Raw genomic sequence first — 55258 nt, 5'->3', positions numbered from 1 at the left:
TCGGTGAGTGTTCCGGTCTTGTCGATGCAGAGGACGTCGATGCGCGCCAGACCTTCCACCGCAGCGAGCTCTTGAACGAGAACCCGCTGCCGGGCGAGCGATCGCGCTCCGAGGAAGAACGCAATGCTCGTGATCAGAACGAGTCCAAGCGGAATCATGGCGATGAGCGCGGCCACGGTGTCGACGGTCGCCTGCCGCCATTGCGCCGAGGAGAAGATCGCTCGCCACCCGCCCTGGACCTGTACCTGCGCGTTGCACATCACGGCAGCGAGCGGTATGAGGGCCCAAGAAATCCAGCGGAGGACACGATCGATGCCCGCGCGGAGCTCCGACCGCACCAGCGAGAACCGACGCGCATCCGCCAGGACTCGACCGGCAAACGAGTCCGCACCCACCGCGACGACCTGTGCGGACGCGCTTCCGGCGAGGATCGTGGAACCGGACAGCAGCCGATCGCCGACCCTGCCCGATACCGCGGTCGACTCGCCGGTGAGGAGCGACTCGTCGATCTCGAGACGTGTGGCCTCGAGGATGACAGCATCCGCGGTCACCTCATCTCCGGAGCGAAGGACGAGCGTGTCGTCAACGGCGACCTCGTGCTGCTCGACCACCTGCTCGACGCCGTCGCGTACGACGCGTGCGCGCGGGGCGCTGAGGATCTGCAAGCGGTCGAGAACGCGCTTGGCGCGATATTCCTGCGCCGTGCCGATGACGATGTTCGCGAGGGCGGTCACACCGAAGAGCGCGTCCTGCCAACGGCCGAGAACGAGGAGCACGCCGAAGCCGCTCACCACGAGGGCGTTGAAGAACGTGAAGAGGTTCCCGCGGAGGATGTCCCACACGCTCCGACTGGTGGCCGCTCGGATCGAACGCACGGCTGAGTCTCACGCCCCGCGGTGGATCGGTGCAGGGTACGAAGTCCCGAACCCGCTGCAACGGTCGCGCGAGCAATGCGTCGAGTACCGACGCGGGACGTTGGTCGCTGGCGGTCATCCGGATCCGCGCATTCCATCGGGACATGACGACGATGGCGCACTCACCGAATCGCACCCCAGCCGTGCCTCCATCAATGGTGGTCCTCGTGATGGTCGGCGCGGTCATGGTGACCAGCAGCGGCGCCGTCGTCGCGCTCGCGGGCATGTCACTCGATCTCGGGTTGCGCGGAACGGTGCAGGAGGGGTACGTCGCCCCGCCGTCGACGCTGTCATGGGCGACGCCGCCTGTGGGCGCTGTTCTGGCGGCGCTGGCACTGCTTCTCGGGGGGATCGTCCTCATCCTGGTCGGTGCGACAGGCATCGGCAGGCGTTTGCTCACCAGTCCATCAACGAGCCCGATCCACGATGCTCGACAGCGCCCCGCAGTGCTCCTGACCGGCGAACCGCCGGAGCATCTTTCCCGGGGGCTGTGGCTGGTGAAGTGGATACTCGTCATTCCGCACGCGGTCGTCCTGATCGGGCTCGGCATTGCCTTCGGCGTGACCACGATCGCGGCGGGCATCGTGATCGTCGTGAGCGGTCGGTATCCAGCTCCGCTTTTCGCGTTCAATGTGAGCGTGCTCCGCTGGAGCTGGCGCGTCGGCTTCTACGCGTACTCGGCTCTGGGTACCGACGTCTACCCGCCGTTCTCGTTCGGGCGCCCGGCATACCCCGCGGATCTTGAGATCCGACGGCCGGAACGGCTCTCCCGTGGGCTCGTGCTCGTCAAGTGGTGGCTGCTCGCCGTGCCGCACTATGTGCTGCTCGCAGCACTGACCGGAGGCACCGGCATCCCACTGTCCGCGTCGGGCACGGGGGACAGCCGGGGGCTGTCTGTCCTCACCGTGCTCGTGCTTGTCGCCGGATTCATGGTGCTCTTCACACGGCACTACCCGTCCGGGACATTCGACTTCGTCATGGGCGCGAATCGCTGGGCGTATCGCGTGGCCGCGTACGTGGGCCTGATGCGGGACGAGTACCCGCCATTCCGGCTCGACCAAGGTCCGCACGATCCCGGTGCGCCCGCGCTCGCGGATCGCACCTCCACGACTCTTCCCGCTGAATGAGGTGAGTGCCATGACTCGAAGCACCCCAGCCCGTCGTTCCGGTCTCGGTGCGGCGCCATCGAAAGCATCCGCTATTCTGCGGATCGGCATCATCGGTACGACAGGCTTCGTCGCGTTCACGGCCCTTGCCGGCGGAGCGATGCTGATGCTCGGACCATCCGAGAGCGTCATGGTGCCGCCGCGCCGCCTGCTGGAGGCCGTCGGGCTGCATGACTGGCTGATACCCGGCATGCTGCTCGCCGTTGTTGTCGGCGGATCCCACGCCCTTGCGTTCGACGCAGCACTTCGGCGCAGAACGTCCGCGGCGCTGGCGACCGCGTTCGCCGCATTCGCGCTCCTCGTCTGGATCTTCGTCGAGACCGTGCTCATTCCCTGGAGCGCACTCCAAGCGGCATACTTCGCGATCGGCCTGGCTGAGATGGCGATGGTGCTCATCGGGCTCGGTGTGCTTGCGGAGCGAACGGACAGGCTGCAACGGCCCCCGAACACTCCCACGCAGCCTCATCGCGAACCCCATCCGGTGCGGACGCAGTCATGAGTCATGAGAACACGGTCCGGTTCCGGGACCGAGCCGACGCCGGTCGCCAGCTTGCCGCCCAGGTCGCGCAACGGCGGTTCGCAAATCCGATCGTGCTCGGTCTCCCGCGCGGGGGCGTTCCTGTCGCGGCGGCGGTTGCCCAGACGCTGGGCGCGCCCCTCGATGTGATCGTCGTCCGGAAGCTTGGTGTGCCATTCGCTCCGGAAGTCGCCATGGGCGCGATCGGAGAAGGTGGCGTGGGCCTCGTCGACGGAGACCTCGTCGACCGTCTCGGCATCCGTTGCGAGGATGTCGACGCTGTGCACCGCGCCGAGAACGTCGTGCTCGCGGAACGCTCGTCCCGGCTCCGGCGGCTCCGCCCCGTCCTCGACCTCACGGGACACACCGCGATCGTCGTCGATGACGGCATCGCAACGGGTGCCACCATGGCGGTCGCGTGCCGCGTCGCACGACGGCGAGGAGCGACGCGAGTGATTGCTGCAGCACCTGTCGCCGCAGACGAGGTGATTCGCGGCCTGGACGAGGCGGATGAGGTCGTGACGGTCATGCGACCGTTGCACTTCGGCGCGGTGGGCGAGTACTACGACGCCTTCGCCGCCACTCCCGACGACACGGTCGAATCGCTCCTCGTCGCGGGGGCGGGCGCCGCAACGTCTCCGACCACGCAGACCGGCGCGGTCCCGTGATGCATCAGGCGCTCTCCCACCGAACCGGTGAGGAACGCTTCGGCCGCCGATCGATGTCGTCGACCGAGCACGATCAGGGCAGGGTTCTGGACCGCGATGAGTGCATCCGCTGCACTGCCCCGCCGCGACTGCCGTTCGATCGTGAGTGCAGCGTGCCGACGGTGGACGGCCCGCTGGGCGGCGGCCAGCTCAAGATCCGCGCCCTCCCGCCAGAAGTTCGGGTCGTCGTCGGTGAGGATCATGCCGTAGGGCGTCTGTGCGAAGGGGAGATCCCACGCTCGGAGCAGGACGAGACGACGACCGAGCCGCTCCGCGAACGAGGCGGCGACCTCGAGTGCGCGCCCCGCACTGCCACTGTCGACACCGACCACCACAGGCCCTTCGGCCGAGCGCATCCATCCCTCCGGAATCACCACGACCGGTGCAGCGGATTGCGCGACGACGCGTTCAGCGACACGGCCGCTGATGGCCGCAGCGAAGCGATGTGTCTGACGACCACCAAGAACGAGGACGTCGCGAGTCCGACTGTCTTCGACGAGCTGGCGAACCGTCGGCCCTTCGATCACTGCACGGACGACGTGGAGCCCGGGATGGTGATGCAGGAGCCGTTGCTTTGCCGCCTGCAGCCGTTCCTCCGCCCACTCGAGGTCCTCGCCGGACATGCCGTCGATGGTGAGGAGTCGAACGGCATCGTGTGCCGGGTCGACGACTTCGTCAACCCACTCGAGAGCATTCCAAGCGGCAGCCGTGTCGTCGATGCCGACGTCGAACGTGGTCATGCGCATCCTCCGATCAGATAGCAGGACGCTAACTCGATGGAGGCGGCGGACCGGGGGACCATCGTCCCACCGGCCTCAGAACCGGTTCGTTCCTCGCTCGCGGCGGGGCCTGCCGTCGGGGTCGAACAGGAACCGCGCGAGGAGCCCGGCCCAGATCCGCGTGATCGGGCCGACCGGTGCAGGGGTATGGGTTCGAAGTTGGCCCGCCGGGCGTGCACCGCGCCTCCCGCCCGCGTGCCATGCGTCGAGCGCCGCCGCTGCATCGCTCCAGATGGACAGGGAATCGTCGAGATCGATGATGCGCGAGTCGGACGCAGCGATACCGAGGTGCTCCGCCCAGAGCTCGGTGCGGAACGACCGGGCGAGCGTTGGATCGGGGTCGTCGTCGACGACGGCGCAGGTGAGTTCGCTGTCGGACGTCCACGATCGCCGGTTGATGTTCGCCGAGCCGCATGTGAACCAGGAATCGTCGACGATGCAGATCTTTGCGTGCACGTAAATCGGTGTGCCGCCCGCGTTCTCCAGGTCGAACACACCGACGCGACCTGGACCGGCGCGATGCAGCGAACGAAGCGCTCGGATCTGGCCGAGTCGACTCGGCGGGCCCGTCAGGGTGCCGTCCTGATCCGGGTATCGGGGCAGCACGACGATGACCTGGAGGTTCGGCTTGGCTCGCAGCGCCCGCGCCAGTCCCGAGACCACCTGCGTCGACCAGAGGTACTGATCCTCGATGTAGACGAGACGCTCGGCGCGGGCGAAGGCTTTCTCAAGCCCGCGCGCGACGGTGCGCTCGCCCTCCGGGGCGAAGGGGAATGGTGGATGGTTGACGCCGAAGGTGCGCAGCAGCTGGACCGAATGCGAGCCAGCTGCAGGTGGAGCCGGTGAGGTCGCGGGGAGCGGCGCAGGATGGCGCGGCATTCTCGCGAGCCGCTGCAACAGCATCAGGTAGGGCATGTCGCGGTCGAGGGGCGTCGGGTCGTTCCATCGCTCGGCGAAGAGCGCGAGCAGATCGGCGATGACCGGCCCGTGCAGTTCGAGCGCCGCATCGTGCCACGGCGGGGTGCGACCGTATCGCGGGTCCATGTCGACCGCCTGCGGGTCGCCGCCGTGCTCGGCGTCGTCGCGTCGGCTGTGGCAGAGGTCGAGGCCGCCGACGAACGCCACATCGCGCTCGGGCTCATCCGGATGCTGAATCACGAAGAACTTCTGATGATGCGACCCGAACGCGCGCACACGCTGGTCGAGGAGGGCTTCACCGCCCGCATCGTTGATCTTGCGCCCGAGCAGCTCGTTGGAGCGACCGCTCATCGGTCCGGAGATCTTCTCGCCGTGCGATCGCCAGAGCAGTCCGCGCACCTCGACGCCCGCGCGGGCGAGGTTCGCGAGCAGATCGCCGATCGTGGGGCCGCCGGGGCGCAGACGCTCGTCGGCGTCTCCGCGCCAGTCCGTGAACCAGACGCGGTCGCCCGGCTCCAGAGCGGTAAGCTCCGCGTGCAGCCGGGCGAAGTAGGTCGCTCCGTGAACGAGGGGCACGACGAGATTCCCGTCGGACCACTCGGACTCACCCGGATGACCCGCATGCACATGCGTGGCCAGGTTGCCGCGCTCACTGCGGGCGAGGAACCATTCACGAGGGCGCGTGGTCACGATTGAACACTACGGGTTCGACGCGCACGGCGCGCCCCGTGCTCGCAGCTTCGTCGATCGCGAGTCCGAGCGCGGCGTCGTGAATCGCCTCGTCCAGCGGGTACGGTCCTGGGCCGTCGTCGCGCGCCCACGCGACCGCGGCGGCGAGCATGTCCGTGATTGCAAGCTCCTCGTCGGACAGGCCCGCGCCGAAGAAGGCGTTCTGCCACAGGACGGTGCCATCCAGCGTGATCTGCACGAGCTCGCGCCGCTCGAAGTCGCCGTGGCCGCCGAGGTCCCTCCGGAGGATCATCGAATCGACCACCGTGTCTCGTTCTGTGAGCGCGACGATGCGGTCGTCCACGAGCTCTCCGGTGCTGCCGCGCGCGAGGAATCGGAACGAGCGGAGCGGGTTCCGGGTCTGCCCGTCAGTGAAGTCGTAGCGACCGAGGCTCGCACCGAAGTCGATCGTCGCGAGTGTCGTGGCCGACGGCATCGGTGTGGTCTCGCCAGTCCATCCGGTCCGGCTGTACGGCCCGACAAGCGGTGCGGTGTGCTGCACGGCGCGCACGGTCACCGGGCCGCGCCCGGCATCGAGCACGGCGCGGAGGACCGCCACGGCGTGATAGGTCTGCGCCTGCGACACTTCTGCGGAGCTGACGACCCCGATGGCACCCGCGCGGATCGCTGCGATCCGGGCCGCGGTCATCGGGTGACGCGGGTACTGTTCCGCGACGTGGACGAGCGGGAGGCTCGCAGCCCGTTTCGCGATCCGCTCCAGTCCCGCGCGCTCGGTCGCCGGCGGCGTCTCCAGGAGGACATGCGTTCCGGTCGCAACGATCCGGTCGACGAGCTGCTCCCTCGCCTCCGGAGGCGCGGTGACGATCACGAGGTCGGGTCGCGTGGCCAGCAGCTCGCGCACGTCATCGAGCCTTGGGGGAAGGGCATCAGCGTCGGCCCCACGGCGCGACAGCATGCCCGTGACATCGAACCGATCCGGGAGTGCCATGGCGACCGCGCACAGAAGGCGCGCGCGATACCCCGTGCCGACGAAGGCGATCCGTGTCGGCGATGAGCGCGTGTTCGGTGTGGGCACGCGATCGATGATTACTTGATTCCGGTGGTCGCGATACCCCGGATGAGGAATCGCTGGCCGAGCAGGAACGCGATGAAGACCGGAACCAGGGAGACGACGGACATCGCGAACAACTCGCCCCAGTTGCCGCCGGTCTGGTTGTCGATGAACTGACCGAGGGCGACCTGCACAGTCCACGTGTGCGGCTGCGTGAGGTAGACGATCGGCCCGAAGAACTCGTTCCACATCCAGATGAACGTGAAGATCGTCGTCGTCGCGAGCGCCGGCGTCATCAGCGGCAGGATGATGCGGAGGAAGATGCGGGCGTGTCCACACCCGTCGATCCGGGCTGCCTCATCGAGCTCGCGCGGGATCGCCCGGATGAACTGCACCATCAGGAAGATGAAGAACGAGTCGGTCCCCAGGACCTTCGGCAGGATCAGCGGCCAGAACGTGTTCAGCATGTGGACGTACGAGAACATGATGTACTGCGGCACCAGCGTGACCTGGAACGGCAGCATGATCGTCAGCAGCATGATCGTGAACGCGATCCGCTTGAACCGGAAGTCGAGGCGGGCGAACGCGTATGCCGCGAGCGAGCAGGCGAACAGATTCCCGAGCACCGCGCCGAGCACGATGATCACCGAGTTGCCGAGGTACACCGAGAACGGTGACGAGAGCGCCGTCCATCCGGCGGTGTAGTTATGCCAGTCGAACGTGTCGGGGATGATGCTGGGGTTCGTGAAGATCTCGTTGTTTGGACGCAACGAGCTGACGACCATCCAGAGGAGCGGGTAGATCATCAGGATCGCCGCGGCGATCATGATGATGTGCTTCACGACGCGCCAGGCGGAGTGCTGCGCGCGACCGCGAGTGCGGGGGATCGATCGTCCCTTCGGGACGACGAGGGCTCGGGTTGCAGGCTCAGTTGTCATAGAACACCCAGTACTTCGAGGACACGAACGTCACGGCGGTGATGATCGCGATGATGATGAACAGCAGCCAGGCCATCGCCGAGGCGTAGCCCATGTTGAAGTTCGCGAACCCCTGTTGGTAGAGGTAGAGCGAGTAGAACATCGTCGAGTCCGACGGGCCTCCCGTTCCGCCCGACACGACGAACGCCTGCGTGAACGACTGGAACGCGCCGATCAGCTGCAGGATGATGTTGAAGAAGATGATCGGGCTCAGCATCGGCAGGGTGACCTTGGCGAAGCGGGTCCACCGACCGGCGCCGTCGATGGAGGCCGCCTCGTAATACATGTCGGGGATCTGCCGGAGTCCGGCCAGGAAGATGATCATCGGCGCGCCGAAGGTCCAGATGTTGAGCAGGATGATCGTGCCGAGCGCGAATCGCGGGTCGGAGATCCAGCCCGGCAGGTTGTGCAGCCCGATCCCGCCGAGCACCTGATTGACGAGGCCGCCCTGGCCGAAGATCTGCCGCCAGAGGATCGCCACCGCCACCGAGCTGCCGAGGAGCGACGGCAGGTAGAAGATCGAGCGGTAGAGCGGAAGTGCGCGCATGCCGCGGTCGAGCAGCAGTGCGAGTGCGAGCGCCAACGCGAGCTGGATCGGCACGGAGACGAACACGTACTCGAACGTGACCCGGAGGGAGTTGATCAGCCGCGGGTCCTGGAACATGCGGATGTAGTTCGCGAACCCGACCGACTGCGGCTTCTGGATCAGGTTGTAGTTCGTGAACGAGATCCAGAGCGACGCGATCATCGGCCCGAGCGTGATGCAGATGAAGCCGATCAGCCACGGCAGCAGGAAGATGAACGCTGCCTTGTTGTCGCGCTTCCCGCTCGATCGTGCTGATCGAACGGAGCGCAGCTCTTCGAAGACGCTCACTTCGGCCCCTTTGTAGTCGACGTTGAGTACTGGGTGCGGCCCTGAGAGCCGGGTTTCCCGCTGTGCGAGACACGTTTCAGAAAACGCTTCCCGACGGGGGTTCGACAGAGTCTTGCATCCCGGGAGAGGGAGGTCAACCGTTCGACGATACCAATTTGGTAAGCGCTTGCCAGGACGCTTGTCCAGTCGCCTATCCCCTGAATGGGGGACGGGAAGTTCTGTGAATCTCGATTCGGGAAAGGGCTTGCACGACCGCTGGGCAGTCGTGCTATGGTCCCGGGAAAGCGTTTGCTCGCTGCACCTGACGTGGCAAGGAGGCCATATGTCACAGCAACTCTCTCGGCGCCAATTCGGGCTTCTCGCGCTGTCCGGACTCGGGACCACGTTCCTGCTGGCCGGCTGCAGCGGTACGGGGGCACCGGTCTCGGCCGGCGGAAGTACCGCGTCCGCCATTCCCTCCGCGGATGCGTTCAAGGCCGCCACGCTCAACTTCGAGTGGTGGACGAACCCGGTTCGCACGGCGTACACGAACACGCTCCTGCAGAACTTCCAGCAGGCCCACTCCGCGGTCAAGATCAATGCGGCGCCCGGCGAATGGGCGACGTATTGGACGAAGCTCTCGACGCAGGTCGCCGGGCAGACCGAACCCGACGTGATCCAGATGGATCAGGCGTACATCGCCGAGTACGGCGGACGCGGCTCGCTGATGGACATGTCGAACATCGGCAGCATCGACCTGACGCCGCTGAAATCCTCGCTCGCCGACGGCACGCTGAACGGGAAGCTCTACGGCATCCCGACGGGAATCAACGCCTACGGACTGCTCGTCAACAAGACACTGTTCCAGAAGGCGGGCGTCCCGCTGCCGGACGACAAGACCTGGACCTGGAACGACTACATCTCGACGGCGGCGAAGCTCAAGCAAGCCTCCGGAGGTGCGTTCACCGGCACCAACTGGCAGGGCGGTGACGGAGACCTGCAGGTGTGGCTGCACCAGCACGGACAGCAGCTCTACACCGACAAGGGCAAGATCGGGTTCACGCTCGACAACGTGACGAGCTGGTTCGCGATGGTCAAGAAGCTGTTCGCGTCCGGCGGTAGCCCGAGCCCGGACCAGTTCTCGAACGACATCGCCGCGTCCGTGCAGCAGACCCTGTTCGGCACCGGGAAAGCAGCGATGGGATGGGCCTGGAGCAACCAGGTGACCGCGTTCCAGCAGGCGAGCGGCGACGACGTGATCATCGTGCGGCCGCCGAGTGTCGCCGGCAGCGCGAGCAAGAACGGCATCTTCTACAAGCCGTCGATGTACTGGTCCATCGGCGCGCAATCGAAGTACCCGGCGCAGGCGGGGGCGGTCATCAACTACTTCCTCAACAGCACGGAAGCGGCGAAGCAGCAGCTCGCCGAGCGCGGCGTGCCGGTGAATCCGGAGGTGCTGAAGGTCGTCAAGCCGCTGCTTTCGAAGACCGACCAGCTCGGTGTTCAGTACCTGCAGGACATCAAGAGCGAGATCAAGTGGGTGCCGCCGGTGCCGCCCAAGGGCACGAGTACCGGCGCCGCCGTGGCGCAGCGCCACACCGAAGATGTCATCTTCGCGCGTGCAACGCCGGCCGCCGCTGCCGCAGGGTTCAAGTTGGAGATCGAGGGGCTGCTCGCCTCGGCATCCTGATATCACCACCGGTCGAGCGGGGTGGGCGCGGCGATTCTGCTGCGCCCACCCCGTGTCGCTTGATTCCCCGAGGAGGACCTATCCGCGCCCGCGACCTGCTACAGGGCATCCAGACCCCGCCGACCGACGCCCGACCGATGATGCGCTGGTGGTGGTTCGGGCCGGAACTCGAGCCGTCGGACATCGACCGTCAGCTGGACACGATGGTCAAGGCAGGGATCGGAGGAGTCGAGCTGGCGTTCGTCTATCCGCTCGCCACCGTCACACACCCGTTCCTCTCGGAGGGGTGCCTCGAGCGGGTCGGCCACGCCGCGCGCTCGGCCGCGGAGCGCGGACTCCGGTTCGACCTGACGCTCGGGAGCGGCTGGCCGTTCGGCGGTCCGTGGGTCGAAACGGCGACTGCGGCACGACGCCTCCGGTGGGAGACGCACGAGATCGACGGTCGTGCGAGCCGAATCGCGGTCCCCAATCCCCGATGGGCCGGCGACGAGCTGCTCGCAGCGTATATCGGCGAGGGCACGCAGCAGGAGGCGCCTGCGACCTTCGTCCGCATCGCTCCAGTCGACGGGACCCTCGATCTGCCCCCGGCGGGCGGTCCCCGACTCGTCCTGCTCGTATGGTCCGCGATCACCGGCCAGCAGGTGAAACGCGCTGCGGCCGGGGCAGAAGGGCACGCGCTCGATCACTACTCCGAACGAGCGGTGCGCGAGCATCTCACGCGCGTGGGCGAGCCCCTCCTCGCTGCCGCCGGGGCTGAGCATGTGACGACCGTGTTCTGCGACAGCCTCGAGGTCTATGACGCGGACTACACACCGGCGCTCGCCGATGCCTTCCGCATCCGGTGGAGCGGAGGCCAGCACGACGAGCGATCTCCCGAGGAGGCGTCCGAGCGGGTGAGCGGCGGGACCCCGCAGCGCGACGCTGGCCCCGACGAGTTCCTCGACAACCTCTGGCTGCTCCGGTTCGACGGGGCGGGGGCGGACCGATTCCGGTCCGCATACTTCGAGGCGCTCGCCGACCTGTTCGACCGGCATTTCCTTCGCGTGATGCATGAGTGGGCGGCGGAGCGGGGCGTCGCGTTCCGCGTGCAGAACTACGGTGTCCCACCGACGAGGCTGAGCTCGTATCGGTATGCCGACGGGGTCGAAGGCGAGGGGTGGGGGTGGCGCGGTCTGCCGCAGACTCGGTGGGCAGCCTCCGCGGAGCATCGACTGCACGCGGCGGGGCTCCGCGACGAGTCGTCGGACGGGTCCCGTGTCGTCTCTTCGGAGACCTGGACCTGGGTGCATTCGCCGTCGCTCCGCGCGACCCCGCTCGACCTGCTCGGCGAAGCACATGAGCACTTCCTGCTCGGTGTCAATCAGCTCGTCGGACATGGGTGGCCCGCCTCGCCGGCCGCTGCAGCCGGAATCGGACGCCTCTTTTACGCCTCGGGCGCGCTCGACGACCGCAATGCGTGGTGGGCGGCGATGCCCGGACTCGCCGGATACCTGGCCAGAGCCTCCTGGGTGTTGCGACACGGGGCGCCCGTCGCGGATGTCACACTGCTGCTTCCGACAGCGGACGTGCACCGGACGCTTGCCGCGGCGTCGCCGCATCGGCTCGACCTGTGGCGCGCGTGTCGAGACCACATCGGCGACGAGATTCCCGGAGCGATCCGTGACGCGGGATTCGACTTCGACTGCATCGACGGCGAGTTGATCGCCGTCACCGATCCCGCACTCGTGGCAGAAACCGGCCCGGTCGTCCTGCCTTTCGTGAGCCGGGTGTCCGACGGCACACGACGCTGGCTCGAGGCGGTCGTCCGCGCTGGCGGAACCGTCCTCCGGGTGCAGCAGCAGGGTGCACCCGCCATGCCCGACCCGGTGGGGGAGCCCGTCGCTCTCGATGACCTCGAGCAGACGCTGCGCCGACTGCGCCCGCCCGATCTGCGGATCGAGCCGCGCTCGCCGGACATCGGCTTCGTGCATCGACGGCTCGACGACGGCGATCTCTACTTCGTCGCGAACACCGGGACTGCGACGCGATCCGTCCGGCTGTTCCCCAGGGCGCGGCACCGATCCTGGCAGCGGTGGGACGCGTGGACCGGGGCGGTCGATCGCGCGGGTGACGGAACACTGCCGCTCGCGCTCGAGCTCGCGCCGTACGAGGCGGCGTTCCTCGTGCTCGGCGACGAGTTGCCGTCGACGACAGCCGCCTCGGATCCGGCGCCACTCGACACCGCGCTCGCGCTCGGAGGAGCCACGAACGCCGGAAGCGGGTGGACCGTGACATTCCCGGGGGAGTCGCCGACGACGGTATCCCTGCCCCACGACTGGACGGCCGCACGACCGACGTTCGCAGGGACGGCGGTGTACTCGTACACGTTCGACGCAGACACGGTGTGGAGTACTCACCTGCCGAGTCGAGTCGTGCTGGACTTCGGTCCCGCTCTCCCGTCCGAGCCGTCCGCGGACGGCGCCACAGGAATCCGCGGGTCGTCCTACCGGGCGCTTGTGGAGCCTCCGATTCGTGAGATCGCGCGGGTGGTGTGCAACGACGAGGCGTTCCCGGTGGTCATGGCGCCCCCGTATCGCCTGGACATCACCACCGCGATCAAACCCGGACGGAACCGCGTGCAGATTGCGGTGAGCAATGCGTCAGCCGCCGTGCTCGGCGACCCAGACGTTCAGGAGGCGCTCCTCGCGTCGATCGCGGCGGCGGAGGCCGAGTACGGGGTTCGGTTCCGCATGCAGGATCTCGCCGCGGCGAGCGAGGGGCTCCAGTCCGGTCTTGTCACGGTGCCGGTGCTCCGCTGGGCGTCGCGCTGAAGGGTCGAACGCCGCGCGTCAGCGCATCGTCGATGCGAGGAACTCGGCGGCTTCGTCTTGCATCGGCGCAGACATGACGTGGCCGCTTGCCCACCAGGTTCCCCGGTAGGCGCCGCGTGCCGAGTTCTCGGCGAGGAGGGCGTCGGCGTCGCGCATCCCGTTGATCGGGAACAGCGGATCCGTGCGTCCGTATTGCACGAGCATCGGCGCGTGTGGTGCTCCGATCCGTGTCAGCGGGATGAGCGGCCAGTCGGTCACTGCCGCGAGTCCCGGCGTGTGCATCAACCAGGAGTGCGCGTCGAGATAGGCCGGCAGCAGCGCGTCGAACGTCGTCATCATGCACGCGACCACCACCGCGGCGACGCGCGAGTCCAGCGCAGCCGTGATCATCGCGCGACCACCGCCGCCCGAGAAGCCGAGCGTTCCGATGCGGTCGCCATCGACGTTCGGCAGACTCCGGAGGATCGCGAGGGCTGCGAGATCGTCAGCCGCGACGAGACCCGCGTACGTCGTGCCGAGCAGAACGCATGCCTTCGCGATCGCGTTCTCATGTTCGCCTGCGAGCACGTTGTAACGGAGGCCGGGCGTGGCCTCGACGCCGTGCTCGCGCCAGAGCGCCTCCTGCGCCGCGAGGGCGGCCGCGGCACGCAGCGGTGCCGGGTCGAGAGTGAACCGGCGGCTGCCCCATGAGAAGGCATCGTGGGCGAGCACGGCGAAGCCGCGGCGCGCGAGCACCGTTGCAACCGCTTGGCCGTCGTAGAGGGCGCGCTGGATCGCGAGCACCTCGGCAGCGGTGTCCCCGACGGGTGCGACGACGCGCTCCGCGCCGAGCCATTTGTCACCGCCGTGCTCGTGCATCAGGAGCACGGCCGGCCGTGGTGCCGCAGCAGCGTCATCCGGTTCGACGAGGCTGCCACGGGTACGCGGGCCGAAGGGGAGCTGCCACGACAGGCGAGTCGTGCGGATGCCGTCGTCGACCGTCGTCGAGTCGACGCGCACCGCGATCGACTCCGGCGGCGCCGGAACGCCGAGACAGGCCGCGAGTGCGCCCGGAAGCATTGGAAGGTTGGACTGTCGCCGCGCGAACGCCGGCCAGTCCTCGTAGCCACCGAGTGCGGTGGGCCGGTCCGAAGCCGTCACGGGGCGGGAGTCCGCTCGGGCGCGGGGCCGGTCGAACGCCTCGGCACCACGCGCGGTCCGAACGTGAGATCGTGGCCAGGGGACCGCTGTTCGAGCAGCGCCGCCATCCGCTGCCATGCCTGCTCGCCGAGCTCGGCTGTGGGAACGGTTGCCGTGGTCAGCGGGGGAGCGGTGTACCGAGCGAAGGGGATGTCGTCGAAACCGGCGACCGAAATCTCGTCGGGGACCCGCACGCCGCGCTCCGCGAGCGCTCCGAGCAGGCCCATCGCGACGAGATCGTTGAAGGCGAGCACGGCAGTCGCCGCGTGCTCGAGCACGGCGTCGGCGGCGCGGTAGCCGTCTTCGAACCCGGTTCCACACGGAACGATGTCGATCCGCACGTCATGCGACTCGGAGAACTCAGCGATCGCGGCGAGGCGGTGTCGATTGGATGCCGCTTTCTCGCTCCCGGCGAGATAGACCAGATCGCGGTGGCCGTAGTCGAAGAGATGCTGCAGGATCTGCAGCAGTCCCGAGCGGTAGTCGGCTCGGACTGCCGGGGCCGAGGAGCCGACGGCCTCTCGGTTGATGAGCACGGCTGGCGCGAGCATCGGCAGCAGTGCGGCGAGCTCGTCATCGGGCATCCGCGGTGCGCAGAGCACGATGCCGTCGCACCGGCGTCGCGCGTCGACCGTGAGCAGGCGCTCCTCCTCGACGCGCTCCTGCGAGTCGGCGACGAGGACGTGGTACCCGTCGCGGGAGGCGGCGGTGCTGAGCCCGCGGAGCGCGCCCTGGAAGATGGGGTTGCCGAGGTCGGGAACGACGACGGCGACCGTCTGGGTCTTGCCCAGAACGAGGCTGCGGGCCAGTGGGCTCGGCGAGTAGCCGAGTGCCTGCGCTGCTGCGTGCACCCGCTCCGCAAGCGCCGAGTTGACCCGGGTGCTTCCGTTCATGACGCGCGAGACGGTCGACAGCGAGACCTCCGCGCGCGCAGCGACGTCGGAGATCTTCGGGGTGAGCGGGGTCGGGCTCGCGTCTGGACGTGACATGGCGGCCCTCCTCGGCATGCAGCCGGGCACGGTCGCCACGGCTGTTTTCGTTCCACACAGTAACGTGTATTCTCTAGAAAGCGTTTTCTGAAGCGCGGAGATTCCGCGCTTGCACACGCTCGCCTGCATCGAAGGAGGCACTGTGGCTGACCGCACGCGCTACGCGATCATCGGAACCGGATCGCGGGCAGGGATGTACATCGGGGCGATGCTCGGAGATCACTCCGACGTGGCCGAGCTGGTCGCCATGGTCGACCAGAACCCCGGACGCATGGAGTACTACCGGCGACTCGTCGCCGAACAATCGCCCGGGCTGACGCCGTCGACCTGGTCGCCAGACCAGCTCGAGCAGGTGATCGCAGATGAGCGGATCGACCGGGTCATCGTCACGACCCCCGACTACACGCATGCTGGGTTCGTCTCCCGCGCGCTCCGCGCCGGCGCCGATGTCGTCGTCGAGAAGCCGCTGACCATCGACGAAGCGGGGAGCCGGCTCATCGCCGATGCCGTGGCCGAGACCGGCCGCGACGTCGTCATGACGTTCAACTATCGGTACGCCCCCCGCAACTCGGCGTTCAAGCGGGTGATCGCGTCGGGCCAGATCGGGATCCCGCTCTCCGTGCACTTCGAATGGGTGCTCGACACGTCGCATGGCGCCGACTACTTCCGGCGGTGGCACCGGGACAAGGCGAACTCCGGGGGGCTGCTCATCCACAAGGCCTCCCACCACTTCGACCTCGTCAACTGGTGGATCGACGACGTTCCGGCACGGGTCTTCGCATCCGGCGGACTCCGCTTCTATGGGCCCGACAACGCCCATCGCGATGGCCGCGCGTCGAATTACGACCGTGGTACCGACCCCAGCGTCCGCGACCCGTTCGCGCTGGATCTCACGGCTGACGAGCGCCTCAAGGCGCTCTACCTCGACAACGAGGCGCACGACGGCTACCGGCGCGACCAGAACGTCTTCGCCCCGGGTATCACGATCGAGGACAACCTCTCCCTCGTCGTCGACTACATGAGCGGTGCCAGCATGAGCTACTCGCTCAACGCGCACAGCCCGTGGGAGGGCTACCGCATCGCCGTCAACGGCACCGAAGGGCGCGTCGAACTCGAGGTCGTCGAGCGCGGCGAGGTCCTCCTGGACACGGACGGGCACACCGTGATCGACCCCTCGGCCGTCGCCGACACCGCGCAGGCGGAGGAGATCCGACCCCGCGGCGAACGGATCCTGCTGCAGCGGCACTGGCACGCGCCGGAAGAAGTTCCCATCGAGACGGGCGAAGGCGGCCACGGTGGTGGCGACGCGATCCTGCTCCGGGACGTGTTCGTGGGTCCGTCCGACGACGACCTGCACCGGGCTGCGACCTCGATCGACGGTGTCCGTGCGATCGCCGTCGGCATCGCGGGAAACCGATCGCTCGCCACCGGCGACGCTGTACGCACCACGGATCTCGACCTCGGCGTTTCGCTTGCGCGCGGCGCAGCGATCGGCGCGCGCTCGTGAGCCGTGTCATCGTCACCGGGAGCGCTGGACGCCTCGGCCGGAGTGTCGTCACGGTGCTGCGCGACTGCGGACATGAGGTGATCGGCGTCGACCGCGAGGCCGACCCGGGTGACCCGGCGTCACGGGGCGCCGACCTGACGGACGCTCGGGCCGCCTCCTGGCTGTTCTCGGAGGTCCGTCCCGAGGCCGTCATTCATCTCGCCGCGATCGCCGTGCCGTTCAGCGCCCCCGAGGACGTCATCCTCCGCACGAACACGGCACTCGCGTTCGCGGTCATGCAGGCCGCCGTCGACGCCGGGGCACGCACCGTGATCACCGCCTCCTCGCCGACCGTCTTCGGCTATGGTTCCCCGGCGGGTTGGACGCCACGACGGCTGCCGCTCGACGAATCGATGGAGCCGGAGCCATGGAACGCCTACGCGCTGTCCAAACTGGTTGCAGAACGGACCGCGCGGATGTTCGCCGCGCAACTCGGCAACCAGGTGCGGTTCGCGTCGTTCCGGCCGTGCTACGTGATCGCGCCGGAGGAATGGCACGGCGCACTGACCCAGCAGGGCCACACCGTGCTCGAGCGACTCGACCGTCCCGAGCTCGCAGCACCGGCACTGTTCAACTACGTCGATGCGCGGGACGCCGGCATGTTCCTGCATGTGCTCATGTCGGGGATCCGCGACATCCCGAACGGTGAGACGTTCCTCGTCGGAGCCGCAGACGCACTCGCTCGTCGCCCTCTCGCCGAGCTCATCCCCGACTACCTGCCCCAGCTCACCGGCGTGGCAGCCGACCTCACCGGGAGCCGGCCCGCCTTCTCCATCGCCAAAGCGCAGCGGCTCCTCGGATGGCACCCCACCAGGAGTTGGCGGTCGGAGCTCGGAGTCGACGCCGAACCCGTCCTGACCAGAGGAGCCGAATAATGCGATTCGACGACGTGCTGTTCTTCCCCGTGACCGTGTTCGCGGAATCCGGTGCTGTCGACGCCGAGCTGACCGCCGAGCACATCCGCTCGCGGCTTCCGGACGGGCCCGGTGGCGTCTTCGCGGCATGCGGAACCGGCGAGTTCCACGCGCTGAGCGCCGCGGAGGTCGGAGTCGTCACCCGCGCTGCGGTCGGCGTGGTCGCGGGCAGCGTCCCGGTCGTGGCCGGCGCGGGCGGGCCGCTCGGACACGCCGTCGAGTGTGCCCGGGCCGCTGCGGATGCTGGTGCCGACGCGCTCCTCGTGCTTCCCCCGTATCTCGTCAACGCCCCCATGTCGGGCATTGTCGCCTACGTCGAGGCGGTGATCGCCGCGTCACCGTTGCCGGTCATCGTGTATCACCGCGCCAACGCGCGGCTCGACGAGCAGGCGGTCGCGCGGCTTGCCGCGAACGCCCGCGTCGTGGGCTTCAAAGACGGTGTCGGCGATGTGGGCGTCGCACAGCAGCTCGTTCGCGCGGTCGCGGCGAGTGGCCGCGACGATATCGCGCTCTTCAACGGTCTCCTCACGGCCGAGCTCACCCAGCAGGCGTACCGGGCACTCGGTATCCCGCTGTACTCGTCGGCCGTGTTCGCGATGGCGCCGAAGGTCGCGAAGGCCTACTACCGCGCCTACGAGTCGAACGACGAAGCGCGGCGCCTCGAACTGCTCGACCGCTTCTACCTGCCGCTCGTGCGGCTCCGGGATCGCGTGCCCGGATACGCGGTCGCGCTGATCAAAGCGGGTGTGCGTCTCAGCGGACTCCCCGTCGGGTCCGTTCGAGCACCGCTCGTCGATCCTGGTGCCGACGACCTCGCGGAACTGCAGCGCATCCTCGCCATCGGCGAGGAACTCGTCGCATGACCGACACCCAGCATCGTTCGGCACCTGCCGCGACCATCTCCTCGACCGGCGCGGACGCGCTCGGCGTGATCACGGGCCTCCAGACCCGCGCGATCACCGCTCCGCTCGTGCGTCCGTGGGGACACGATGTCACCGAACTGCACCTCGTCGAAGTGACCGTGTCGACGTCGTCCGGCATCACGGGGCGCGGCTTCAGTTGGACGCCGACGATTGGCGCCACCGCTGTGGAGGCGCTCCTCACCGCCGACATCGCTGCGTTCGTCGTCGGGGCGCCCGCGGATCCGGCTGCACTCTGGCCGCGGCTGTGGGCACATCTTCACGAGGCGGGCTCCGGCGGCATCACGACCATCGCGATGGCCGGTGTCGATCTCGCGCTCTGGGATGCGCTCGGTGTCGCGGCCGACTCGTCGATCACCGAGCTGCTCGGGTCGCGACGCGACACGGTCGAGGTGTACGGAAGCGGCGTGAACCGGCACTACCCGATCGACGACCTCATCGCGCAGGCGCAGCGATGGGCTGACACCGGCTACCGCATGGTGAAGATCAAGGTCGGCCTGCCCGATCTCGCGGAGGACGTCGACCGCGTGGCCGCCGTGCGGGACACGATCGGCCCGGATGTCGCACTCGCCATCGATGCCAATCAGCTGTGGGACCTGCCGACCGCTCGCCGTGCGATCGCGGCGCTCGCGCCGTTCGACCTGCGCTGGATCGAAGAACCGCTCCGCGCCGACGATCTCGCAGGCCACCGCGCTCTTCGCGACAGCATCGACGTTCCGATCGCGCTCGGCGAGAATCTGCACACGATCTATCGCTTCCGTGAGGCGATCGACGGGGGCGCCTGCGACATCGTGCAGCCGAACGTGATCCGTGTCGGCGGGATCACCCCGTTCCTGCAGATCGCGGAGCTCGCCGACACCCACGACACACCCGTGTTCCCGCACCTGCTTCCTGAACTGTCCGGACAGCTCGCCCTGTCGCTTGCCCGGTCGACGATGGTCGAAGACGTCGAGGACGCCGGCATGGATCGACTCGGCATCCTCGCCGGGCCGCCGCCGATCAGCGTCGAGGGACGCCTCCTCGTCAGCCGCGGTCTGCCCGGACTCGGACTCACGTTCACCGCTTCGCCGAAAGGATCGAACGAATGACCACCGCACCGCAGGAGATCGAGACCATCGCACTCGCCGCGGCGACCGCTGCACCGCTGCTCGCAGGGACGCCGGCGTCGGACCGAGCGGTGTGGCTCCGTGCCATCGCCGACGAGCTGGACGCGAACACCGACGAGCTCGTTGCGATCGCCGACAAGGAGACGCACCTGGGCGTCGCGCGGCTCACCGGCGAGGTCGGGCGCACCACGGGCCAGTTGCGGCTCTTCGCCACCGCGATCGAGGAGGGCGCATACGCCGAGGCGATCATCGACCACGCCGCTCCCGGCGCCACGCCGCCCCGGCCCGACCTCCGCCGGATGCTGCGCCCGCTCGGCCCGGTGGCGGTGTTCTCGGCGTCGAACTTCCCGTTCGCGTTCTCGGTCGCAGGGGGCGACACCGCATCGGCGCTCGCCGCAGGATGTCCAGTGGTCGTGAAGGCGCATGGCGCGCACGAGGAGCTCTCGCATCGGACCGCCGAACTCGTCGCATCCGCCTTGCAGGCTGCGGGCGCGCCCGACGGCACCTTCGGCATCGTCTTCGGTCGGGAGGCCGGCCAGCGCCTCGTGCAGCACCCCGCGATCAAGGCCGCAGGCTTCACCGGATCCGTCGCAGGCGGTCGCGCGCTCTACGACCTTGCCGGGGCGCGCCCCGACCCGATCCCGTTCTACGGCGAGCTCGGCAGCATCAACCCGGTCGTCGTCACCCGCGCGGCGGCCGAGCAGCGGCTCGCTGAGCTCGCTGCGGGTCTCGTCGGTTCGTTCACGCTGGGCGTGGGGCAGTACTGCACGAAGCCCGGACTGGTGTTCGTGCCCGCCGCCAGCGGATTCGACGACGCCGTCGTCGCTGCGCTGCAGGCCCGAGCCGATGCCGGGAACACGAACGCCGAGCAGATGCTCACGCCCGGAATGGCGGAGGCGTTCGCGGCGGGGCTCAGCGGCATCGCCGCTGTGCCGGGCGTCGATGTGCTCTGGGGCTCGTCAGCCCAGCAGAACGATGGCGACGCACGCGCCGCGGTGCTGCTCGCAACAGACGTCCCGACGGCGCTCGGCGCCGAGGATGTGCTCTTCGAGGAGTGCTTCGGACCGGTGACACTGCTCATCCGCTATCGCGACGAGGACGAACTCCGGCAGGCGCTCGCCGGTGTGGAGGGCAGCCTGACGGGCACCATCCACGCGCAACCCGGCGACGATCTCGCGCAGATCGTCGCGCTGCTCGCGGATCGCGTCGGCCGAATCCTGTTCGGCGGCTGGCCCACTGGTGTCGCGGTCACCTGGTCGCAGCAGCACGGAGGCCCGTGGCCGGCCACCACCTCGACGCACACGTCGGTCGGCGTGACGGCGATGCGGCGGTTCCAGCGTCCGATCGCGTTCCAAGACGCCCCGGCGGAGGTGCTCCCCGCCGAGCTCCGGGAGGACAATCCCCTCCGGATCCCGCGCCGCGTCGACGGCGTGCTCATGGTGCCCTGAGGGTCGAGGCGCGGTCAGCGGATCAGCGTGGCCGGACGGCGGTGCCCATTCACGATCGTGGTCGGCCACGCCGGGTCGACCGTGAGGACGTCGATCTCGGGGTGCTCCTCGGTCCCGGTGAGCAGCACCGTGTCCTCGACCTTCGCGCCGGGGGACCACGGGTTCCAGGCGAACGCCTGTTCGAGCACGATCCGGTCGGCGAGGCTCGGGGTCGCGCGCGGGTCGCGCCCGGCATAGCCGGCGGCGCCGCCCTGATGGTGGCGCCGCCACTGGTCCGGGGAAAAGCCCGCGGCCGGATAGGCGCTCGCGATCACGTCGAGTACCGCAGCGATCGAATTACCCGGCCGCGTCGCGTCGAGGGCAGCCGCCTCGACGCGGAGGATCCGTTCGGCCGCGTCGCGCTCTTCCGGGGTCTCCTCGCCGAACGCGAGCCAGCGCGAGCAATTCGCGATGAGGCCGTCGCGGCGCGCGCACAGCACCGCCATCGCCCGGCTTCCGAGTGGCGCCGCTGTGGGCAGCGGATGCGGCACCGCTGCGCGCTCCGCGCCCCCGACGAGCACGACGAGCGGGTCGGCACCGACGTCGGCGAGGGCTCCGGTCAGCGCGGCGGCGAGATCGCGCTCGGACCACGAGCGCTCGGCACGCATGAAGACGTGCGTCATCGCCGCTGCGGTGTCGGCCCCGAGTGCCCGGTACCGATCGGTCTCGCCCGGGAGGAGCGGAAGACGCGCCGCACGGAGCGCATCCGCCACCGCCATCTCGGGGATCGCGTCGACGGTCGGCATCGGCTCGTACCAGAGGCGCTCGCGGAGCACGACGTCGTTCGGGAGTTCCTCTGCGACGAGCCGCGCGGTCTCATTCGACGTCAGGAACACCTCGTCCGCGTCGCGACTCACGCGGACGGCGACGATCGGATCCGCGGCGAGACTGACGCCGGTGCGGCCTCCGTCGAGATACCAACTCACGGCCGTCGATGAGGTGAGGAGGATCGCGGGCGCGTCCACGTGGTCGAGCAGGTCGAGCATCCTGGCGCGCTTGACCGCGCGGTCTTTCGCGCGCTGCTCACGGGCGATGTCCACGGTGGGGGACTCGGGGCGGGCGCTCATGCGGGCTCCTCGACGACGCGAGCGGCGATGCGCTCGATGGCTTCGGCTGTCAGGCGGCCGTCGGCGACGAATGCGCGGTACCGGCGCACGAGACCGGCAGCGTCGACGCGGAGCGGTTCGGTCCACGCGAGCGCGGCGCCGATGCCGGGATAGTCCGAGCATCGGACGAACCACCGGTCGGTCTCGGCGCCGTCGGCGACGAGGACGATCGTCGCCGTCCCGTTCTCACCGGGGCCGGCGAGAAACTCCGCCGACCATGCGACCCACGGCGCAGCGGATCCATTGACCGCTTGCTCGCCGCGCCGCTCGCTGGTGAAGATCTCGACCGATCGGCAGGCGGGAAGCCGCCAGAACAGGCCGCCATATCCGGCGTCGACGCGGCCCTTCGTGCCCGGACTGCCGATCGTGACCGGCTGATCCGTTGCGGGGGTGAGACGCGCCTCCAGATCGAGGACCCAGCCGTCGTTACCCGCGGCGCGCACCGCGATGCGGCGCTGCTCCGCCAGGATGGCGTCGCCGCGGGGCCCGACCCATCGCAGGTCGAGGCGCACGTCGTCATCTGTGCCGTCGGCGCGATCGCACACGGTGCGGCCGTGATCGTCGAGGCGCACGTAGCCGTCGTCGCGAACGTAGGTCCTGCCGCCCCAGAAGTTCACGCCGTCGGCATCCTGCACCGTGAGGCTGAGGCCCGTGTGCCAGTCGTGGTCGGCGGGGTGTCGGGCGCTGAGCGTCACCCCGCCGAGCGTGCGGATCGGATGCAGGTAGGGGTGGGGGCTCGAGAACGGCATGGTGCCGGACCCGTCGAGGACTTCGGCGATGTCCTCGCCATCGACGCGCAGGGTTGCGAGCCTCCGATCGTGGCCCGCGACCGCCCAGGGCGCTCCGAGCTCGGCGAACGTGGCCCCGGAGGCCGCAGCGCGCTCCGCCAGCTCGACGATGCCGTCGATGACCGGGAACGCGTCGTCCGTGGGCTCTCCGGCCGACTGCCATCGAACGAACGCCGGGTCGACGTGCTGTGGCTCGGGGGCGAGACGCACGGCTTCCACGACACGCATGAACGCACCGACGCCGGCGAGCGGAGCGATGAGGGGGTGGCCGTCGCGGCGGTGCCGGATGAGGTCGGTGAGCAGGTCATCCCGGTCGAACGTCCGGCGCTGGTCCCTGAACGTCACGACGTCTGTCGTGTAGGAGAGCACGGCGTGCCCGCGCGTGCCGGTCACGATCACCCGCGGCCCGTCCCCGTCGGCCTCCGGAGGCGCGCACAGCGTGAGCGCGCACGTCACCGGCACCCTGGCCTCGCCGGTGATCCGCACGACGGCGGTGTCGTCGGCGTCGATGGGGTTGGCGCGGTACAGGTCGGTCTCGATGGCGTCCACCCGGCTCGCCGCGTCATATCCAGCGATGGAGAGCGCGGTCGCGACGGCATGCGCGAGCGGGTTCGTGGTCACGCCGTCCACGACGAGTTCGCCGTCGAGGACACGCCGTCCCGCCCATCGTGCGCGCCCCCAGTAGGACCGTCGGCGGGACCAGAGCCCGACTGCGCCGACCGAGACGAGTGGACCGAGATCGAACGCATCCGCGGCGAACGCGGACAGCGCGTGGGAACCAAGGCTCTGGAAGCCGACCTGGATGGACCGTCCGGTGGTGCGCGCAACCTCGAGGAGGTGCTCGAAGTCGTCCCAGCGTGGGACCGGTGGCTTCTCGAGCAGCACATCTGCGCCAGCACGCATCGCGGTCTCGCAGAGCGACGCGTGGGTGCCGATGGGCGTCGCCACGATGACGATGTCCGCAGGGTGCGCGGCAAGCGCGTCGCCCAGGTCGGCGAAGACCGGCGTCGGTGCGAATGCGTCGGCGGAGCCGAGGGCGGCTGGATCGACGAGCGCGACGATACGGAGGAGGTCGTCGGACTCGAGGCGGCGGGCGTTCTCGAGGTGGTGCCGCCCGAATCCGAGAATCCCGGTGATCACGACTCGGGGGAGTCCATCCGTGTTCGTCATAGCCACCTCACCACGCTGTGTCGGACCGGTCCGTCCTCGACCCACCCTAACGGAGAAAGCGATTTCCGCCAGTGATGGCGCGGATCGCGCGGTCTGCCGGGCGCGCCCTCTTGCTGATCGACGCGGACCGGGATACCAATGGGGTCGAGCCCACGTGAGGAGTGCTCCTATGACCGAGAGAACGACCGTGACGCTCGCGGACGTCGCCCGACACGCCGGGGTGTCGCTTGCGACCGCCTCGCGAGCGATCAACGGCAGTGCACGGCGGGTGCGTGCCGATCTCGAGGCGCGCGTCCTCGAGGCGGCGCAGGAACTGCGATACGCCCCGAACACTGCGGCCCAGGCGATCGCGCGCGGCACATCCACAACGGTGGCACTCGTGATCGGCGACATCGCAGACCCGTACTTCGCGTCCATTGCGGCCGGAGTGATCAAAGCCGCCGACGACTTCGGGCTCGTAGTCACGATGACGGCGACCGGTGGCGACCCGGTGCGGATCGCCGCCGCGCTCCGGACACTCCTCGGCCAGCGCCCACGCGCCGTGATCCTCGCCGGATCCCGTGCGCTGCCCGCCGCCTCGCCAACGGAGCGCGACATCGATGACGCGCTCGACGAGCTCGTGCGTGCCGGTGCCGGCGTGACCGCGCTCGGAACCGCCTCGCACGGGCCGATCGGCGCCGGTGTTCGTTCCGTGCCCATCGACAACCGCGGCGGCGCGCATGCGCTGGCGCGTGCGCTCGTCGAGGTGGGTCACCGCGATTTCGCCATCCTCGCCGGCAGGCCCGACCTCGCCACGCCGGTGGAGCGGACCGCAGGATTCGTCGCAGGCGCGGCCGAAGCGGGCGTCGCGATCCCCGCGGAGCGCATCGTGCACGGCGAGTTCACCCGTGATGGCGGCTATCGGGGGATGGTGTCGCTGCTCGACCACGGCCTCCAGAGCGGATGCGTCTTCGCGGCAACGGACGTGATGGCCGTCGGTGCCATGGCAGCGATGCGCGAGCGGGGTCTCGAACCGGGAGCCGACATCGCCGTTGCGGGATACGACGACATCGCCATGCTGCAGGACGTCTACCCGCCGCTCACGACCGTGCACCTGCCGCTCGAGGCGATCGGGGCGCTCGCGCTCGACGTCGCCATGTCCGCGCAGGGAGACGACGTGAGCGCGCGGGCATTCGCCGATGAGGACGAGCCGGACCTGGATCCCGCGTCCACCGAGTCAGGAGTATCCGAAGCGGGGGCGTCCGCGCCGGGGGGCTCCGAACCGGAGGCGGCCGTCACCCTTCCCGTGCAGGGTCGCGTGATCCTGCGGGCCAGCACCGGAGCGCGTGTGGAGGTCGAACGATGACCCGTGTCTGCTTTCGGATGCAGGTGGCGCCCGAGCACATGGAGCGCTACCGCGAACGGCACGCCGCCGTGTGGCCAGCGATGCTGCGAGCCATCGCCTCGGCCGGGCGACGGAACTACTCGCTGTTCCTCGATGACGATGGCCTCCTGATCGGGTACTACGAGACCGACTCGGTCGAAGCAGCGGATGCTGCGCTCGCCGCGAGCGAGGTCGCCGCAGCATGGGAGGAAGAGATGCTGCGCCTGTTCGACGGGGCGAGCGGACGGGCGGATCAGACGGCGCGCATCCTGCCCGAGGTGTTCAACCTCGAGGATCAGCTGGTCGACGCCGACCGGCGCTGACGCTGGCGCTAGCTTCGCCCGGTTCGGCAGTCGCCTCGGCGAGCGCCGTCGCCACCGCAAGGAAGCTCGCATCCCCGACGTGCCGTGCGAACGCGATGTTGAGCCGTGCCCGGTAGTGGCAGAGGACGGTTGCCGCTTCGGCATCACCGTCGTCGAGGGTGACGATCATGCGGAGGCGTCGTCGGATCGATGCGTGGACATCGCGCACGCCGTGCACGCCGGGCGCGCCGTACGCGTCGAACCGGTTGCGAAGCAGGGGCAGGTAGTCCCACTCGGGGGCTCCGAGCGCCGGTTTCGGATCGATGGCGGTCCATCCACGTTCGCCGCTCAGCACGTTTTCGTAGTGGAAGTCGCCGTGCAGGAGCACGCTCGGGCGCCGAGCCATCACGGCCTCGGCGGCCACGCGCGCACCGAGAAGACCGGCGTCGGAGGCTCCGGCGCCGTCGGACGCGTCCATCTGCGCGAGCACCGGCATGAACCCGGCGAGCGCTCGGGGGCGATCAAGGGCTGCGGACGCCGTGTGCAGGCGATGGAGCACCCTCACCATCGTCTCGACGGCGGTGTCGATCGGCATGTCGAGCAGCGTCGGCCTCGGATCAAGGCGCTCCAACAGGAGCGCGTGGTGCTTCGCGTCGACATCGAGCACGCGGACGGCGCCATCACCGTCCCACGCGCGGAGCGCGGCGGCTTCGTCTCGTGACTCGAGGTCCGGCCAACCGATCTTCAGCGCAGCTGGGCGACCTCGTTGTTGCACCAACCAGACAAGCGCGGTCGTCCCGGCCATCGCCGCCGACTCGACGGTCAGACCCCAACGACGGGCGATCGTCCGCGCCGTCGTCGGGAGCGTTGCGATCCACTCAGCGCCAGCAGGGCCCTCCCGTCGGATCGTCCGGGCGGCGAACTCCTCCGGGACGGTCAGGAACGTGGACATCGTTGTCATCCTGCTCGACGGGCGCACGGAATACCAGCGAGGCTCCCATCCCGTTCGGGACCCCGAGCCCGTACAGTGCCGGCATGGGGTCGTCTCCGGGCACGAGTGCGGGGCGGTGCCTGCTCCTGACCGGAACGGTGGGGTCTGGGAAGACGACGACCGCGCATGCCGTGGGGGAGGCGCTCCGGCTCCGGGGAGTCCCGCACATGGTCGTCGACCTGGACGAGTTGGCGCGGATGTGGCCGGCGCCACCGGGCGATCCGTTTCGCGAAGCACTCGGACGCGCGAATCTCGCGGCCGTCGCCGCGAACGGGATCGCCGCGGGCGCGACGACGCTCGTTCTCGCCGGCGTGGTCGAAGGGCCCGTCGGAGTTGCGGCGGTTGCCGAGGCGGTCGGCGTGCCCCTCGTCGTGTGCCGATTGCGCGTTCCGATCGACCTGGTGCGGAAGCGCCTGATCACGCGCCACGAGGCCGGTGCGGCCCGTGACTGGCACCTCGAGCGGAGCGCCGAACTCGACGAGATTCTCAACCGGGAGCTGCAGGCCGATCACGTCGTCACCGTCGGCGACGATGACGCGAGCGCGGTTGCGCACGAGGTGCTGACACAGGTCGGGTGGTAGTCGGAACGCCGTTCCGCCGGACCGGGCCTGCGGGTCGATGGCGACGCGAGCGCGAGTGTGAGCGTACGACTGACTCATGAGCACCACGCGGACGAGGACGACCCCGGTGAGCACCGACACCATCGCGACCGAGGACAGCCACCTTCGACAACGCCTCGGATACTGGTCGCTCGTCGCGACCGGCATCGGGTCGGTCATCGGATCCGGGTGGCTCTTCTCGGCGATGTATGCGGCGCAGACCGCAGGACCGGCAGCCCTCATCGCCTGGGTCATCGGAGGAGCGGTGATGCTTGCTGTCGCGCTCGTCTTCGCCGAGCTCGGCATGGTGCGGCCCGAATCCGGTGGCCTCGTTCGCTACCCGCTGTACTCCAACGGCCGGTTCGCGGCGAGCATCGTCGGGTGGAGCATGTGGGTGACGTACGTCGCGAACCCGCCGACCGAGGCCTCTGGCGTCGTGCAGTACGCGAGTTCGTACATTCCGGGTCTGTTCGCGCACAAGCAGCTCACGGGGTTCGGGATCCTCTGTGCGATCGGGCTGATGGCGGTGTTCGTCGTCGTCAACTATTTCGGCGTGCAGTTCTTCGCGCGGAGCAACAACATCGTGACCGCCGTGAAGGTGTGTATCCCGATCCTCACCGTCGTCATGCTGCTTGCGAGCGGGTTCACGGGCGCGGGAGGCGCGGGTGGTGCGGGCAACTTCAGCGCGGGCGGCGGATTCGCGCCCTACGGCATCGGAGCAGCCCTCGGCACGATCGCCACGGCCGGCATGGTGTTCGCCTACACGGGGTTCCGCAACATCGTGGAGCTGTCTGGCGAGGTCAAGAACCCGCACCGCAACATCCCCGCATCGCTCATCACGACGATCCTGGCTGCCATCGTGCTCTACCTGCTGCTGCAGACCGCGTTCATCTTCGGTGTCCCGCAGCATCTGCTCGGACATGGATGGAGCGGCATCAACTTCAATTCGCCGTTCGCGCAGCTCGCGATGCTGATCGGGATGACGTGGCTGTACTGGGTGCTCATCGCGGACTCCATGATCTCGCCGTCGGGCTCGGGCATCGTCTTCACCGCGTCGAACGCCCGGAACATGTTCGGGCTCGCGAAAAACCGGTTCTTCCCCGCGTGGTTCGCGAAGGTGCACCCCGGCTCCGGTGTGCCGCGGCGTGCCCTGATCACGAATTTCATCGTCGGCATCCTGTTCCTCCTGCCCCTTCCGAGCTGGCATCAGATCATCGGCGTGACGGGCACGCTGATCGCGTTCACGTTCTCGATCGGGTCGGTGTCGCTGATCGCGTTCCGCAGGTCCGGGCTCACGACGGCTCGCGCGCGTATTCCGGGCATGACCGTAATCGCACCGTTCGCGTTCATCGTGAGCGCGCTTGTCATCTACTGGGTTCCGTGGAACGAACTCCTCCTGACCGTCCCGATCGTCGTGGTCGGGTTGATCTGGTATGCCGTGACCTACGCGGTGCAACGGCACGGCGTCGGCGAGCTCGTCGGCGGACTCTGGCTCGTCGCCTACCTGCTTGTCGTCTACGGCATGTCCGCGATCGGAAGCTTCGGCGGCCTCGCGCTCATCCCGTCACCGTGGGACTCGGTGGTGCTCGCCGTGATCGCCGCCGGTCTATACATCTGGGGCGCGCGATCCGGAACCGAGTACATGCGTGCCCGACCGGAACTCATCGACGAGCTCCGCGCCGCCGGCAGCGCGATGGAGGAACCAGCCGAAGGGGTGCGACCCTAGCCTGCGCTGCCGGTCACCGCTGTCCACGTTCTGCAGCGCGCGCGCCTTCGCGGGCATCGTGGAGCATGGGCGTCTCCGGGATCCGATCGAGGATCGACTCTGCGGCGTCGAGGTCGTGCGCGATGCGCCGTCGCTGCTCGTCGGGCGCGGCCCGCAGCAGCGCTTGGTAGGCATCGAGGACGCGCGCGGCGGTCATGTGCTGCCGCGACTCCTGCGCCGCGACGAACAGCGAATAGATCGTTTGGAAGATACGGTCCAGGTCGTTATCCGGGTAGACGATGGACAGCTCGTCCTCACCGTCATCCGACGGCTCCTCCGAGTCCCGCTTCGCGCCCGTGCGGCCCGTGCGGGCAGCGCGGTCCGTCGGCTCCCGCGGGTCTCGCATCCACCGTGCGGCCAGGTCGCGGAGCTCGTTGAGCGCCTGCCGAGCGACTTCCGGGTTGTGCTTGGCGCTCGACGTACTGCTCCACGCAATGTTGCCGAGCTCGTCGATTCCGGTGGTCGCGTCGCGCTGCAGGTTGCGTTGGGATGCGATCACGATCGCGGCTCGCACCGCATTCTCGAGTTCCCGAGCATCCTGCTCGTCGTCGTCGCAGACGGTCGCGATGATGTCCCCGAAGGCGACGTAGTCCCCGAGCGTGATGTGCATCCGGATCTCCGCGCGCGGAATCCGTTCCAACGCGCGCGCGAGTGCCGAAAGCGAAATCTCGGTGATGTACCCGTTCGTGTCGGCCGTGTACGTCGCGAGCACCTTGTCCTTCGACTGGATCGTGCGTCGTGTGCGCCGGATGAGTTCCGCTTCGTACTTGCGGGCCTTGAGAACACGGTCATGGATCTCGCGGAGCACGTTCGCCGGACGCATCTGGTCGACCGTCGAGTAGATGAGGACGAGGAGGAGGGCCAGCGCGATCAACGTAAGCACGGTCGCGAGGAACGCGCCGACGATCGGCGGGTTCTTCTGTTCAACGGCTGCCATGACGACGTAGGCGTAGAGCGCGAGGCCGACGAAGTACCCGAGCAGGAACTGGTTGCCCTTCCGGCGAATGAACTGGTCGAACACGACCGGTGAGAGGTTCGATGCGGTCTGCTGGACGGCGAGGAGGAGCACGGAGAACGTGATGGAGGCTACCGTGACGACGCCGGAGGCGATCGCCTGCAGCGTCGGTGACGCCGCTTGGGCGCCGATCACGTGGTCGAGCACCTTCCGCGCGCCGCCCGTCGGGATGATCTGCTGGTCGGCAAGGATCGAGAACACGGCGAGCGCTGCGAAGCACGCCAGAACGATGAGCGGGATCGCGAAGAAGCCAGTGAGCACCCGGGTCGCGAGCCGACGAATCCGCACCACGCGGGCTTTGAGGGGCTGGTTCTTCGTCGCTTCCGGCCCAGACGTCGGGGTCCGCGGACCGGAGCGGGGCTCTCCGCTCATGCTCGCAGGCTACCGATCGCCCCCCGAGCGGCTTTCTCAGGAAACGACTGATCGCGGCGTCACGACCTGCGGTAGCGGATGTGTGTCGCCAGCGGTGAGTGCAGCACCTCCACCGGCTCCATTTCGAATTCGGTGCCGCGCTCGAAGATCCGCTCGCCTGACCCGAGCAGCACCGGAGCGATATCGAGCGTGAGTTCGTCGACCACTCCCGCGGCCAGTGCCTGACGGACGGTCCACGCGCCTCCGGCAATATCGACACCAATGCCGTCGGCGGCCTCGAGCGCTTGCGCGTAGGCCGCGTCGAAGCCGTCGGTGACGAAGAAGAAGGTCGTCCCGCCGTCGAGCTCGATCGGGTCGTGGGCGAAATGCGTCAGCACGAAGACGGGCGCGTGATAGGGCGGCTCGGCGCCCCACCAGCCCTGCCAGCCGCCGTGCCATGCACCGCGAATGGGCCCGAACATGTTCCGCCCCATCACGTAGGCGCCGCGGGGACGCATCAGCCAGGAGGCAGCGGTTGCGTCCGCCTCGTTCGCTCGCGAATCGCCCATGTGCCACCGGTGCAACTCGTGGCCACGTTCTCCGAGGGGTTGTTCCATGCGTTGGTCGGGCCCTGCGACGAATCCGTCGAGGGAGATCGACATGTGGCAGGTGGTGTCGCTCATCGAAATCTCCGTGGGAAGGGGGCCGACTCCGAGCACTGTACCGGGATCGCGTGGCCACGGCCGAGTGGTGCAGTCGCCCCCATCTCTGGTCGACGACGGACTTTCGCCCCTGTAGCCGACTCATGAATGCGACACATGCTCTTCATTGAGCGGACGGGTTGACGACGCCGCGCAGTCCTGCGTCCAGCGACGAGCGACCCGACATCACCGGAGGTGGCGCTGCGAACACAATCGAGCGGTCCTGAGCGCCTGTTCGTGGTGACGGGCACCGTCATCGTCGGACTCCCCATCGCTGCGCCGTTTGCAGCTGTGCTGATCTCGTTCGGCAATCGCGGACCAGCCCGCTTCGACCTGCTCATGCCGGGCGAGCTTGTTGTGGCTGCGATAACAGGCGGCGTAGTCCTCGTCGCGCACGCTCTTGTATGGCACCGGCCCGACCGACTCTGGACCATCCTGGGACTGGCCGGAATCGTGCTCTCGTTTGCGGGCGTGGCCGCGGTTGCGGATCAGGCGCTCTCGGCGTCGACGGGGGGCTCCGACACTGGTGCGCTGCTGCTCGTTGCGAGCCTGCTGTACGCGAGCTACGTCGTGTCGGTCCTGTCGCTCCTTGTCGGAGGGATTGTCACCTGTCGACGTGTGTTCCGAGGGAGCTTCAGCGCTTCGGTGCGCGGCGGCGAATCACGGTATTCGAACGAGGACGTTCGACCCTAGGGCTCGCCGGCGGCTCTGGTGAGCCTGGAATAGCACACGCTACCGGCTCTCCGGACGCCGTGCGTTCGTGAATCGTCCCGAGAAGGAACCAACATCGATGCTTACTCAGACCGACCGTTCCCAGTCCGCCCGATCGTTGCCGGCCCCGGTTCACGATCTCTCGAACCGCCTCGGGGTGGAGCAAACGTCATGGGTGAATGCCGACGGCGAGCTCTGGCTCCTCAACTTCTGCGGCACGTTCGGAGGCATGATCGATCGGCACGGGGGGCACTTCTTCGCAATGGACGCATTCGGACGGTACATCGGCGACTTCACGTCGCTCCGTACGGCCCAGGAGCAATTGGTCCGACGTGTGGCTCGCGATCGGGCGGCGGCGTAAGGAGCCATCACCACGGTACCGAGGTGCCGTCCCACGACCAGAATCCGCCGGTCGGTCCGTGGTCGGGAAGAAGCGCGAGCCGAAGGACGCCGGCCGCCGCCTCCGTCGGATCGCCGCCTGCTGTCATGCCGGGGATCAGGTTCGTTCGCCGAAGCCCGGGCGCCAAGGCATTCACCTTGAATCGCTCGCCGAGCGCCTGCGCCGTCATCAGGGTGATGGCGTTGACGGCCGTCTTTGCGCTTCGATAGGCGATCCCACCGCCGCGAACCCGCTGCCAGTCGAACTGCGGGTTCGGGCCGCCGTTCCAACCCAACGAGCCCGTTCCGCTTGAGATGTTGACGATCCGCGGATGGGCCGACCTCGCGAGGGCCGGCAGAAATGCCTGGGTCACGGCGACGAGGCCGAAGACGTTCGTCTCGTAGGAGCGGCGCATCTGGTCCAGCGTCGTCGTCTGGATGTCCTCGCCTCCTGGGTTGATGCCGGCATTGTTCACGAGGATGTCCAGTGCGCCGACGGTCTCGGCGGCCGCAGCGATGGCCGCACTGTCCGTCACGTCGATGCGCACGGCCCGCGCACGGTCGCCGAGCTCCCGCGCGACCTGCCCCGCTCGCTCGAGGTTCCGCGCGCCGATCCACACGTCGATATCGGCTTCGACGAGGAGCCGGGCTGTCGCGAGACCGATGCCGCTCGAGGCGCCGGTCACGAGGGCCGTGAGATTGCCGCCGAACGCCCGCAGCGGCTCCGGCAGGCGTGTGCTTTGCGTCATAGTGTCTCCTTCTCCAACTCCAACGTCGTGGTTGGAATTGTAGCGCTGGGAAGGCAGGAGACCAACCGAACTGTTGGTAGCCTCCCGGCATGGCTTGGGACACCGAGGGAACACGTCGCCGTCTGCGCGACGCTGCGCTCGCGGAGTTCGCTGCCCGCGGCTTCGACGGGACGACGGTGTCGGCGATCGCGGAGCGTGCAGGGGTGAACAAGGAGCGCATCTACAGCTACTTCGGCGATAAGCGGAAGCTGTGGGATCTCGTGCTGTCGTCGGAACTCGACCGCATGGCAACGGCCGTCGAACTGACCGGTGCAGGACTTGACGACATCGGCGAGTTCGCCGGCGCCACCTTCGACTACCACGCCACGCATCCGGAACTCGGGCGACTATTGCAGTGGGAGGGGCTCCAGGATGGGCCGCCGGCCGACGCTGCAGCGCGCCTCGAGCATTACCGGGAGAAAGTCGCTCGGTTCGCCGACGCTCAGCGCGGGGGAGTCCTCGACCCGGCGGTCGATCCCGGTCACCTTGTCTTTGCGCTCATCGCCCTCGCAGCCTGGTGGCAGACCGTGCCGCAGCTTGCGTCGATGATCACCGGTGCGACGTCCGACGATCTCGACGAGCGCGCGCACCGCCGCGCGTTTGTGGTCGAAGCGGCCCGCCGCATCGCCGCCCCACGGCAGTGAATGCCAGGATGGGTCTCGATCGCAGCACCGGCAGCGACGGGGAAGGAACACGATGTCGAAGGCCTATCCGGAGCACCTCCAAGCGATGATCGACCGCGCCGGCACGCTCACCGCCGACGAGGTGGAGGCGCTCGGCCGACTGTGGAAGGCCGATGAGGAGATCGTGTTCTCGCAGCCCGACTTCGCGCTCGGGATCAATGGGGGTGCAACGATTCCCGAGGTGACGAACGAGCAGCTTCTCGCCGCCTGGCAGAACGCGCTCGACGCGGCAGGGAACGCAGGCCGCGTCGACGAGATCGAGGCTGCCCAGGACGCCGGCCGCGCAGCGAAGCGCGACATTCGCCATCTCCACGACGACGAGCTTGCGAAGGACGGCGCTGAGGAAGCGGTGCGCGCCGCAGTGCTCGCCGTCGGTGTTCAGGACCTCATCAGTGAGGAAGACTTTCTGACGCTGACCGGCGCATGGGCGCAGGTGCTCGGCGAGATCGCGCGCTGAGGGTGCGGTTCGCTCGTTTCGTATTACACTGAACACATGAATCGCCGCGTTCACGGACAGGAAGTTCCGGAATCCCAGGTCGATCGGTGGGTCGATGAAGCAGAGGCAGGCTACGACGTCGCTGCGCTCAGAAACCGGCTCGGACGACCGGCCCGGGGTGCTCGACCATCGCAGGTCGTTCCCGTGCGGTTGACGGTCGATGAGCTAGCCGCCGTGATGGCCCGTGCGAACCGAGAGCACCTCAACCGCTCGGAGGCCATTCGACGAGCGCTCGCCGACTGGTCCCACGCTGCGTGATTGTTCGACGGTCCGCTCAGAAGCACAGGATCAGCGCTCTTGATGGAGCGGAGGCCGCAAGCTGGCCTCTCGTCTCGGTCCCGCTTGACGACGAAGACCCGAGGCGCTTCTTGCGTCTCGGCTTTGACACAAAGGGAAGGCTGCTCGAGCTCGTCATCCTCCTGTGGGATGACGGAACTGAGGAACTCATCCATGCGATGAAGTGCCGACCCCAGTACCTGGAATTGCTCGGCGAGATCGCGCGCTGATCGCGGCCTGCCGGAGGAGGTCGGCCAGCACGGTGCCGCGCGAGCCCTCGTCTTCAGGGTGCCATTGCACGCACCACACGGGTGCGGACTCGTGCTCGACCGCTTCGATGGTTCCGTCGTCAGCGCGCGCCACGACCCGGAGGCCGGCTCCCGGCTCGCGCACGGCCTGATGGTGTGAGCTCCGTACGGTGAGCGTTGTCGACCCGGTGCGCTGAGCGAGCACGCTGTCCGGGTCGAGCGTGACGGCGTGATCGACCATGCTGTTCGCCGGATCGTCGTGGTTCACGTGTCCCGGAACGGTGAGATGCTGCACCAGGGTGCCCCCGAGCGCGACGTTCACGAGTTGCATGCCGCGGCAGATACCGATCACGGGCACGAGGGCTTCGACCGCATGCTGAACGGCCGTGATCTGAGCACGGTCGGCAGTCGGAAACGTCTGCCCGAGGTGCTGCTCCGTCGGATCCCCGCCGTACAGGGTCGGGTCGACATCCTCACCCCCGGTGACGAGGAGAGCGTCCGCCCGCGCAAGCCGCTCTGCGAGCCCAGCGTCGCCCACCTGCTCCGCGGCGACCCGTTCCGTCCGGAACCCCGCGTCGGTTGCGGCCGCGAGGATCCGCGCGGTGAGGGCACGGGCCTCCTGGTCGAAGGTGTCGTCGTCCCGGCCGGAGTCCGTGACGTCCACGACCAGCAGGACGGGAGGCGCAGCTGCGGCAGGCGAATCGGTCGCGTTCACCTGCCCATCGTCGCACGCGTGCGCGGGCCAACGGCGCGCTCCGGACCGGCGCGGTGCCCCCTTCGGCTCAGTCGACGTCGGTGGAGCGGCTGATCTCCTCCCACGCGTCGATGTCGTCGCCGAGTGCGCGAATCGCCGTGCGGAAGCTGTCCACCGCGTCACTGCCGAGCACGAGCATGAAGGGGCCGTCGCCTCGGTCGACGACATCGACAAGGGCGCTTGCCGCCTTGACGGGGTCGCCCGGCTGTGTGCCGTGCCCGGTGCCCGCCTCGATCCTTCGGAGGCCCGCCGTCGCCGCATACGCAGCGATCGGTTTCGCGGATTGCGTCAGTGAGCGGCCGGCGAAGTCCGTTCGGAATCCGCCGGGCTCGACACTGATCGCGCGGAGGCCGAGCGGCAGGATCTCTTTCCGGAGCGAGAGCGTCAGCGCCTCCAGCGCGGCCTTCACCGCTGCGTAATAGCCGGACCCCTCTGGAGAGATTCGCGCGCCGATCGAGGACACGTTCACGATCGTTCCGGAGGCCCGTCCACGCATGCCAGGAAGCACCGCCTTGATCAGCCGGATCGGCCCGAAGACGTGCGTCTCGAAGAGCGTCCGGACGGCATCGTCCTCGCCCTCCTCGACGGCTGCGCGATAGCCGTAACCGGCATTGTTGACGAGTACATCGACGCCGCCGAACCGCTCGGTTGCAGCGCGCACCGCTGCTGACACATCCGCATCGCGGGTGACATCGAGTGCGAGCGGGAGCGCGCGCTCGGGATATGCGTCAGCGATGTCCCGAACGGAACCGATGTCCCGAGCGGTGACGACGACGTTGTGCCCGCGCTCGAGCGCGGTTTCGGCGAATGCTCGGCCAAGGCCCGTGGAGCATCCCGTGATCAACCAAGTGGACATACCGTCCACTATGGCCGGATCGGAGAGAGCGTTTTCAGAAAGCGATCTGCATCGCGCTGGGATCCGATCCGGATGACGCGGAGGTGGGGATGATCGTGCTCAGCCGCAATGACGCGCTCCCGCAGCTTCCGGCGACCGCGCCACCCCCACCGGATGATGTGCTCGGGATCCCACAGGATGGTGCGGAGTGGGGGCTCGATGTTGCCGTTCCAGAGTTCGACATGGCGAACGCGCCGACGAAGGGTTCGCATGATCAGCCGGTACATGTGCACGCGGGCGGGGTAGTCGAGCCAGACGAGGGTGTCCGCTCGGCTCGGCAGAAGATCGCCGAGCTGCCGCGTGTACTGCCACTCGGTCACCCAGCCGGCAGCATCGGTGAACCTGATCACGGACTCCTCGAAGTTCGGCAACACCGTCCAACCGGGACCGTGAAAGAGCGCGTCGATCTCCGTGTGTGGCAATCCGGTCGCAGCCGCCACGCGGCGTGCGAATGTTGTCTTGCCAACGCCGGATGGTCCTCCGACAAGGAGTCGTCGTGGAGGGGGATCGAGGTGGGCCGACGCGTTCAACACGCGTGGGAGCGTATCTGCATCGTCTTCACGGGTTCGTCACGACGCTCGCCGCGCGATGAGGATGGCCTGGCCGTCTCGTTCGTGCTCGGCGGCGCGTCTGCTGAACTCGCTTTCCAACGCGAAGCCCGCTGTGACCAGCACGTCGCCCATGAACGCAGGACTGCGCTTGTATCGATGCAGCTCGATCTGGTGCCCGAAACGCTTGTAGCTCGAGGACACGTCGACAACTCCTGTCCCCGTCTGCAGCGCGATGAGCAGGACGCCGTTGGGCGCTAGGACGCGGTGCGCCTCACGGAACGCGGTGGCGAGTTCAGCGTCCGGCGTATGGATCGTCGAGTACCAGCAGAAGACCCCATCGACCGAAGCGTCCTCGTTCGGAAACGCCGTGATAGAGCCGACGCGGGTAGGGAACTCGGGATGGTCGCGCCGCGCGCGCCGGACCATTTCCGGAGAGAGATCGAAGCCCTCGACGTCGCACCCAAGACGGGCCAAGACTGGGAGCATTCGACCCGCGCCGCACCCGGCGTCGATGGTGCGCTTCGGGACAGGGACGAGCGACGCGAACGAGGCGATCATCGCGATATCGATCGGCAGTTCCGGCTCCGTGCCCCGAAAGTGGTCTGCATACGTGTCGGCCACAGCGTCGTACGCACCTCGCACGCAAGCCTCGGACTGTACGGCGTTCATCGCGCCGCATCGGGAATCGCGGCGTCGATTGCGGCCACGATGTCGTCGCGCAGGGGGAGGACCGGACGAGGAAGGGAGATCTCGTCCGTGAGACCGAGGAGCCTCGCGATGTGCGCGATGACGCGATAGCTGCCGTGGTCGGCGAACAGCGTCCAAATCGGCTCGAGGGCGGTGTTGAGGGCGGCTGTTCGGTCGCGATCGCCGGATTGCGCGGCGCGGGCGAGCGCCACGAGTTCGTCGGGCAGCGTCCCCGCGAGCGCGGAGTACCAGACATCCGCGCCGTTCAGCAGCGCGTCGGCCCCGAACGCGTCGCCGCTCACGCCCAGGGTCACCGTGTCGGGGACAAGGGCGCGCAGCGATCGGAGGCGCTCCGCGAAGGCATCGCCGGGGGCGCCCGGAAGCTTGATCGACTGAATGCCGGGGATCGCTGCCACCTCGGCGTACATCGAATCGGTGAAGTGGACGTGTGTCGTGCGCGGGTTGTCGTACAGGCAGACCGGGATGGAGGCCTCCCGAGCGACATCGGCGATGAACGCGATGACCTCGGAGTCGGTGAGCGGCTGGTAGGTCACCACAGAGAGCAGCACCGCCGACGCGCCCGCATTCTGCGCATGTTCGACATTGGCGAGGACATCGCGCAGCGTCAACGCGCCGACGCCGACTATGACGGGGACACCGTTCGCCGCGGCGACGGCAACGGACGCCGCGTGGCGCCGCTCGTCCACGGTGAGGTAGGGATACGACCCTGTCGACCCGAGCGCGCCGATCGAGTCAACGCCCGCTCCCGCAGCTCGATCGACGATGTCGCCGAATGCGCTGAAGTCGACGCGGCTGTCGCGGAACGGGGTGAGCGGGAACGCGCTCAGGCCGGAGAACATGCCTCGAATCTATCGAGCGCCAGCGTGAGAACGATGCGCCGTAGCCAACCTGCCAGGATGAAGCATGACGACCTTCGATTCGACAGCCACCGACTATGCACTCGAGTCGATCGGCGGCGGAATTGTGGGCCGCGGCTGGACGCTGCAACCCGCGCGATGCGCTCTTCTGGTTCATGATCTTCTGCCGTACTACGTCGACACGCTTGCTCCGAATGTCCGTGCGTCAGTCCTGACCCAGGTCCACACCGCCATTGCATGGGCGCAAGCGCTCGATGTGCCCGTTCTCTGCTCCGCCCCGAGGGCTGCGCGCACTCTCAGCGAGCGTGGCCTCGGGGGAGAGCTCTGGGGTCTTGGGCCGACCGCAGGCGAAGCGGCCGATGCGTCACTGATCGGCATCGTTGAAGCGCGGTGGGTACTCAAGCGCTCCTACAGCGCGTTTGCCGGCACCGACCTCGCTATCGAACTTCGACGTACCGAACGGAACCAGCTGCTGATCGCTGGCGTGTTCGCCTCCGCGGGGATCGTCGCGACCGCGTTCGACGCGCTCGCAAACGATGTGCAGGCCTTCGTTCTCGCGGACGCGACCGCGGATCACTCCCCGGACCGACACCGCATGGCGCTCGAATACGTCACCTCGACGATGGCGGATGTCATTTCCGTTGCGGCGCTTCCGCATTCATGACCGAGACCGCGAACTAGCGTCGCTCCGCACGCGCCGTGATGACCAGGTACGTCACATGCCCGAGCAACGCGATCCCGAAGAAGACCAGCGCGACGCCGCACACCGGTCGAAGCGTTGGGTCACCGACCGTGAGCACGACGATGCTCGCAATCACCGCAGCAGACAGCAGCCCGACCTGGATCGTCGACCACATCTTTCGCCAGCGCGGTTGCTCCATCACCTGACCATCTTCGCGCACCGGAGGTGTGCCTCCGGTGAGCGGCGACGTGTCACGCCGAGTCGAGATCCTGTGCGCAGTGCTCGCCATCTCGCTGAAGTGACTGAACCATCTCGCGCAGGAGTCGGCGTGCGGCGTCCTGATCGGTCGCGCTCAGTGCGCACAGCATTGTCTGCTCCACGCTCCTCACTCGGGCGGAGGCCCGTCGCAACTGCTCGCGACCAAGGCCGGTGAGTTCCGTCGGAAGGATGCGACCGGTCGACGGGGTGTCAGCTCGCGAGACGAAACCGCCGCGTTCGAGTGCTTGCAACAACACGTTCATGGTTTGCCGCGTCACAAAGGCGCCGCGCGCGAGTTCTGAATTGGACATCCCTGGTCGCTGCGCCAGGAGTTCGAGGCACGAGTAGTGGGTCACGGTCATGTCGAGCGGACGAAGCACCTCTTCCATCGCAGTGCGGAGCGCCGTCGCTGCTTCTTTCAGGAGGTACCCGATCGACGTCGGGAGATCCACTCCCTCGTTATCATCTTGCGCCATGTCAGAATCCTGACATACACTCCGCGTGTCAGATAACTGACACTCAAAGTTGGAGGTTTATCCCATGCCCGTCATCGGCCCAGACTTCATCTCGCTCCAGGTTCGCGATCTCGACCGTGCACGGGACTTCTACGAAACGTTCCTCGGTCTTCGTCGCTCACCCGCTGGGCCGCCGCACGCGGTCGTGTTCAACACCGAACCCGTTGCGTTTGCGGTGCGGGAGATCGTCCCGGGTACCGACCTCGATGCCATCCCGATGCCGGGCCTCGGGGTGGCGATCTGGCTCAAGGCCTCTGATGTGCAGTCGATCCATGACGCGCTCGTGTCTGCGGGTCACACAATTCTCTCCGAACCGATCGACGGGCCGTTCGGTCGCACGTTCACATTCGAGGACCCCGATGGGTATCGCATCACGGTGCACGACCAGGGCTGAGACGCCTTACGCCGTCGCGGCCGCGACCAGGCGCACGTCGTTCGGTTCCGTGCCCAGGGTGAGATGCGCCTCCGACCCGTCGACGCTGGCGGTGTAGTCGCCGCGAAAGCCCCGGACTCGAACCCGGCCTGCAGCATCGGTGACAAGGCGCGTGGGCGGAACCCACCACGGTCCGCAGAGAGCGCCCGTCAGGCCCACCCCCCTGAGGTCTGGCGGGCGTTCCTTGTGCTCGCCTTTGAGTGGGAGCGGCGACCGCCGCGGCCGATTGCGCGTGCGCGGACTTCAGGTCAACCGGCAGCGGGTCCTACGGCCTGAGCCTCGGCTGGGGAAGAACCCGGAACGGAGTCGTCGCGGGCTCCTTTCCGGTTTGGTTACGAAGCGCGCTGCATCTCCTGCCAATACGAGTAGAGCGCTTGCTGGTGCTCGCGCCCTAGCTCCGACCAGCGCCGCAGTTCATCCTTCGACGGAAACCGCGGCCGGAATATCGTTCCGCCGTACATGGTCGCGTGCATCCGCCACGTGTTCGCGAGTATCCGAGCTGCTTCGGAATCAGGAGAACCATGAAAGTGGACCAGAACGGCGCCCGCCAAAGCCGACGGGCCGACCTCAGGCACGTCCCGCGGTTTATGTCCGGCATTCCGCCATTCCACTGTAGCGATAGCGTGTGCTGTTCCAGCAACCTCGCCCGCGAAATCTAGGAGACCACCACTCGAACGCTTGGGCAACTCTGCTTTCAATGCTATGCGCAGGACTTCGAGCCCCGGCCGATCGAGAAGTTCACCGGTACCCGCGTTCTCAATGACCTTTGCGGTAACACGATCGGCTGCATTGCGCGCAACATCCAGCGGCTGCAAAAGGAAATAGCGCGTCAAGTCATCAGGACCGCGACCACGTGTTGACTTCATCTGCTTTCCTCCCGCTGGGGAGACGCATCGTTGGTCTCCCCTGCCCGACCCCACTTGTGGCTAGTAGACGTACACGTCCTCTTCCAGGAGAGGCGAACTCACGCAGTCGTAGAGCGGCCCATATGCGGTGATATAGGCGGTGACGTAGTTCGAGCCGGTGCCCGTGTCGAGGTTCCCTTGCGTAACGGGCGTTACGTGCCGCACGACCCCGACTTGTCGCTGGCAGCGGGTACTGCAATGGCAACCTCGAAGCAAGCGAAAGGATCACCCATGACTGTGCCTACCTCCGCCCCCACGAAAAAGAGCACGTATCACGGGGTCGGGCCGGCGAGGGCCCCTTCGGCCGTTACGGCGCCGCCGCCTCGGCGGCCCGCACCCGATAGTCCGCGCCGTTCGCCGCGCGCTGGGCGATGCCGTAGTCGATGAGATACCGCCGGAGCAGTGCGACGTCGTCGTCGAACCGTTGGAGTCGGTTGTTGAGCTCGCGCTCGTCGAGGTGCTCGCCGGGCGCGAACGTCTCTTCTGCGACGAATTGGAGGAGCGCAACGCGGTCGTCGAACTGCGCCGGGTAGCGATCGATCCGACCGTCGGGCCGAAGGAACCGTTGCGGCCCACGCTGCGGCCGTTCCGTGGATGGATCACGGCTGGCGAGCATTGCCCTGAGTGCCGCGTTCGCTGGAACGATTCGTTTGCCGTCCGATTCCGCGAGTCCGGCGCGCAGGAGCTGGTCCGCACGCTTCGGGCTGGAAGGCTCCCCATGCAGCACAAGGCGGGCGTACTCGGTCCGGAGGTCGTCGTTCGCGAGCGCCGCGATGACTGCGCGCCAGGACTGCGGCGAGGGAGCGTTCGCATCGGTCATGCGGTCAGTTTCCGCCATGCAGCCCGTCGGCGCGACTGCGCCTGCTAGCGTGCCGATCGTCGAGAGGGGCGGCCCATGTTCTCCACGAGTCGAAATCCCAACAACCCATGGCCACCTGACATGGTCATCCGGGTCGAGAACACGTCGGACGAACTGCTGCAATTGCTCTGGTTGCGGGAACGATACGAGTTGCCGACATCACGGGAGGATCCTCCGCCCCTGCGCCGGTCAACTGGCACGGCGGCCCTCGAGCACACCGTCGCCGTTGACCGTGAGCAGTTCGCCGCGGTGTGGCCCGCCCTTTGGGAGGCGCAACTCGTCCACCAGGCAACGCCTCGCGATCGCGCGATATCTCGTTTCCTCAACGAGCAACTCGGTGAGGACGAGCGTGCATTGTTGCTCGCCGAACTCATCGGGCCAACCTGGCGGGATCAGTTTCCCGAGGCCATACTGACACCGGAATACAGCGAGTGGCTTCACCAGATCATTGCTGAGGTCCGGCGTGAACGGAGCGACCGAGAGCGGACGGCACTGGAAGCGCTCGTGCCTGCCTGGCGTTCCGGCCTCACCACGATCATCGTCGTGCCGTGCAAGGGAGACGCCACACGCAGCATCGGTGACCATGCACTGCTCGTGACGGACGAAACGCGCAACGACCCAGCACGGTACGAGCGCGCGCTGCAGGCGTTCGCGGCGGGGTGAGTGCGGCGTCCGTGCGCTCACCGAACCGACGCTCGGTGTGGCCCACCCGATGGTCGGCGCACCATCCGGATCTCCTGAACGCCGTCGAACTTCGTGACGCCGTCGACCGCGAAACCGTGCTTCCGGTAGAACGCCTGTGCCCGTGGATTCGGATCGGCGACCCACAGCGACGCGGAACAGGCCTCAGGGACGGCCGCATTCAGGAGTGCGGCTCCGATTCCCGTTCCGTGAACCCGCGTGTCCGTGTAGAGCACGAAGAGCTCCATATCCCAGGTCGCGTCGGCGTCTCGTGGCGATCCCGCCAGTGCGATTCCGACGATCGAGCCCGCGTCGATTGCGATGCGCGCGCGAAGTGACGACGACGTGCTGCTTGTCACCGTGGCCCAGTAGCGTCGTCGCCGGTCGATGAAGGTCGGGTCATCGAGCACGCTGTCGTCGATGAGTCCCCGGTACGTCTCCTGCCAGGAAGCGACGTGGAGGCTCGCAATCGCGTCCACGTCGCCCGCGGCGGGCGTGCGTATCTCCGGAGCAACGCTCATGAGGTAACGCTACGGCCAGCGGGGAGGAACAGTGCGGTGATCGCTGACGCCGCCACCACTGCGGCTCCGACCACCACGGCGGGCTGGGCTGCCGCGACGTAGCCGACGGGGGTGAGTTGGCCTCCCGCTCCCGTGAAGACTGCGGTGAGCACGGCGATCCCGAGCGCGGTGCCGATCTCACGCAGCGTGCTGTTCGTTCCCGATGCTTTTGCGTGGTCGTCCGGAGCCATGTGTGCAAGCACCGCTGTCGACATGGGCGCGAACACTAGCCCCATGCCGATCCCCGCCATGAGGAACGGACCGAGCAGCGCGAGGAACGTCGTATCGCGGCTCATCGCCGCAGCGATCCAGAACAACCCCCCTGCGAGGAGTGCGAGCCCAGAGGCGATGAGCGCTCGTGTGCCGATTCGGGGCGCAATGGCGCCGGCGATCGGCGCGATCACCATTGGTGCGAGCGTCCACGGCATCGTCCATTCGCCCGCCTGCAGGGGTGTCTTGCCCTCCACGACCTGCAGGAACTGAATCAGGATGAACACTGCACCGAACGAGCCGAAGCTGAAGGTCATCGCGACCAGGTTCGCGAGCGAGAACGACCGGTCGCGGAAGAATCTCAGCGGCAGGAGCGGCGCGGGCGTGCGAGCCTCCCAGAAGATGAACGCTGCGAGCAGAAGGCCGCCAGCGATGAGGCTGCCGACGACTTGCACGCTCGACCAGCCGAGGTCGTTGCCGCGCACGATCCCGAACACGACGCCGAGGACCCCTGCTCCGGCGAGGAGCACCCCGACGAAGTCGGCGCGCACGCGCGCTCCGAACGAGTTCGGCAGCGCGATCAGTGCCAGCGGCACCGCGACGAGCCCGACGGGGACGTTCAACCAGAAGATCGCCTCCCAACTCCACCCCTGGACGACGGCGCCGCCGATGAGCGGACCGAGCGCAACACCGAGTCCTGAGACGCCGGACCAGATCCCGATCGCAGCCGTCCGAAAGGCGGTCGGGACGCTGCCGACGAGCAGCGTGAGCGACAGCGGCATGATGGCCGCCGCGCCCACACCTTCGACCGCGCGCCAGAGGATGAGCGCCCCCGTTGTGGTGCTCAGTGCCGCAAGGGCGCTCGCCACGGTGAATACCGCGATTCCCACGAGGAAGACGCTCCGGCGCCCGATCCGATCGCCGAGGCTGACTGCGAGGAGCATGAGCGCTGCGAACGTCAGCGTGTAGGCGTTGGTGATCCACTGCAGGCTCTCGACCGTCGAGCCGAGGTGCGCGTGGATCACGGGAAGCGCACTTGTGACGATCAGGTTGTCGAGGGTTGCCATGAACATCGGCAGCGAGGCAGCCGTGATCGCGAGCCAGATCGGTCTCCGGCGCTTGGTCGCGGGCGGAGTGGGAACAGCCTGGCGGGCGACGCGCCCAGCCGTCGGCTCCGTTGTCATCGAGGTCATGATGCGGCCTTTCGTGTCGGTCGACCGGAGTGGCACCCGTGGTTGTAATCGGATGATTACGTACGCTAGTAATCGGTTGATACCCTGTCAACCATGAGCACGAAAGAAGTCGCACCTCCTGCCGGTTCCGGGCGGATGCCTGCATCGGAGCGACGGCTGCTCATCCTCGAATCGGCGCGCGAGGTCTTCGGGAAGCGCGGCTACTACGGGGCCACCACCGATCAGATCGCGGCTGCCGCGGGCGTCTCGCAGCCGTACGTCGTCCGTATGTTCGGGTCGAAAGAATCGCTCTTCCTCGAGGTGCTCGACGACGCGCTGCAAACACTTCTCGAGGCGTTCCGAACCGCACTTGCGGCCGCGGAGGCTCGGGGTGCGTCACCAGATGAGCGGCGCTACGCCGTCGGTGCGGCCTTCATCGACCTCGCAACGACGCGCGGACTGCACACCGTGCTGTTGCAGGCCTTCGTCTCCGGCGAGGAGCCGGCGATCGGAGCAGCTGCCCGAGCCGGGTTCCTCGAGATCTATCGGTTCCTCGTGCACGAGGCCGGCGCGAACGACGACGAGATCAACCGCTTTCTCGGCAGTGGGATGCTGTTCGGGGTGCTGCTCGGCATCCGCATGCCTGATGTCTTCGGCGCCGACCCCGATGCGACCGCGCTGATGCAGGCGACCTTCGGGGAGAAATGCATGCTCGTCGTCGACGCGGCGCGAAGCTGACAGGAGCAGATCCCTAGGCTGAGGCGATGATCCCGAGGCTGCGGCTGCTGTTCGCGTCGTCGCATCCCGGACCGACGGTCGTCGTGACGGTTCTCGCGATCGTGATCGCGTCGGCAGTCGGTCGGCCGCCGCTCGTCGTGCTGATCGTCGCCGTCGCCGTGCTCGCCGGACAGCTGTCGATCGGTCTCGCGAACGACTGGATCGATGCAGGCAGGGACACGGCGGTCGGCCGGCGAGACAAGCCCATCGCCCGAGGAGATATCCCCGCTTCGACCGTCCGCGCCGCGGCATTCGGGACGGCCGCATCGGCGCTCATGCTCTCGGCGGCGCTCGGGCCCGTCGCCGCGATCGCGCACCTCGTGCTGGTCGGATCGGGGTGGGCGTATGACGCAGGCCTCAAGCGGACAGTGTGGTCGATCCTCCCGTTCGTGGTGGCGTTCGGTCTCTTGCCGGTCGTGGCGGTGTCGGCCGATGCGCCCGGGCAGCTGCCAGCGTGGTGGGGGATCGCGACCGGTGCAGTCTTCGGTGTCGCGATCCATTGCTCCAATGTGCTGCCCGATCTCGAAGACGACCGCGCGACGGGCGTGCGTGGATTCCCGCATCGATTGGGGTTCCGTGGAGCTGGCGTCCTCGCCTTCGGTGCGCTTGTGGTCGGCGGAGTGCTCGTGCTCCTCGGTCAGCTCGCTGGCCCGCGAGCCGTGCACGGCGCTGGCACTGCCCTTGCCGTCGTCGCTACCGCGGTGGTCGTCGCGATCGCCGCCGTCGGGGTCGCGCTCGTGATCCGCGGCTCGTCGAGCCGACTGCTGTTCCGGCTCGTGATCACGGCGTCCCTGGTGCTCGTCATCGAGCTCGCGCTCGCCGGCGCGCAGCTCGTCGCATAGCGGCCGCTTCGGTCAGACCCATCCCATCGCGTACATGCGGGCCAGGGTGTGCGCGGTCGGGAGGGCGAGCACGGAACGGATGAGCGCCTCCCGAGCGGCTTGCGTGCCCGGGGCGGAACGAAGGCCGAGCATCATGTTCGCGCGCGACTGCAGGGTGGCGATGCGGGCGATCCGGGATCGGGCGGCCGCCCAGACGGGCCACGGTCCGGATGACCCCTCGCGGATCGCCGAGGAAAGCAGCGGGGCGAGTGCCGCGGCGTCGAGCCAACCGACGTTCATTCCGAGTCCGCCGAAGGGACTGAACTCGTGGGCGGCATCGCCGATGAGCACAGCCCGGCCGACACCGATGCGAGCACTGCGGAACTGCCGCACCTGAAAGCCGCTCGTCATCGAAGCGGTGTCCGCGTTCACGCGCGTTCCCGTTCGATGCTGCACGATCGCGGCGAGCTCTGCCGCCGCGGTTGGAGACAGGGTCCCCGCGGGTTCGATCGCGGATGCTGCCGGCGGCTCCGCGGGGCCGGACCGGGCGGTGTTGCGGAGGAGCGCGACGTACCGACGCCGACCTTCGGGGAGCGGGAATGATTCGACGAGACCCTCGGGGCCGATGTCGATGATCGCCGGACGCGGTCGGTGCTCTGCGGCCGGCCCCTCTCCGTCTGCGTGGTGAACCGCACGTGTGCCAGGTGTCTGCGCGTCGGGGTCGGCGAAGTCGCCCATGATGTACTGCGGTGCCAGGGTTCGCCCGCGCCAGCCGACGCCCATGGCGGCGCGCACGGCGCTCCGAGGACCATCCGCGCCGACGACGAAGCGGGCACGAATGCTGATCGGCTCACCGCCAGCGATTGTGCCGTGCGCGAGGAGCGCGTCTCGGTCCGCGGTGCCCGACATGCCTCGAAACGTCGTCCCCACGGAGAGCGCGTCCGGGGCGACCGCCGCCAGCCGCGTGCGGAGGATTGCCTCGGTCTTCCACTGCTCGAGCGTGACGACATACGGATGCTCGTCGGACGCACGATCGAATCGAAGCCGCCCGAGCACGAGCCCCCTGCTCGTCGCGATCCCCTCGCGAACGCGCACGCCCTGCGCCAGCACCGACTGCTCCGCCCCGATCTGTGCGAACGCCGCCAGCGAGGGGGCGTGGATGCCGATCGCGCGCGAAGCGCTCGGCTCCGCGAGACGCCGCTCCCAAACGCGGACGTCGATTCCCTGGCTCGCGAGGAGGCTGGCGAGGAACACCCCGACCGGGCCACCGCCCACGATCAGAACATCGGTCTCCATCGCGCCAGCCTACGGACGCGGGGCCACCTCGATGCGGTTGTTCCACGGATCTTCGAACGCGAGCGTCGCGCCGTCGTTCCGCGTGGCGACTCCGTAGTGCCGGAGGCGCTCATCGAGGGCGCCGAGATCGTCCTGCGTCGGGAGCGCGATTCGGACGAGTCCGAGACCGAGCGTCTGCTGGCGTCGCCCCGCGCCGGCGCTCCGCCACGTGTTCATCGCCATGTGGTGGTGGTATCCACCTGCGCTGACGAAGAGCGCCTGTGGCCCGAGCTCGACCGTCGTCGCGAACCCGAGCTCATCGACGTAGAAGTGGCGGGCGGTCGCGATGTCGCCGACGCTGAGGTGCACATGGCCGACCAGCGCGCCGGCCGCATGCGCCTTGGTGATGGCAGCCTCCGTCAGGTGCTCGCGGAGGAACGCGTTCGGGTCGAGCGCCAGGGTCGCCATCTCGACTCGGCCGTGCACCCAGCTCCATTCCGTCCGGGCGCGGTCCCAGTAGAGCTCGACCCCGTTGCCTTCGATGTCGGTGAAATAGAAGGCTTTGCTGACGAGGTGGTCTGCGCTCCCGGTGAAACTCGTCGGGTATCGCGACGCGACGGAGTAGACCGCGGCGGCGAGGTCCTCTTGCGTAGGGAACAGGATCGCGGTGTGAAAGAGGCCCGCGTCTCGCGGCCCGGCGTGACGCAATTCCGGGGCGTGCTCGAGGACCACGAGCGGCGTCCCGGCGCGCCCGAGGACGGTTGCGTCGCCGCGCTGATCGAGGACCTGCAGGGTGACGGCATCCCGGTAGTACGCGGTCATCGCATCGAGGTCGGCGACTCGGAGCGTCACGGCGCCCATCCCGGTCTCTGGAGCGAGCAGCTCATGCGCGCTGTCAGCGGTCATGACACCGCCTCCACTTCTTTATTTGTAGCTACAAGTAACGTACTGCGATGACGGTTCGGAGGCAAGAGTCGCCTCCTGCACAATTCGCCGCGTGTCCGAATCGTCCCCCTGGCCACGAGGGTGCGACCGTCCTCGCTGGCCGAGCAATAGAGTCGGTGTCGGTTCGCTTCGCAACGGCGCGTGCCGCGAGCCGCGCACACCTGCAGCCTTTCAGGAGGGTTTCCGTGACCGGATCAGCACCCGTCGATCCCACATCGACCGAAGCGTGGCGGCAGCTCAGCCGCATTGCAGAGGGCTTCTCGCCCGATCTCCGCGGATGGTTCGATGCTGACCCGGAGCGGGCCGCCCGCTACACGTTCTCGGCAGCAGACCTCACCGTCGACCTGTCCAAGGGTCTCGTGACCGAGGAGATCCTGCAGCACCTGCTGCAACTCGCGAAGGACACCGATGTCGCCGGGCGCTTCCAGGCGATGATCTCCGGCGAGCACATCAACGTGACCGAGGACCGCGCAGTCCTGCATACGGCACTCCGGCGCCCGCCGCATGCTGAAGGACTCGTGCCGGCCGCGGGCTTCACGGTTGACGGTCAAGACGTCGACGCGGACGTGCAGGCAACGCTTGACAAGGTCTTCGCTTTTGCCGAGCAGGTCCGCTCGGCCGCTTGGACGGGCGTGACCGGCAAGCGCATCTCCACGGTGGTCAACATCGGGATCGGCGGGTCCGATCTCGGCCCCGTGATGGTGTACGAGGCACTCAAGCCCTACGTGCAACCTGGCCTGGAGGCCCGGTTCGTCTCCAACATCGACCCCGCCGACATCTACGAGAAGACCGCCGATCTCGATCCGGAGACCACCCTCTTCATCGTGGCGTCGAAGACGTTCGGCACGCTCGAGACGCTCACGAACGCGCGGCTGGCGCGACAGTGGCTGTGGGAGCGGCTGTCCGCCTCCGGGTCGATCGACGACTCCGACGATGCGCGAAACGCTGCGGTCGCCAAGCATTTCGTCGCGGTCTCGACGGCGCTCGACAAGGTCGCGGCATTCGGAATCGATCCCGAGAATGCGTTTGGCTTCTGGGACTGGGTAGGCGGACGCTATTCGGTCGACTCGGCAATCGGTACCTCTGTTGTCATCGCGATCGGCCCGGACAACTGGCGTGCATTCCTCTCCGGATTCCATGCCATGGACGAGCATGTTCGAACGACGCCGCTCGAGCAGAACGTGCCGGTCCTCATGGGGCTGCTCAATGTCTGGTATTCGAACTTCCTGGGTGCGCAAAGCCACGCAGTGCTGCCGTATACGCAATACCTGCACCGGTTCCCGGCATATCTGCAGCAGCTCACCATGGAGTCCAACGGCAAGAGCGTCCGCTGGGACGGCTCACCGGTCACGACGGACACCGGCGAGGTCTTCTGGGGCGAGCCGGGCACCAACGGGCAGCACGCGTTCTACCAGCTCATCCATCAGGGCACGCGTCTGATCCCGGCGGACTTCATCGCCGTCGCGAATCCGCCGCACGCGCTGGCGGACAACACCGGAGACGGCGGGGCCGTGCAGCCCGGCCAGGATGTGCACGCGCTGTTCCTCGCGAACTTCTTCGCCCAGACGAAGGCGCTGGCCTTCGGCAAGACCGCTGACGAGGTTCGCGCGGAGGGGACCGCGGAGAGCGTGGTGCCGGCCCGCGTGTTCAGCGGAAACCGGCCGACGGCGTCGATCCTCGCGCCGTCGCTCACGCCGAGCGTGGTCGGTCAGCTCATCGCGCTCTACGAGCACATCGTGTTCACCGAGGGCACCATCTGGGGCATCGATTCGTTCGACCAATGGGGTGTGGAGCTGGGCAAGCAGTTGGCGCTCCAGATCGCGCCCGCGGTCAACGGTGACCAGGCCGCGCTCGATGCGCAGGACTCCTCGACGAAGTCGTTGATCGCGAAGTACCTCGAGCTCCGTCAGTAAGCGGCTGGTAATGCTCGCGAATGAGCGGTGTCCGTCACATGCGGGCGCCGCTCATTCCGTTTCGTCGCCGCTCACTGCGGGGTGCCGTCGTTTCGCGCCGAGGGAGCGCGGGCGTCGCCGCTCATCGCGGGGCGGTGCCGTAGTTTCGCGCCGAGGGAGCGCCGGCGTCGCCGCTCATCGCGGGGCGGTGCCGTAGTTTCGCGCCGAGGGAGCGCGGGAAAACAAAGGTAAGGCATACCTTTGCAGCCCTATCTCATTAACAATGAGGTAAGCCTTATCATGCTGGCGCTCGAATAGGAATTGTGTTTTTATCTGCGGCATGACCGCTGTTAACCTTTCTCTGCCGAGCGCTTCAACTGACACAGAAGCAAGCGCGGGACGCTTGAACTGGCTTCGCGCCGGGATCCTCGGCGCGAACGACGGGATCGTCTCGGTCGCGGCGATCGTGATGGGGGTGGCGGGCGCGGGCGGCTCTGTTCCTGCGATCGCCGCAGCGGGCATGGCGGGCCTGATCGGTGGTGCTATCTCGATGGGGCTCGGCGAGTACGTGTCGGTGAGCGGGCAGCTCGACGCGCAGCGCACCGGGCAGGCGCGCGTTGAGGCGGAGCGCGCGGCCGCAGCGGAGAGCGCGGACCAGCTCGCTGAGCACTACATGGCCGTGGGTGTCTCTGCTGCGACCGCACGTGCCGTCGCGGAGGAGCTCGTGCAGCCTGCCGTGCGAGCTCGACGAGCGGAACTCGCCGAAGCCGCCGAGAACGAAGACCTCGTGAGCCCGTGGCGAGCAGCGTGGGTCTCAGCAGCCACGTTCACTGTCGGCGCGCTGCTCCCGATGATCGCGGTGCTCGTCGCATCCGGCCCGATGCGTGCACCGGCCACTTTTATCGCCGTGCTCATCGCCCTCGCGATCACCGGTATTACTGGCGCAACGCTCGGCCGCGCGCCCCGAGGCCGTGCCACCCTGCGTGTCGTACTCGGTGGAGCGCTCGCTCTCGCCGCGACCTACGGTGCGGGCACGCTCCTCGGCGGTCACATCTGACGCAGTAGCCGGCGGGCGGCCAGACATCCCGTTGTACGAACGGCGGTGCAGCGCGGCACCGCCGTTCGTCGTATCTGGGGTGACACGCCGTCCGTGAGTCGCGGGAGAGCAGGTTCTCGGGTGCGCCACGCCGTCGGTGGGTCGCGGGAGTGCACTTCTGGGTGCGACACGCCGTCCGTGGGTCGCGGGTGAGCAGGTTCTTGGGTGCGACACGCGCCAGTGGGCTGGTTCTTGGTGGCGCGCGGACCGCGTCCGGCGTGTCCTGGGCGCGGGGATCGCGTCGGGCGTGTCCTCGGTGTGGGGATCGCGTCCGCCGTGCCCTCGGCGCGCGGATCTGCGCGCGGCGTGCCCGCGGCGCGCCACGGTCCCGGTGTCCTCAGTGCGCGAGCGCCGGCACCGTCCGCGGTCGCACCACGAACCAGAACGCGATGAGCGACGCCGCCGCCGTGATCGTCATGATCGCCCCCATGGGGGCACCATTCGTGAGCCCGACGATTCCCACGATCGGCGAGATGAGTCCGGCGATGACGAACTGTCCGGCGCCGAGCATGGACGCCGCAGTCCCGGCGGCGAGCGGGTGCGCGTTCAGCACGAGCACGCCGATGCACGGAAATCCGAACCCGCAGCCGCAGATGAAGAACCAGAGCGGGATCATGACGCCCCACTCACCGAATCCCAGTTCGGAGTCGACGTAGATCATTGCGGCAGCAATGAACATTGCAGCGGTGGATACCGACAGGATCCACTGCGGCGCGACCCAGCGCGTAATTCGTCCCGCGGTCTGCACGCCGATGATGATGCCGAGCGAGTTGACGGCGAAAAGCAGGCCGTATTCCTGGGCGGAGAAGTGATAGACGTCCTGGAAGAGGAAGGTGCTTCCAGAGAGATAGACGAACAGTCCGGAGAAATTCATCGCGCCGACGATGATCATTCCGACCGTGACGCGATCCGTCAGAATCATTCGATATCGGAGGCGCGCCGTCAGCCCGGCGCGTTCGTGCCGTCGCGCTGGCGGCAGCGTCTCGACGATCCACAGCGCGACACAGGTCACCACGAACGCCGCATAGGCAGAGAGTACCCAGAAGATGCCTCGCCACGGCATCACGATGAGCAACTGTGATCCAACGACCGGCGCGACCACCGGAGCGAGGCCGTTGACGAGCGCAAGGTTGGAGAGCATGCGGACGAGAGGGCGGCCTCCGAACAGATCTCGGACCATCGCCTGGGCGACGACACCGCCGGCCGCAGCGCCAAACCCCTGGAGGAAGCGGAAGATCCCGAGCACGACGACGTTCGGGGATGTTGCGGCGCCGATGCAGGCGGCGATGCAGAGCATGGTGGCAAGCATCAGGGGGAGCCGACGGCCAACGCGGTCGCTCCACGGTCCGACGATCAGCTGGCCCACGCCGAAGCCGATCGTCGTGGCCGTCAGCGTGAGCTGTACCGCCGCGGTCGACGTGTGAAAGCCGGCCTGCAACGAAGGCAGCGACGGCAGGTACATGTCGATCGTGAACGGGCCGAGCGCGGTCAGGGCTCCGAGGATGAGCACGTAGGTCAGGCGCTGGCGACGGCCGAGCGCGTCGCCGGGGTGCGAGCCGGGAGTTGGGGTGCTGATAACCGGGATGGAGGCAGTGGTCACGAAAGTATCCAGAACAGACGGGGAGGCGGTGGCGGAGCCGAAGAAGTGGCGCTGATCTCGAATCGATTCGAAGCGCCTCCTTATCGTATCGGTGCTGAGGGCCCGTCGACAGGTGCAGCGCCGAGCGCACGGTAGGCGAGTCGTGCCGCGTCTCGGCCCACCAGGGGGCACTTCGCCGGGCAAACCCGTCATCGGGCTGAACGATCCCTGAGTGCCGGCTCGGTGTGGGGCGAGTTGGATGTGCATCCACGACCGATCCGGGAGGCATCATGAGCTCGACCACGGGGAACGAAGACCGCTATCCGAACGAACCCGCGCCTGTTGCGCCCGAACGTTCCGCAGGGCAGAACGACTTCGCCGCAGCCGAGGGCGGAGCGCCTCTCGACGGTGCTCCGGTGAGCGAGCCCGCGCATCACGGCGCCCACGCGGCGGGCGAGCCGATCGACGCGAACGGCCGGCCGGTGGACCCGGCCGCGCAGCCCGTCGACGCACAGGGTCGCCCGCTGAACGCCGCTGGCGAGCCGGTCGACGCCGCTGGCGAGCCGGTCGACGCCGCCGGTCGTCCGATCGAACATGATCGTGTCGGACGCAATCGTGCCGCTGCCGCTCCCGTCGCCGCTCCGGCCGATGCGCCGGTGGGAGCGACCGCTGTCGGTGCAGCACCGGTCGCGGAGCGAGAGCTTCCGCCTCGGGAGGCCGTCGTTGCTCGCGAGCGCGAGGAGTTCGCGGGAACGAAGTGGGGATCTGCGTTCTTCGGATGGCTCACGGCGACGGGCATGGCGGTGCTGCTCACCGCGCTGCTCAGTGCCGTCGGCGCTGGCGTCGGCCTCGGCACCACCGGTGGGAACGGCACGGCAGCGTCGAACGCGCTCTCGAAGAACGCCAGTGCGGTGGGACTGATCGGTGCGATCGCGCTCGCCGTGATCCTGTTCGTCGCCTACTACTGCGGCGGCTATGTGGCCGGCCGTATGGCGCGCTTCTCCGGGGCTCGTCAAGGATTCGCCGTCTGGATCTGGGCGGTCATCATCGCGGTGGTCGTAGCGATCGTCACGGCGATTGCCGGTGCGCAGTACAACGTGCTCGGCAATATCAACAGCTTCCCGCGGATCCCCATCGACGAGGGCACGCTCACGGTCACGGGAATCATCACGGCGATCCTCGTCGCGATCATCAGCCTCGGTGGCGCACTGCTCGGCGGCGTCGCCGGTATGCACTACCACCGCAAGATCGATCGGGTCGGCCTGCAGGAGCTCTGAGCCCTGCAGGACCCTCAGCGCATGCCGGGAATTTCTGGGAGGCAGGAGCACTGAGGCCAGTGGGCGCGCGCACGCCTGCGGGCGCGCTCACGCCTGCTGGGGTCGCAGGCCTGCACAGCGTCGCAGGCCTGCAGCGGAGATCGGAGCGGGCGCGGGCTCGGTTCCGTCACCTCACCGACGCCAGGGCAACGGGAGCACACCGACGGTCTCGCCCGCTGCGGCGCCCGACGCCGGCACCAGCGCAAGGGCATCCGCGCCGACCATCCCGCTCACCATCGCCGATCCTTGACGATCTACCGCGACGACACCGCTCGCCGTTTCGCTGACCGTCACGAGTCGTGTCGTCCGCGGGCGGCCTTCGAGCGGTGCGGATGCGATTCGCGGCACCACCCGATCTGGAGGTGCGCCCACCATTCCAGCGAACACCGGCAAGCCGAGCGCGACGAGCGCGGCCAACGCAGCGAAGGGGTTACCGGGCAGGGCGACCACAGGCACCCCGTCGGCTCGCGCGGCGATGATGGTCGGATGGCCGGGCCGGATAGCGACGTCACGGGCAACGTTCCGCGCTCGGAGCGCGTCCAACGCTCGGGTGACATGGTCGGCGCTGCTCGC

57 protein-coding genes (2 of these 57 cut by a window edge) are annotated in these 55258 nt (G+C 68.0%); 27 read left to right on the top strand and 30 right to left on the bottom strand.

Translation table 11 applies throughout. From position 1 onward, the window contains the following. Window positions 1-875 carry the 5' portion of an HAD-IC family P-type ATPase gene (locus tag CAM01S_RS10650; protein WP_066520909.1) on the bottom strand. The gene continues 1516 nt to the left of window position 1, outside the view, so 875 of the gene's 2391 nt are visible here — the first part of the coding sequence; it begins with the start codon at window positions 873-875; its stop codon lies off the left edge, out of view. Window positions 876-1018: 143 nt separating this feature from the next. On the opposite strand from CAM01S_RS10650, the gene CAM01S_RS10645 reads away from it, so the two are divergent. The 3 genes from CAM01S_RS10645 to CAM01S_RS10635 are packed head-to-tail and all read left to right on the top strand — an operon-like array spanning window position 1019 to window position 3265. Beyond that, a complete protein-coding gene (locus CAM01S_RS10645) occupies window positions 1019-2041 on the top strand; it encodes a DUF4389 domain-containing protein (protein ID WP_157071522.1) in 1023 nt (340 codons plus the stop codon). A gap of 10 nt (window positions 2042-2051) precedes the next feature. Further along, window positions 2052-2579: a hypothetical protein gene (locus CAM01S_RS10640; RefSeq protein WP_157071521.1), complete on the top strand. Its 528-nt coding sequence runs from the start codon at window positions 2052-2054 to the stop codon at window positions 2577-2579. Then, window positions 2576-3265, top strand: a complete 690-nt coding sequence (locus CAM01S_RS10635) for a phosphoribosyltransferase (protein ID WP_066520901.1) — start codon at window positions 2576-2578, stop codon at window positions 3263-3265. The genes CAM01S_RS10640 and CAM01S_RS10635 overlap by 4 nt, the downstream gene beginning before the upstream one ends. On the opposite strand, the gene CAM01S_RS14390 is transcribed toward CAM01S_RS10635, so the two are convergent. From CAM01S_RS14390 to CAM01S_RS10610, 5 genes are all read right to left on the bottom strand, one after another. After that, on the bottom strand, window positions 3160-4044 hold the full coding sequence (locus CAM01S_RS14390; RefSeq protein WP_169795866.1) for a universal stress protein: 885 nt from the start codon (window positions 4042-4044) through the stop codon (window positions 3160-3162). The genes CAM01S_RS10635 and CAM01S_RS14390 overlap by 106 nt on opposite strands. Window positions 4045-4119: 75 nt before the next feature. Next, window positions 4120-5691, bottom strand: a complete 1572-nt coding sequence (locus tag CAM01S_RS10625; protein ID WP_157071520.1) for a phospholipase D family protein — start codon at window positions 5689-5691, stop codon at window positions 4120-4122. Next, on the bottom strand, window positions 5672-6766 hold the full coding sequence (locus CAM01S_RS10620) for a Gfo/Idh/MocA family oxidoreductase (RefSeq protein ID WP_066520892.1): 1095 nt from the start codon (window positions 6764-6766) through the stop codon (window positions 5672-5674). The genes CAM01S_RS10625 and CAM01S_RS10620 overlap by 20 nt, the downstream gene beginning before the upstream one ends. An 11-nt stretch (window positions 6767-6777) precedes the next feature. Then, window positions 6778-7680 carry a carbohydrate ABC transporter permease gene (locus CAM01S_RS10615; protein WP_066520889.1) on the bottom strand — a complete coding sequence of 301 codons (903 nt, stop codon included), beginning with the start codon at window positions 7678-7680 and terminating at the stop codon, window positions 6778-6780. Then, the gene (locus CAM01S_RS10610) at window positions 7670-8593 is read right to left on the bottom strand and encodes a carbohydrate ABC transporter permease (protein WP_066520886.1); all 924 of its coding nucleotides are present in this window, start codon (window positions 8591-8593) and stop codon (window positions 7670-7672) included. Before CAM01S_RS10610 ends, CAM01S_RS10615 begins: the two co-directional genes overlap by 11 nt. Before the next feature lie 322 nt (window positions 8594-8915). Here CAM01S_RS10610 and CAM01S_RS15110 point away from each other — a divergent pair, with 322 nt between their 5' ends. Together CAM01S_RS15110 and CAM01S_RS10600 are read left to right on the top strand one after the other, a co-directional pair. Continuing rightward, entirely contained in the window at window positions 8916-10262 is a 1347-nt protein-coding gene (locus tag CAM01S_RS15110; RefSeq protein WP_066520883.1) for an ABC transporter substrate-binding protein, read from the top strand. A 59-nt stretch (window positions 10263-10321) separates the two neighbouring features. Continuing rightward, a complete protein-coding gene (locus CAM01S_RS10600) occupies window positions 10322-13072 on the top strand; it encodes a glycosyl hydrolase (protein WP_281176701.1) in 2751 nt (916 codons plus the stop codon). A gap of 18 nt (window positions 13073-13090) precedes the next feature. On the opposite strand, the gene CAM01S_RS10595 is transcribed toward CAM01S_RS10600, so the two are convergent. Next, a complete protein-coding gene (locus CAM01S_RS10595) occupies window positions 13091-14212 on the bottom strand; it encodes a dienelactone hydrolase family protein (protein WP_066520877.1) in 1122 nt (373 codons plus the stop codon). Beyond that, window positions 14209-15240 (bottom strand): LacI family DNA-binding transcriptional regulator, encoded by a 1032-nt coding sequence (locus tag CAM01S_RS10590; protein WP_066520874.1) that lies wholly within the window; start codon window positions 15238-15240, stop codon window positions 14209-14211. The genes CAM01S_RS10595 and CAM01S_RS10590 overlap by 4 nt, the downstream gene beginning before the upstream one ends. A gap of 142 nt (window positions 15241-15382) precedes the next feature. Between CAM01S_RS10590 and CAM01S_RS10585 the strand changes: the two genes are divergently transcribed. The 5 genes from CAM01S_RS10585 to CAM01S_RS10565 are packed head-to-tail and all read left to right on the top strand — an operon-like array spanning window position 15383 to window position 21174. Continuing rightward, a complete protein-coding gene (locus tag CAM01S_RS10585; RefSeq protein WP_281176700.1) occupies window positions 15383-16747 on the top strand; it encodes a Gfo/Idh/MocA family protein in 1365 nt (454 codons plus the stop codon). Next, window positions 16744-17661, top strand: a complete 918-nt coding sequence (locus CAM01S_RS10580; RefSeq protein ID WP_066520867.1) for an NAD-dependent epimerase/dehydratase family protein — start codon at window positions 16744-16746, stop codon at window positions 17659-17661. The genes CAM01S_RS10585 and CAM01S_RS10580 overlap by 4 nt, the downstream gene beginning before the upstream one ends. Continuing rightward, window positions 17661-18563: a 5-dehydro-4-deoxyglucarate dehydratase gene (locus CAM01S_RS10575; protein ID WP_066520866.1), complete on the top strand. Its 903-nt coding sequence runs from the start codon at window positions 17661-17663 to the stop codon at window positions 18561-18563. Before CAM01S_RS10580 ends, CAM01S_RS10575 begins: the two co-directional genes overlap by 1 nt. After that, window positions 18560-19708 carry a mandelate racemase/muconate lactonizing enzyme family protein gene (locus tag CAM01S_RS10570; protein WP_083527941.1) on the top strand — a complete coding sequence of 383 codons (1149 nt, stop codon included), beginning with the start codon at window positions 18560-18562 and terminating at the stop codon, window positions 19706-19708. Before CAM01S_RS10575 ends, CAM01S_RS10570 begins: the two co-directional genes overlap by 4 nt. Beyond that, complete coding sequence (locus CAM01S_RS10565; RefSeq protein ID WP_066520863.1) at window positions 19705-21174, top strand: aldehyde dehydrogenase (NADP(+)); 1470 nt, start codon at window positions 19705-19707, stop codon at window positions 21172-21174. The genes CAM01S_RS10570 and CAM01S_RS10565 overlap by 4 nt, the downstream gene beginning before the upstream one ends. A 14-nt stretch (window positions 21175-21188) precedes the next feature. Here CAM01S_RS10565 and CAM01S_RS10560 read toward each other — a convergent pair whose 3' ends face one another. Both CAM01S_RS10560 and CAM01S_RS10555 read right to left on the bottom strand, forming a co-directional pair. Then, window positions 21189-22280 (bottom strand): M24 family metallopeptidase, encoded by a 1092-nt coding sequence (locus CAM01S_RS10560; protein ID WP_066520861.1) that lies wholly within the window; start codon window positions 22278-22280, stop codon window positions 21189-21191. Next, the gene (locus tag CAM01S_RS10555) at window positions 22277-24277 is read right to left on the bottom strand and encodes a DUF6807 family protein (RefSeq protein WP_066520859.1); all 2001 of its coding nucleotides are present in this window, start codon (window positions 24275-24277) and stop codon (window positions 22277-22279) included. Before CAM01S_RS10555 ends, CAM01S_RS10560 begins: the two co-directional genes overlap by 4 nt. Window positions 24278-24446: 169 nt before the next feature. Here CAM01S_RS10555 and CAM01S_RS10550 point away from each other — a divergent pair, with 169 nt between their 5' ends. Together CAM01S_RS10550 and CAM01S_RS10545 are read left to right on the top strand one after the other, a co-directional pair. After that, window positions 24447-25622 (top strand): LacI family DNA-binding transcriptional regulator, encoded by a 1176-nt coding sequence (locus CAM01S_RS10550; protein WP_083527940.1) that lies wholly within the window; start codon window positions 24447-24449, stop codon window positions 25620-25622. Then, on the top strand, window positions 25619-25963 hold the full coding sequence (locus CAM01S_RS10545; protein ID WP_066520857.1) for an L-rhamnose mutarotase: 345 nt from the start codon (window positions 25619-25621) through the stop codon (window positions 25961-25963). The genes CAM01S_RS10550 and CAM01S_RS10545 overlap by 4 nt, the downstream gene beginning before the upstream one ends. Here CAM01S_RS10545 and CAM01S_RS10540 read toward each other — a convergent pair. Beyond that, window positions 25923-26894 carry an aminoglycoside phosphotransferase family protein gene (locus CAM01S_RS10540; protein ID WP_066520855.1) on the bottom strand — a complete coding sequence of 324 codons (972 nt, stop codon included), beginning with the start codon at window positions 26892-26894 and terminating at the stop codon, window positions 25923-25925. The two genes, CAM01S_RS10545 and CAM01S_RS10540, sit on opposite strands and share 41 nt — an antisense overlap. Before the next feature lie 83 nt (window positions 26895-26977). Between CAM01S_RS10540 and CAM01S_RS10535 the strand changes: the two genes are divergently transcribed. Both CAM01S_RS10535 and CAM01S_RS10530 read left to right on the top strand, forming a co-directional pair. Further along, complete coding sequence (locus CAM01S_RS10535) at window positions 26978-27514, top strand: ATP-binding protein (protein ID WP_066520853.1); 537 nt, start codon at window positions 26978-26980, stop codon at window positions 27512-27514. A gap of 76 nt (window positions 27515-27590) precedes the next feature. After that, on the top strand, window positions 27591-29258 hold the full coding sequence (locus CAM01S_RS10530; protein WP_066520850.1) for an APC family permease: 1668 nt from the start codon (window positions 27591-27593) through the stop codon (window positions 29256-29258). Between the two features lie 13 nt (window positions 29259-29271). Here CAM01S_RS10530 and CAM01S_RS10525 read toward each other — a convergent pair whose 3' ends face one another. Both CAM01S_RS10525 and CAM01S_RS10520 read right to left on the bottom strand, forming a co-directional pair. Continuing rightward, the gene (locus tag CAM01S_RS10525) at window positions 29272-30684 is read right to left on the bottom strand and encodes a DUF2254 family protein (RefSeq protein ID WP_083527937.1); all 1413 of its coding nucleotides are present in this window, start codon (window positions 30682-30684) and stop codon (window positions 29272-29274) included. A gap of 59 nt (window positions 30685-30743) precedes the next feature. Next, a complete protein-coding gene (locus CAM01S_RS10520) occupies window positions 30744-31346 on the bottom strand; it encodes a dihydrofolate reductase family protein (RefSeq protein WP_066520845.1) in 603 nt (200 codons plus the stop codon). A gap of 255 nt (window positions 31347-31601) precedes the next feature. Between CAM01S_RS10520 and CAM01S_RS10515 the strand changes: the two genes are divergently transcribed. After that, window positions 31602-32057: a hypothetical protein gene (locus CAM01S_RS10515; protein ID WP_157071518.1), complete on the top strand. Its 456-nt coding sequence runs from the start codon at window positions 31602-31604 to the stop codon at window positions 32055-32057. A 97-nt stretch (window positions 32058-32154) separates the two neighbouring features. Further along, window positions 32155-32436: a hypothetical protein gene (locus CAM01S_RS10510; protein WP_066520839.1), complete on the top strand. Its 282-nt coding sequence runs from the start codon at window positions 32155-32157 to the stop codon at window positions 32434-32436. A 7-nt stretch (window positions 32437-32443) separates the two neighbouring features. On the opposite strand, the gene CAM01S_RS10505 is transcribed toward CAM01S_RS10510, so the two are convergent. After that, window positions 32444-33202 (bottom strand): SDR family NAD(P)-dependent oxidoreductase, encoded by a 759-nt coding sequence (locus CAM01S_RS10505; RefSeq protein ID WP_066520836.1) that lies wholly within the window; start codon window positions 33200-33202, stop codon window positions 32444-32446. A gap of 89 nt (window positions 33203-33291) precedes the next feature. Between CAM01S_RS10505 and CAM01S_RS10500 the strand changes: the two genes are divergently transcribed. Genes CAM01S_RS10500 through CAM01S_RS10490 form a run of 3 tightly spaced genes read left to right on the top strand, consistent with a single transcriptional unit; the run spans window position 33292 to window position 34678 of the window. Next, window positions 33292-33885, top strand: coding sequence for a TetR/AcrR family transcriptional regulator (locus CAM01S_RS10500; protein ID WP_066520833.1), 594 nt, complete (start codon window positions 33292-33294; stop codon window positions 33883-33885). A 52-nt stretch (window positions 33886-33937) separates the two neighbouring features. After that, window positions 33938-34381: a hypothetical protein gene (locus CAM01S_RS10495; RefSeq protein WP_066520827.1), complete on the top strand. Its 444-nt coding sequence runs from the start codon at window positions 33938-33940 to the stop codon at window positions 34379-34381. Between the two features lie 36 nt (window positions 34382-34417). Further along, the gene (locus CAM01S_RS10490; protein WP_066520821.1) at window positions 34418-34678 is read left to right on the top strand and encodes a ribbon-helix-helix protein, CopG family; all 261 of its coding nucleotides are present in this window, start codon (window positions 34418-34420) and stop codon (window positions 34676-34678) included. Window positions 34679-34864: 186 nt separating this feature from the next. Here the strand turns inward: CAM01S_RS10490 and CAM01S_RS10485 are convergent, their stop codons facing one another. From CAM01S_RS10485 to CAM01S_RS10465, 5 genes are all read right to left on the bottom strand, one after another. Continuing rightward, window positions 34865-35659, bottom strand: coding sequence for a gamma-glutamyl-gamma-aminobutyrate hydrolase family protein (locus CAM01S_RS10485; RefSeq protein WP_066520819.1), 795 nt, complete (start codon window positions 35657-35659; stop codon window positions 34865-34867). Between the two features lie 67 nt (window positions 35660-35726). Further along, complete coding sequence (locus CAM01S_RS10480; RefSeq protein WP_066521249.1) at window positions 35727-36554, bottom strand: oxidoreductase; 828 nt, start codon at window positions 36552-36554, stop codon at window positions 35727-35729. A gap of 8 nt (window positions 36555-36562) precedes the next feature. Then, window positions 36563-37033, bottom strand: a complete 471-nt coding sequence (locus tag CAM01S_RS10475; RefSeq protein ID WP_306306290.1) for a P-loop NTPase family protein — start codon at window positions 37031-37033, stop codon at window positions 36563-36565. Window positions 37034-37162: 129 nt separating this feature from the next. Next, window positions 37163-37786 carry a class I SAM-dependent methyltransferase gene (locus CAM01S_RS10470; RefSeq protein WP_245631608.1) on the bottom strand — a complete coding sequence of 208 codons (624 nt, stop codon included), beginning with the start codon at window positions 37784-37786 and terminating at the stop codon, window positions 37163-37165. A 23-nt stretch (window positions 37787-37809) separates the two neighbouring features. After that, entirely contained in the window at window positions 37810-38691 is an 882-nt protein-coding gene (locus CAM01S_RS10465; protein ID WP_066520810.1) for a dihydrodipicolinate synthase family protein, read from the bottom strand. 64 nt (window positions 38692-38755) lie between these two features. Here CAM01S_RS10465 and CAM01S_RS10460 point away from each other — a divergent pair, with 64 nt between their 5' ends. After that, window positions 38756-39373, top strand: coding sequence for an isochorismatase family protein (locus tag CAM01S_RS10460; protein WP_066520808.1), 618 nt, complete (start codon window positions 38756-38758; stop codon window positions 39371-39373). Between the two features lie 13 nt (window positions 39374-39386). On the opposite strand, the gene CAM01S_RS10455 is transcribed toward CAM01S_RS10460, so the two are convergent. Both CAM01S_RS10455 and CAM01S_RS10450 read right to left on the bottom strand, forming a co-directional pair. Beyond that, the gene (locus tag CAM01S_RS10455; protein ID WP_157071517.1) at window positions 39387-39590 is read right to left on the bottom strand and encodes a hypothetical protein; all 204 of its coding nucleotides are present in this window, start codon (window positions 39588-39590) and stop codon (window positions 39387-39389) included. A 52-nt stretch (window positions 39591-39642) separates the two neighbouring features. Then, the gene (locus CAM01S_RS10450) at window positions 39643-40125 is read right to left on the bottom strand and encodes a MarR family winged helix-turn-helix transcriptional regulator (protein ID WP_066520798.1); all 483 of its coding nucleotides are present in this window, start codon (window positions 40123-40125) and stop codon (window positions 39643-39645) included. 64 nt (window positions 40126-40189) lie between these two features. Here CAM01S_RS10450 and CAM01S_RS10445 point away from each other — a divergent pair, with 64 nt between their 5' ends. Then, window positions 40190-40558: a VOC family protein gene (locus tag CAM01S_RS10445; RefSeq protein WP_066520796.1), complete on the top strand. Its 369-nt coding sequence runs from the start codon at window positions 40190-40192 to the stop codon at window positions 40556-40558. A 371-nt stretch (window positions 40559-40929) separates the two neighbouring features. Here CAM01S_RS10445 and CAM01S_RS14690 read toward each other — a convergent pair whose 3' ends face one another. The 3 genes from CAM01S_RS14690 to CAM01S_RS10435 form a co-directional block, all read right to left on the bottom strand. Then, window positions 40930-41463, bottom strand: a complete 534-nt coding sequence (locus CAM01S_RS14690) for a hypothetical protein (protein ID WP_157071516.1) — start codon at window positions 41461-41463, stop codon at window positions 40930-40932. 60 nt (window positions 41464-41523) lie between these two features. Further along, entirely contained in the window at window positions 41524-41667 is a 144-nt protein-coding gene (locus CAM01S_RS14685) for a hypothetical protein (RefSeq protein WP_157071515.1), read from the bottom strand. Between the two features lie 142 nt (window positions 41668-41809). Next, on the bottom strand, window positions 41810-42322 hold the full coding sequence (locus CAM01S_RS10435) for a DUF2087 domain-containing protein (RefSeq protein WP_066520786.1): 513 nt from the start codon (window positions 42320-42322) through the stop codon (window positions 41810-41812). 75 nt (window positions 42323-42397) lie between these two features. On the opposite strand from CAM01S_RS10435, the gene CAM01S_RS10430 reads away from it, so the two are divergent. Next, window positions 42398-43024, top strand: coding sequence for a hypothetical protein (locus tag CAM01S_RS10430; protein WP_157071513.1), 627 nt, complete (start codon window positions 42398-42400; stop codon window positions 43022-43024). 17 nt (window positions 43025-43041) lie between these two features. On the opposite strand, the gene CAM01S_RS10425 is transcribed toward CAM01S_RS10430, so the two are convergent. Together CAM01S_RS10425 and CAM01S_RS10420 are read right to left on the bottom strand one after the other, a co-directional pair. Beyond that, complete coding sequence (locus CAM01S_RS10425) at window positions 43042-43563, bottom strand: GNAT family N-acetyltransferase (RefSeq protein WP_066520780.1); 522 nt, start codon at window positions 43561-43563, stop codon at window positions 43042-43044. Continuing rightward, window positions 43560-44996, bottom strand: coding sequence for a DHA2 family efflux MFS transporter permease subunit (locus tag CAM01S_RS10420; protein WP_066521247.1), 1437 nt, complete (start codon window positions 44994-44996; stop codon window positions 43560-43562). Before CAM01S_RS10420 ends, CAM01S_RS10425 begins: the two co-directional genes overlap by 4 nt. A gap of 102 nt (window positions 44997-45098) precedes the next feature. On the opposite strand from CAM01S_RS10420, the gene CAM01S_RS10415 reads away from it, so the two are divergent. Continuing rightward, window positions 45099-45722: a TetR/AcrR family transcriptional regulator gene (locus tag CAM01S_RS10415; protein ID WP_066520777.1), complete on the top strand. Its 624-nt coding sequence runs from the start codon at window positions 45099-45101 to the stop codon at window positions 45720-45722. A gap of 26 nt (window positions 45723-45748) precedes the next feature. After that, window positions 45749-46603 carry a UbiA family prenyltransferase gene (locus CAM01S_RS10410; protein ID WP_066520774.1) on the top strand — a complete coding sequence of 285 codons (855 nt, stop codon included), beginning with the start codon at window positions 45749-45751 and terminating at the stop codon, window positions 46601-46603. A gap of 12 nt (window positions 46604-46615) precedes the next feature. Here the strand turns inward: CAM01S_RS10410 and CAM01S_RS10405 are convergent, their stop codons facing one another. Both CAM01S_RS10405 and CAM01S_RS10400 read right to left on the bottom strand, forming a co-directional pair. Continuing rightward, entirely contained in the window at window positions 46616-47878 is a 1263-nt protein-coding gene (locus tag CAM01S_RS10405) for an FAD-dependent oxidoreductase (RefSeq protein WP_066520771.1), read from the bottom strand. Between the two features lie 9 nt (window positions 47879-47887). Continuing rightward, on the bottom strand, window positions 47888-48763 hold the full coding sequence (locus CAM01S_RS10400) for a VOC family protein (RefSeq protein ID WP_066520769.1): 876 nt from the start codon (window positions 48761-48763) through the stop codon (window positions 47888-47890). Between the two features lie 224 nt (window positions 48764-48987). Between CAM01S_RS10400 and pgi the strand changes: the two genes are divergently transcribed. Together pgi and CAM01S_RS10390 are read left to right on the top strand one after the other, a co-directional pair. Further along, window positions 48988-50715, top strand: coding sequence for a glucose-6-phosphate isomerase (gene pgi, locus CAM01S_RS10395; RefSeq protein ID WP_066520766.1), 1728 nt, complete (start codon window positions 48988-48990; stop codon window positions 50713-50715). 382 nt (window positions 50716-51097) lie between these two features. Further along, window positions 51098-51751, top strand: coding sequence for a VIT1/CCC1 transporter family protein (locus CAM01S_RS10390; protein WP_245631607.1), 654 nt, complete (start codon window positions 51098-51100; stop codon window positions 51749-51751). Window positions 51752-52127: 376 nt separating this feature from the next. On the opposite strand, the gene CAM01S_RS10385 is transcribed toward CAM01S_RS10390, so the two are convergent. Continuing rightward, window positions 52128-53390 carry a multidrug effflux MFS transporter gene (locus tag CAM01S_RS10385; RefSeq protein ID WP_245631606.1) on the bottom strand — a complete coding sequence of 421 codons (1263 nt, stop codon included), beginning with the start codon at window positions 53388-53390 and terminating at the stop codon, window positions 52128-52130. Window positions 53391-53659: 269 nt separating this feature from the next. On the opposite strand from CAM01S_RS10385, the gene CAM01S_RS15235 reads away from it, so the two are divergent. Continuing rightward, window positions 53660-54646: an ICP22 family protein gene (locus CAM01S_RS15235; RefSeq protein ID WP_306306289.1), complete on the top strand. Its 987-nt coding sequence runs from the start codon at window positions 53660-53662 to the stop codon at window positions 54644-54646. A 171-nt stretch (window positions 54647-54817) separates the two neighbouring features. Here CAM01S_RS15235 and CAM01S_RS10375 read toward each other — a convergent pair whose 3' ends face one another. Beyond that, window positions 54818-55258 carry the final stretch of a molybdopterin molybdotransferase MoeA gene (locus CAM01S_RS10375; RefSeq protein WP_281176698.1) on the bottom strand. The gene runs 741 nt beyond the window's last position, so only the last 441 of its 1182 coding nucleotides appear in the window; its start codon lies off the right edge, out of view; its stop codon occupies window positions 54818-54820.

It is taken from the genome of Curtobacterium ammoniigenes NBRC 101786 (assembly GCF_001571045.1).
Lineage (GTDB): Bacteria > Actinomycetota > Actinomycetes > Actinomycetales > Microbacteriaceae > Curtobacterium > Curtobacterium ammoniigenes.
Note: the sequence above shows the minus strand (reverse complement) of the source record. Positions and strands in the feature narration are given on the sequence as shown.

What these genes read in the sequence shown, in the direction of transcription:
- CAM01S_RS10615 (WP_066520889.1), bottom strand. Translation starts at nt 7,680, where the DNA reads ATGACAACTGAGCCTGCAACCCGAGCCCTCGTCGTCCCGAAGGGACGA.
- CAM01S_RS10400 (WP_066520769.1), bottom strand. Translation starts at nt 48,763, where the DNA reads ATGACCGCTGACAGCGCGCATGAGCTGCTCGCTCCAGAGACCGGGATG.
- CAM01S_RS14690 (WP_157071516.1), bottom strand. Translation starts at nt 41,463, where the DNA reads ATGAAGTCAACACGTGGTCGCGGTCCTGATGACTTGACGCGCTATTTC.
- CAM01S_RS10550 (WP_083527940.1), top strand. Translation starts at nt 24,447, where the DNA reads ATGACCGAGAGAACGACCGTGACGCTCGCGGACGTCGCCCGACACGCC.
- CAM01S_RS10465 (WP_066520810.1), bottom strand. Translation starts at nt 38,691, where the DNA reads ATGTTCTCCGGCCTGAGCGCGTTCCCGCTCACCCCGTTCCGCGACAGC.
- CAM01S_RS10425 (WP_066520780.1), bottom strand. Translation starts at nt 43,563, where the DNA reads ATGAGCGTTGCTCCGGAGATACGCACGCCCGCCGCGGGCGACGTGGAC.
- CAM01S_RS10520 (WP_066520845.1), bottom strand. Translation starts at nt 31,346, where the DNA reads ATGAGCGACACCACCTGCCACATGTCGATCTCCCTCGACGGATTCGTC.
- CAM01S_RS10555 (WP_066520859.1), bottom strand. Translation starts at nt 24,277, where the DNA reads ATGACGAACACGGATGGACTCCCCCGAGTCGTGATCACCGGGATTCTC.
- CAM01S_RS10450 (WP_066520798.1), bottom strand. Translation starts at nt 40,125, where the DNA reads ATGGCGCAAGATGATAACGAGGGAGTGGATCTCCCGACGTCGATCGGG.
- CAM01S_RS10565 (WP_066520863.1), top strand. Translation starts at nt 19,705, where the DNA reads ATGACCACCGCACCGCAGGAGATCGAGACCATCGCACTCGCCGCGGCG.
- CAM01S_RS10410 (WP_066520774.1), top strand. Translation starts at nt 45,749, where the DNA reads ATGATCCCGAGGCTGCGGCTGCTGTTCGCGTCGTCGCATCCCGGACCG.
- CAM01S_RS15235 (WP_306306289.1), top strand. Translation starts at nt 53,660, where the DNA reads ATGAGCTCGACCACGGGGAACGAAGACCGCTATCCGAACGAACCCGCG.
- CAM01S_RS10420 (WP_066521247.1), bottom strand. Translation starts at nt 44,996, where the DNA reads ATGACAACGGAGCCGACGGCTGGGCGCGTCGCCCGCCAGGCTGTTCCC.
- CAM01S_RS10560 (WP_066520861.1), bottom strand. Translation starts at nt 22,280, where the DNA reads ATGAGCGCCCGCCCCGAGTCCCCCACCGTGGACATCGCCCGTGAGCAG.
- CAM01S_RS14390 (WP_169795866.1), bottom strand. Translation starts at nt 4,044, where the DNA reads ATGACCACGTTCGACGTCGGCATCGACGACACGGCTGCCGCTTGGAAT.
- CAM01S_RS10455 (WP_157071517.1), bottom strand. Translation starts at nt 39,590, where the DNA reads ATGGAGCAACCGCGCTGGCGAAAGATGTGGTCGACGATCCAGGTCGGG.
- CAM01S_RS10500 (WP_066520833.1), top strand. Translation starts at nt 33,292, where the DNA reads ATGGCTTGGGACACCGAGGGAACACGTCGCCGTCTGCGCGACGCTGCG.
- CAM01S_RS10510 (WP_066520839.1), top strand. Translation starts at nt 32,155, where the DNA reads ATGCTTACTCAGACCGACCGTTCCCAGTCCGCCCGATCGTTGCCGGCC.
- CAM01S_RS10535 (WP_066520853.1), top strand. Translation starts at nt 26,978, where the DNA reads ATGGGGTCGTCTCCGGGCACGAGTGCGGGGCGGTGCCTGCTCCTGACC.
- CAM01S_RS10575 (WP_066520866.1), top strand. Translation starts at nt 17,661, where the DNA reads ATGCGATTCGACGACGTGCTGTTCTTCCCCGTGACCGTGTTCGCGGAA.
- CAM01S_RS10545 (WP_066520857.1), top strand. Translation starts at nt 25,619, where the DNA reads ATGACCCGTGTCTGCTTTCGGATGCAGGTGGCGCCCGAGCACATGGAG.
- CAM01S_RS10505 (WP_066520836.1), bottom strand. Translation starts at nt 33,202, where the DNA reads ATGACGCAAAGCACACGCCTGCCGGAGCCGCTGCGGGCGTTCGGCGGC.
- CAM01S_RS10415 (WP_066520777.1), top strand. Translation starts at nt 45,099, where the DNA reads ATGAGCACGAAAGAAGTCGCACCTCCTGCCGGTTCCGGGCGGATGCCT.
- CAM01S_RS10540 (WP_066520855.1), bottom strand. Translation starts at nt 26,894, where the DNA reads ATGTCCACGTTCCTGACCGTCCCGGAGGAGTTCGCCGCCCGGACGATC.
- CAM01S_RS10430 (WP_157071513.1), top strand. Translation starts at nt 42,398, where the DNA reads ATGTTCTCCACGAGTCGAAATCCCAACAACCCATGGCCACCTGACATG.
- CAM01S_RS10590 (WP_066520874.1), bottom strand. Translation starts at nt 15,240, where the DNA reads ATGTCACGTCCAGACGCGAGCCCGACCCCGCTCACCCCGAAGATCTCC.
- CAM01S_RS10445 (WP_066520796.1), top strand. Translation starts at nt 40,190, where the DNA reads ATGCCCGTCATCGGCCCAGACTTCATCTCGCTCCAGGTTCGCGATCTC.
- CAM01S_RS10435 (WP_066520786.1), bottom strand. Translation starts at nt 42,322, where the DNA reads ATGACCGATGCGAACGCTCCCTCGCCGCAGTCCTGGCGCGCAGTCATC.
- CAM01S_RS10530 (WP_066520850.1), top strand. Translation starts at nt 27,591, where the DNA reads ATGAGCACCACGCGGACGAGGACGACCCCGGTGAGCACCGACACCATC.
- CAM01S_RS10480 (WP_066521249.1), bottom strand. Translation starts at nt 36,554, where the DNA reads ATGTCCACTTGGTTGATCACGGGATGCTCCACGGGCCTTGGCCGAGCA.
- CAM01S_RS10570 (WP_083527941.1), top strand. Translation starts at nt 18,560, where the DNA reads ATGACCGACACCCAGCATCGTTCGGCACCTGCCGCGACCATCTCCTCG.
- CAM01S_RS10640 (WP_157071521.1), top strand. Translation starts at nt 2,052, where the DNA reads ATGACTCGAAGCACCCCAGCCCGTCGTTCCGGTCTCGGTGCGGCGCCA.
- CAM01S_RS10405 (WP_066520771.1), bottom strand. Translation starts at nt 47,878, where the DNA reads ATGGAGACCGATGTTCTGATCGTGGGCGGTGGCCCGGTCGGGGTGTTC.
- CAM01S_RS10645 (WP_157071522.1), top strand. Translation starts at nt 1,019, where the DNA reads ATGACGACGATGGCGCACTCACCGAATCGCACCCCAGCCGTGCCTCCA.
- CAM01S_RS10495 (WP_066520827.1), top strand. Translation starts at nt 33,938, where the DNA reads ATGTCGAAGGCCTATCCGGAGCACCTCCAAGCGATGATCGACCGCGCC.
- CAM01S_RS10635 (WP_066520901.1), top strand. Translation starts at nt 2,576, where the DNA reads ATGAGTCATGAGAACACGGTCCGGTTCCGGGACCGAGCCGACGCCGGT.
- CAM01S_RS10460 (WP_066520808.1), top strand. Translation starts at nt 38,756, where the DNA reads ATGACGACCTTCGATTCGACAGCCACCGACTATGCACTCGAGTCGATC.
- CAM01S_RS15110 (WP_066520883.1), top strand. Translation starts at nt 8,916, where the DNA reads ATGTCACAGCAACTCTCTCGGCGCCAATTCGGGCTTCTCGCGCTGTCC.
- CAM01S_RS10490 (WP_066520821.1), top strand. Translation starts at nt 34,418, where the DNA reads ATGAATCGCCGCGTTCACGGACAGGAAGTTCCGGAATCCCAGGTCGAT.
- CAM01S_RS10525 (WP_083527937.1), bottom strand. Translation starts at nt 30,684, where the DNA reads ATGAGCGGAGAGCCCCGCTCCGGTCCGCGGACCCCGACGTCTGGGCCG.